At 46.1% G+C, this 57,671-nt stretch carries 44 protein-coding genes, 1 tRNA gene and 4 pseudogenes (1 of these 49 running past the window's edge); 34 read left to right on the top strand and 15 right to left on the bottom strand.

Annotated elements, in window-relative coordinates; translation table 11 throughout:
* The 4 genes from hemH to ACX5J7_RS12455 all read left to right on the top strand — a co-directional run.
* Positions 1 to 189 carry the end of a ferrochelatase gene (gene hemH, locus ACX5J7_RS12470; RefSeq protein WP_498707297.1) on the top strand. The gene continues 891 nt to the left of window position 1, outside the view, so the window shows 189 of its 1,080 coding nt (coding positions 892-1,080); its start codon lies off the left edge, out of view; it ends in the stop codon at positions 187 to 189.
* A gap of 93 nt (positions 190 to 282) precedes the next feature.
* The gene (locus tag ACX5J7_RS12465) at positions 283 to 690 is read left to right on the top strand and encodes a DUF4112 domain-containing protein (protein ID WP_015068345.1); all 408 of its coding nucleotides are present in this window, start codon (positions 283 to 285) and stop codon (positions 688 to 690) included.
* 235 nt (positions 691 to 925) lie between these two features.
* A complete protein-coding gene (locus tag ACX5J7_RS12460) occupies positions 926 to 2,566 on the top strand; it encodes an acetolactate synthase large subunit (protein WP_020744464.1) in 1,641 nt (546 codons plus the stop codon).
* A 32-nt stretch (positions 2,567 to 2,598) separates the two neighbouring features.
* Entirely contained in the window at positions 2,599 to 4,026 is a 1,428-nt protein-coding gene (locus ACX5J7_RS12455; protein ID WP_278383308.1) for an aldehyde dehydrogenase family protein, read from the top strand.
* A gap of 102 nt (positions 4,027 to 4,128) precedes the next feature.
* Here the strand turns inward: ACX5J7_RS12455 and ACX5J7_RS12450 are convergent, their stop codons facing one another.
* A complete protein-coding gene (locus tag ACX5J7_RS12450; protein ID WP_015068342.1) occupies positions 4,129 to 4,488 on the bottom strand; it encodes a DUF2237 family protein in 360 nt (119 codons plus the stop codon).
* A 144-nt stretch (positions 4,489 to 4,632) separates the two neighbouring features.
* On the opposite strand from ACX5J7_RS12450, the gene ubiG reads away from it, so the two are divergent.
* The 5 genes from ubiG (at position 4,633) to ACX5J7_RS12425 (ending at position 8,995) form a co-directional block, all read left to right on the top strand.
* Entirely contained in the window at positions 4,633 to 5,385 is a 753-nt protein-coding gene (gene ubiG / locus ACX5J7_RS12445) for a bifunctional 2-polyprenyl-6-hydroxyphenol methylase/3-demethylubiquinol 3-O-methyltransferase UbiG (RefSeq protein WP_020744463.1), read from the top strand.
* A 248-nt stretch (positions 5,386 to 5,633) separates the two neighbouring features.
* Positions 5,634 to 6,608 (top strand): esterase/lipase family protein, encoded by a 975-nt coding sequence (locus ACX5J7_RS12440; RefSeq protein ID WP_278383306.1) that lies wholly within the window; start codon positions 5,634 to 5,636, stop codon positions 6,606 to 6,608.
* Positions 6,608 to 7,597 (top strand): lipase secretion chaperone, encoded by a 990-nt coding sequence (locus ACX5J7_RS12435; protein ID WP_015068339.1) that lies wholly within the window; start codon positions 6,608 to 6,610, stop codon positions 7,595 to 7,597. Before ACX5J7_RS12440 ends, ACX5J7_RS12435 begins: the two co-directional genes overlap by 1 nt.
* Before the next feature lie 130 nt (positions 7,598 to 7,727).
* Positions 7,728 to 8,336 carry a glutathione S-transferase family protein gene (locus ACX5J7_RS12430; protein ID WP_020744460.1) on the top strand — a complete coding sequence of 203 codons (609 nt, stop codon included), beginning with the start codon at positions 7,728 to 7,730 and terminating at the stop codon, positions 8,334 to 8,336.
* Entirely contained in the window at positions 8,336 to 8,995 is a 660-nt protein-coding gene (locus ACX5J7_RS12425) for a glutathione S-transferase family protein (RefSeq protein WP_278383304.1), read from the top strand. The genes ACX5J7_RS12430 and ACX5J7_RS12425 overlap by 1 nt, the downstream gene beginning before the upstream one ends.
* A 52-nt stretch (positions 8,996 to 9,047) precedes the next feature.
* Here the strand turns inward: ACX5J7_RS12425 and ACX5J7_RS12420 are convergent, their stop codons facing one another.
* Positions 9,048 to 9,965, bottom strand: a complete 918-nt coding sequence (locus ACX5J7_RS12420; protein ID WP_020744458.1) for a homocysteine S-methyltransferase family protein — start codon at positions 9,963 to 9,965, stop codon at positions 9,048 to 9,050.
* Between the two features lie 35 nt (positions 9,966 to 10,000).
* Positions 10,001 to 11,173, bottom strand: coding sequence for an ROK family transcriptional regulator (locus ACX5J7_RS12415; RefSeq protein WP_287149017.1), 1,173 nt, complete (start codon positions 11,171 to 11,173; stop codon positions 10,001 to 10,003).
* A 285-nt stretch (positions 11,174 to 11,458) separates the two neighbouring features.
* Between ACX5J7_RS12415 and ACX5J7_RS12410 the strand changes: the two genes are divergently transcribed.
* Complete coding sequence (locus tag ACX5J7_RS12410) at positions 11,459 to 12,427, top strand: carbohydrate kinase family protein (RefSeq protein WP_015068334.1); 969 nt, start codon at positions 11,459 to 11,461, stop codon at positions 12,425 to 12,427.
* 188 nt (positions 12,428 to 12,615) lie between these two features.
* Here ACX5J7_RS12410 and efpL read toward each other — a convergent pair whose 3' ends face one another.
* The 3 genes from efpL to ACX5J7_RS12395 form a co-directional block, all read right to left on the bottom strand.
* Positions 12,616 to 13,191 carry an elongation factor P-like protein EfpL gene (gene efpL, locus ACX5J7_RS12405; protein ID WP_015068333.1) on the bottom strand — a complete coding sequence of 192 codons (576 nt, stop codon included), beginning with the start codon at positions 13,189 to 13,191 and terminating at the stop codon, positions 12,616 to 12,618.
* Between the two features lie 98 nt (positions 13,192 to 13,289).
* The gene (locus ACX5J7_RS12400) at positions 13,290 to 15,020 is read right to left on the bottom strand and encodes a cisplatin damage response ATP-dependent DNA ligase (RefSeq protein WP_024017125.1); all 1,731 of its coding nucleotides are present in this window, start codon (positions 15,018 to 15,020) and stop codon (positions 13,290 to 13,292) included.
* Entirely contained in the window at positions 15,020 to 16,036 is a 1,017-nt protein-coding gene (locus ACX5J7_RS12395; RefSeq protein ID WP_278385015.1) for a ligase-associated DNA damage response exonuclease, read from the bottom strand. The genes ACX5J7_RS12400 and ACX5J7_RS12395 overlap by 1 nt, the downstream gene beginning before the upstream one ends.
* A 160-nt stretch (positions 16,037 to 16,196) precedes the next feature.
* On the opposite strand from ACX5J7_RS12395, the pseudogene ACX5J7_RS12390 reads away from it, so the two are divergent.
* Positions 16,197 to 18,858 (top strand): annotated as a pseudogene (locus ACX5J7_RS12390) (ligase-associated DNA damage response DEXH box helicase).
* A gap of 184 nt (positions 18,859 to 19,042) precedes the next feature.
* On the top strand, positions 19,043 to 19,747 hold the full coding sequence (pdeM, locus tag ACX5J7_RS12385; RefSeq protein WP_287149013.1) for a ligase-associated DNA damage response endonuclease PdeM: 705 nt from the start codon (positions 19,043 to 19,045) through the stop codon (positions 19,745 to 19,747).
* Between the two features lie 159 nt (positions 19,748 to 19,906).
* On the opposite strand, the gene ACX5J7_RS12380 is transcribed toward pdeM, so the two are convergent.
* The 3 genes from ACX5J7_RS12380 to folM form a co-directional block, all read right to left on the bottom strand.
* Positions 19,907 to 20,800 carry a carbon-nitrogen hydrolase gene (locus ACX5J7_RS12380; RefSeq protein WP_015068327.1) on the bottom strand — a complete coding sequence of 298 codons (894 nt, stop codon included), beginning with the start codon at positions 20,798 to 20,800 and terminating at the stop codon, positions 19,907 to 19,909.
* A complete protein-coding gene (locus ACX5J7_RS12375) occupies positions 20,787 to 21,851 on the bottom strand; it encodes an agmatine deiminase family protein (protein WP_024017121.1) in 1,065 nt (354 codons plus the stop codon). Before ACX5J7_RS12375 ends, ACX5J7_RS12380 begins: the two co-directional genes overlap by 14 nt.
* Positions 21,852 to 21,989: 138 nt before the next feature.
* Complete coding sequence (folM, locus tag ACX5J7_RS12370) at positions 21,990 to 22,697, bottom strand: dihydromonapterin reductase (RefSeq protein ID WP_278385022.1); 708 nt, start codon at positions 22,695 to 22,697, stop codon at positions 21,990 to 21,992.
* Between the two features lie 162 nt (positions 22,698 to 22,859).
* Between folM and folE the strand changes: the two genes are divergently transcribed.
* Complete coding sequence (gene folE / locus ACX5J7_RS12365) at positions 22,860 to 23,543, top strand: GTP cyclohydrolase I FolE (protein WP_015068324.1); 684 nt, start codon at positions 22,860 to 22,862, stop codon at positions 23,541 to 23,543.
* Between the two features lie 78 nt (positions 23,544 to 23,621).
* Here folE and ACX5J7_RS12360 read toward each other — a convergent pair whose 3' ends face one another.
* Both ACX5J7_RS12360 and ACX5J7_RS12355 read right to left on the bottom strand, forming a co-directional pair.
* On the bottom strand, positions 23,622 to 23,951 hold the full coding sequence (locus ACX5J7_RS12360; protein ID WP_498707296.1) for a hypothetical protein: 330 nt from the start codon (positions 23,949 to 23,951) through the stop codon (positions 23,622 to 23,624).
* Between the two features lie 275 nt (positions 23,952 to 24,226).
* Positions 24,227 to 26,176 carry an alpha-amylase family glycosyl hydrolase gene (locus ACX5J7_RS12355; RefSeq protein WP_287149011.1) on the bottom strand — a complete coding sequence of 650 codons (1,950 nt, stop codon included), beginning with the start codon at positions 26,174 to 26,176 and terminating at the stop codon, positions 24,227 to 24,229.
* 299 nt (positions 26,177 to 26,475) lie between these two features.
* On the opposite strand from ACX5J7_RS12355, the gene ACX5J7_RS12350 reads away from it, so the two are divergent.
* Positions 26,476 to 27,693 carry an MFS transporter gene (locus ACX5J7_RS12350; RefSeq protein ID WP_020744448.1) on the top strand — a complete coding sequence of 406 codons (1,218 nt, stop codon included), beginning with the start codon at positions 26,476 to 26,478 and terminating at the stop codon, positions 27,691 to 27,693.
* 141 nt (positions 27,694 to 27,834) lie between these two features.
* The gene (locus tag ACX5J7_RS12345) at positions 27,835 to 28,650 is read left to right on the top strand and encodes a mechanosensitive ion channel family protein (RefSeq protein ID WP_157316860.1); all 816 of its coding nucleotides are present in this window, start codon (positions 27,835 to 27,837) and stop codon (positions 28,648 to 28,650) included.
* Between the two features lie 99 nt (positions 28,651 to 28,749).
* On the opposite strand, the gene gloA2 is transcribed toward ACX5J7_RS12345, so the two are convergent.
* Both gloA2 and ACX5J7_RS12335 read right to left on the bottom strand, forming a co-directional pair.
* On the bottom strand, positions 28,750 to 29,133 hold the full coding sequence (gene gloA2 / locus ACX5J7_RS12340) for an SMU1112c/YaeR family gloxylase I-like metalloprotein (RefSeq protein ID WP_498707295.1): 384 nt from the start codon (positions 29,131 to 29,133) through the stop codon (positions 28,750 to 28,752).
* Positions 29,134 to 29,163: 30 nt separating this feature from the next.
* Positions 29,164 to 30,115, bottom strand: a pseudogene (locus tag ACX5J7_RS12335) (aldo/keto reductase).
* Positions 30,116 to 30,368: 253 nt separating this feature from the next.
* Between ACX5J7_RS12335 and ACX5J7_RS12330 the strand changes: the two are divergent.
* From ACX5J7_RS12330 to ACX5J7_RS12315, 4 genes are all read left to right on the top strand, one after another.
* A complete protein-coding gene (locus tag ACX5J7_RS12330; protein WP_474372513.1) occupies positions 30,369 to 30,911 on the top strand; it encodes a lipocalin family protein in 543 nt (180 codons plus the stop codon).
* Between the two features lie 96 nt (positions 30,912 to 31,007).
* Complete coding sequence (pyrC, locus tag ACX5J7_RS12325; protein ID WP_498707294.1) at positions 31,008 to 32,054, top strand: dihydroorotase; 1,047 nt, start codon at positions 31,008 to 31,010, stop codon at positions 32,052 to 32,054.
* Positions 32,055 to 32,174: 120 nt separating this feature from the next.
* A complete protein-coding gene (dbpA, locus tag ACX5J7_RS12320; RefSeq protein WP_015068315.1) occupies positions 32,175 to 33,554 on the top strand; it encodes an ATP-dependent RNA helicase DbpA in 1,380 nt (459 codons plus the stop codon).
* A 35-nt stretch (positions 33,555 to 33,589) separates the two neighbouring features.
* Complete coding sequence (locus ACX5J7_RS12315) at positions 33,590 to 33,988, top strand: ACT domain-containing protein (RefSeq protein WP_498707293.1); 399 nt, start codon at positions 33,590 to 33,592, stop codon at positions 33,986 to 33,988.
* A 180-nt stretch (positions 33,989 to 34,168) separates the two neighbouring features.
* Here ACX5J7_RS12315 and ACX5J7_RS12310 read toward each other — a convergent pair whose 3' ends face one another.
* On the bottom strand, positions 34,169 to 36,235 hold the full coding sequence (locus tag ACX5J7_RS12310; protein ID WP_498707292.1) for a M13 family metallopeptidase: 2,067 nt from the start codon (positions 36,233 to 36,235) through the stop codon (positions 34,169 to 34,171).
* A gap of 264 nt (positions 36,236 to 36,499) precedes the next feature.
* Here ACX5J7_RS12310 and ACX5J7_RS12305 point away from each other — a divergent pair, with 264 nt between their 5' ends.
* The 5 genes and pseudogenes from ACX5J7_RS12305 to nusG all read left to right on the top strand — a co-directional run bounded on the left by ACX5J7_RS12305 (position 36,500) and on the right by nusG (position 40,482).
* Positions 36,500 to 37,123: an RraA family protein gene (locus ACX5J7_RS12305; protein WP_015068312.1), complete on the top strand. Its 624-nt coding sequence runs from the start codon at positions 36,500 to 36,502 to the stop codon at positions 37,121 to 37,123.
* A gap of 257 nt (positions 37,124 to 37,380) precedes the next feature.
* A pseudogene (locus tag ACX5J7_RS12300) lies at positions 37,381 to 39,224 on the top strand (ABC transporter ATP-binding protein).
* Positions 39,225 to 39,391: 167 nt separating this feature from the next.
* A tRNA-Trp gene (locus ACX5J7_RS12295) sits at positions 39,392 to 39,468 on the top strand.
* 80 nt (positions 39,469 to 39,548) lie between these two features.
* On the top strand, positions 39,549 to 39,926 hold the full coding sequence (secE, locus tag ACX5J7_RS12290; protein WP_020744440.1) for a preprotein translocase subunit SecE: 378 nt from the start codon (positions 39,549 to 39,551) through the stop codon (positions 39,924 to 39,926).
* Positions 39,927 to 39,930: 4 nt separating this feature from the next.
* Positions 39,931 to 40,482 (top strand): transcription termination/antitermination protein NusG, encoded by a 552-nt coding sequence (nusG, locus tag ACX5J7_RS12285; RefSeq protein WP_015068310.1) that lies wholly within the window; start codon positions 39,931 to 39,933, stop codon positions 40,480 to 40,482.
* A 978-nt stretch (positions 40,483 to 41,460) separates the two neighbouring features.
* Here nusG and ACX5J7_RS12280 read toward each other — a convergent pair.
* The gene (locus ACX5J7_RS12280) at positions 41,461 to 41,763 is read right to left on the bottom strand and encodes a hypothetical protein (RefSeq protein WP_020744435.1); all 303 of its coding nucleotides are present in this window, start codon (positions 41,761 to 41,763) and stop codon (positions 41,461 to 41,463) included.
* A 247-nt stretch (positions 41,764 to 42,010) separates the two neighbouring features.
* Here ACX5J7_RS12280 and rplK point away from each other — a divergent pair, with 247 nt between their 5' ends.
* From rplK to tuf, 10 genes and pseudogenes are all read left to right on the top strand, one after another.
* Entirely contained in the window at positions 42,011 to 42,439 is a 429-nt protein-coding gene (gene rplK / locus ACX5J7_RS12275) for a 50S ribosomal protein L11 (RefSeq protein ID WP_015068306.1), read from the top strand.
* Between the two features lie 4 nt (positions 42,440 to 42,443).
* Positions 42,444 to 43,139 (top strand): 50S ribosomal protein L1, encoded by a 696-nt coding sequence (gene rplA / locus ACX5J7_RS12270; RefSeq protein WP_020744434.1) that lies wholly within the window; start codon positions 42,444 to 42,446, stop codon positions 43,137 to 43,139.
* A 319-nt stretch (positions 43,140 to 43,458) separates the two neighbouring features.
* On the top strand, positions 43,459 to 43,977 hold the full coding sequence (rplJ, locus tag ACX5J7_RS12265) for a 50S ribosomal protein L10 (protein WP_015068304.1): 519 nt from the start codon (positions 43,459 to 43,461) through the stop codon (positions 43,975 to 43,977).
* 57 nt (positions 43,978 to 44,034) lie between these two features.
* Positions 44,035 to 44,412: a 50S ribosomal protein L7/L12 gene (rplL, locus tag ACX5J7_RS12260; protein WP_015068303.1), complete on the top strand. Its 378-nt coding sequence runs from the start codon at positions 44,035 to 44,037 to the stop codon at positions 44,410 to 44,412.
* Positions 44,413 to 44,737: 325 nt separating this feature from the next.
* Positions 44,738 to 48,766 carry a DNA-directed RNA polymerase subunit beta gene (rpoB, locus tag ACX5J7_RS12255; protein WP_498707291.1) on the top strand — a complete coding sequence of 1,343 codons (4,029 nt, stop codon included), beginning with the start codon at positions 44,738 to 44,740 and terminating at the stop codon, positions 48,764 to 48,766.
* A gap of 81 nt (positions 48,767 to 48,847) precedes the next feature.
* Positions 48,848 to 53,019: pseudogene (rpoC, locus tag ACX5J7_RS12250) on the top strand (DNA-directed RNA polymerase subunit beta').
* A gap of 309 nt (positions 53,020 to 53,328) precedes the next feature.
* Complete coding sequence (gene rpsL, locus ACX5J7_RS12245) at positions 53,329 to 53,703, top strand: 30S ribosomal protein S12 (protein ID WP_014951037.1); 375 nt, start codon at positions 53,329 to 53,331, stop codon at positions 53,701 to 53,703.
* Between the two features lie 75 nt (positions 53,704 to 53,778).
* Positions 53,779 to 54,249: a 30S ribosomal protein S7 gene (gene rpsG / locus ACX5J7_RS12240; protein WP_014980519.1), complete on the top strand. Its 471-nt coding sequence runs from the start codon at positions 53,779 to 53,781 to the stop codon at positions 54,247 to 54,249.
* Between the two features lie 27 nt (positions 54,250 to 54,276).
* Positions 54,277 to 56,379: an elongation factor G gene (gene fusA, locus ACX5J7_RS12235; protein ID WP_015068300.1), complete on the top strand. Its 2,103-nt coding sequence runs from the start codon at positions 54,277 to 54,279 to the stop codon at positions 56,377 to 56,379.
* 63 nt (positions 56,380 to 56,442) lie between these two features.
* Entirely contained in the window at positions 56,443 to 57,627 is a 1,185-nt protein-coding gene (gene tuf, locus ACX5J7_RS12230; RefSeq protein WP_012519826.1) for an elongation factor Tu, read from the top strand.
* Positions 57,628 to 57,671: the final 44 nt, after the last annotated feature.

Below are 57,671 nucleotides of genomic sequence, written 5' to 3'. Positions count from 1 at the left end.
GAAGAGAATCGCGAGTATTTCATGGAAGCCGGAGGTGAGCGATACGAATACATCGCGGCGCTTAACAGTGATAAAGAACACATCGATGTGCTTTTTGACATTGTGCAAGAGAACTTGCACGGCTGGACAGTCGAATCAGACAATGGTTTACGCGCAGGCTTAGCGAGAGCATTAGGCGCTGAAAAATAGTTCGCTTACCCTGCTTTCTGTTGCTTAAGGCGGACACAAAGCAAGGTAAATTTAGCCCAGGCATGGGCCTGAAAACCGAAGGGAGATTAAGACGTGGACGTAAAAGCACCGAAGGCACTACTTAAAGCGCAAAAGCTTGCTAACTTATTGGATACGGCCGTTAAACTCCCTTTTATTCCCATCAGAATAGGCCTCGATTCCATCGTAGGTCTTATTCCCGGGGCAGGTGATGCCCTTATGTTATTTGTCTCTTTGCGAATTGTTTGGCTTGGTAAATCGTTAGGCATGCCAAAGGCCCTTGTCGCGCAAATGGTAAAAAATTCGGCCCTCGACTTTGGTTTAGGCTTTATCCCTTTCATAGGGGATATCGTTGACGTGTTTTACAAAGCGAATCAGAAAAACGTGCGTATTATGGAACGCTGGTGGATAAGCGAAAATAAAGCCAATGTTGATGCGGCCACGAAAGCCAAACTCGCCCAATGGGAAGAGGAAAACCGTTAACCCGGTTTTCGCTCTACCTTGTGTAGCGAGTATTACCGCCTTTGGCTTACGTTGAACAACTTACTCTATCAAATCGCCGGTCATGAAGCCTCATTACTGCGATACTGGTTGGCATTGTCCTAGACCACCTGTAACTTAGGAATGTCATAAAAAAAATACCAATCGTTTTTTATGCTGAAGTCGTAGCAACCTATCAAATACATAGAAATACCTCTTTACAAGGAGCGTGCAGTACATGAAAGCGTCCGACTTATTTGTCAAAGCATTAGAAGCTGAAGGTGTTGAATACGTCTTTGGTATCCCCGGCGAAGAAAACCTCGACTTACTAGAGTCTTTGCGTGCGTCCTCAATTAAATTGGTACTCACCCGTCATGAGCAGGGGGCCGGGTTTATGGCTGCCACTTACGGCAGGCTAACCGGAAAAGTTGGCGTGTGTTTATCGACCCTAGGTCCCGGCGCAACAAACTTAGTCACGCCCGCGGCTTACGCCCAACTTGGCGCTATGCCAATGCTCATGATCACAGGCCAAAAACCGATCAAAACAAGTAAGCAAGGTCGCTTCCAAGTGATTGACATTGTCGACATGATGCGACCCATAACCAAGTTTACTAATCAAATTGTAAGTGGCGACAGAATTCCTTCCACGGTTCGTGAAGCCTTTAGGTTAGCCCACGAAGAACGCCCCGGCGCCGTTCATATTGAATTACCTGAGGACATTGCTGCCGAGGAAACTAGCGAGCAAATTTTATCGCCCAGCATGACGCGCAGACCAATTGCGGAGTACAAAGCAATTGCTGCAGCTATTTCCATGATTGAAGAAGCACAGTCGCCACTACTGCTAATAGGCGCAGGGGCCAATCGCAAACTCACTGCGAAGATGCTCAGAGAGTTTGTTGATAAAACCTGCATTCCGTTTGTGACTACGCAGATGGGTAAGGGCGTGCTCAATGAAAGCGATCCTCGCTTTGCAGGGAATACGGCCCTTTCTGACGGCGACTTTGTGCATCGCGCCATTGAAAGAGCGGACCTTATTATCAATGTGGGCCATGATGTAGTAGAGAAGCCGCCATTTTTCATGCATCACAACGATAAGAAGGTGATACACGTCAACTTTGATTCGGCCGCTGTCGACCCTGTTTACTTTCCACAGTTAGAGGTCGTTGGCGATATTGCCAATAGCATTTGGCAGATTAAAGAAGGCATTACGCCTCAGGACGATTGGAAATTAGACTTCTACAAAGATGTACACCAAGCCTATGTTGAGCACCGCGCCGAAGCAGAAGACGACAACCGCTTTCCCATTTTACCTGAAAGACTGGTTCGCGATATTCGTAAAGTGATGCCTGATAATGGTATTGTTACCCTTGATAACGGTATCTACAAAATATGGTTTGCTAGGAATTACCCTGCGTACCACCCCAATACGTTGCTTCTAGATAATGCTTTAGCGTCAATGGGGGCGGGCTTACCCTCTGCCATTGCAGCAAAATTAGTCAAACCCGATGCCCCAGTGTTAGCCGTATGCGGTGACGGTGGGTTTATGATGAATAGCCAAGAAATCGAAACCGCTGTGCGACTAAAGCTGGACCTAGTGGTGATCATCTTACGTGACGACGCGTACGGAATGATTAAGTGGAAGCAAGCTAACATGCAGTTTGATGAGTTTGGTTTGGACTACGGCAACCCCAACTTCGTTAAGTATGCGCAAAGTTACGGTGCGCAGGGGTGGCGAGTAGATGACACGGATGTGCTTATTCATCTGGTTGATAAGTGTTTGAACACAAAAGGTGTGCATATTATCGATTGCCCGGTTGATTACAGCATGAATGACAAAACACTCAATCACACAATCAAAGAGCTTAGCGCCAAGCTTTAAGCAACAGTATTGAAACGGTAAGGAGTCAAAAGATGTTGAAGGAAAGCTATCCCTATTATTTAGCCAGTGAGCCTGAGTACGCGAACACCGATTTAGAGGTAACAAACAAATATACCGGCGAGGTAGCCACTAAAGTCGCCATGGCCGATGCTGACACTATTGATAAAGCGATTGCTGCTGCGCAGCAGGCGCAACCTGCCATGGCCGCCCTGGCCCCTTATGAGAGACAAGCGGTGTTAGAGCACTGTGTTAAGCGCTTTACCGAACGCGCTGATGAGCTTGCGAAAGCCCTTTGCATCGAAGCGGGTAAACCCATTAAAGACGCGAAAGGCGAAGTTACCCGTCTTATTGATACTTTCAAAATAGCAGCAGAAGAGTCGGTTCGCATAAATGGTGAAACGGTCAACTTAGAAATATCTGCTCGCGCCAAGGGTTATCAAGGTATGACGAAAAAAGTGCCTATCGGCCCATGTTCGTTTATATCGCCATTTAACTTTCCGCTTAATTTAGCCGCCCACAAGGTTGCACCGGCTATAGCCGCCGGCTGTACCTTTGTACTTAAACCGGCTTCGCGTACACCTATTGGTGCGCTTATCATTGGTGAAGTACTGGCCGAATCCGACCTACCGAAAGGTGCATTTTCCATTTTACCGTGTAGCCGCGACGGAGCAGATTTATTCACTACAGATGAACGCCTGAAGCTGCTCAGCTTTACTGGGTCTCCAGATGTAGGCTGGGCGCTTAAAGCTAAAGCGGGTAAGAAGCCGGTAGTATTAGAGCTGGGCGGAAACGCTGCGTGTGTGGTTGATGAAGACGCCGATATCGAAGACGCTATTGAGCGCGTGATTGTAGGGGCTTATTACCAGTCAGGGCAAAGCTGTATTAGTGTTCAGCGACTGCTCGTTCACCGCAACATTTATGACGAGTTTAAAACGCGCTACGTTGAGAAAGTGAAAGGTTTAGTGTCGGGTGACCCGTCGAATGAAGATACCTTCATTGGCCCTATGATTTCTGAAGGGGAAGCTGAGCGGCTTCACAGCTGGATTGAAGAAGCGAAAGACAAAGGGGCGGCAGTTCTTTGTGGCGGTACGCGAAATGGCGCTATGCTAGACGCTACCGTGATGGAAAATGTCCCGAAAGATTGCGATGCCAGCGCCGAAGAGGCTTTTGGCCCCTTGTCTATTCTAGTACCTTTTGATGACTTCGATGAAGCACTGAAAGAAGTGAATAACAGTCGTTATGGTCTGCAGGCAGGGGTTTTCACCCGCGATATCTACAAAGCACACCAAGCGTGGAATGAGCTTGAAGTAGGCGGCGTTGTTATTGGCGATGTACCAAGCTGGCGCGTAGATAACATGCCTTATGGCGGTGTTAAAGATTCAGGGCTTGGTCGCGAAGGTATTCGCTATGCTATAGAAGATATGTCAGAAACCCGTCTCATGGTGATCCGCACGCCTTAATAATTAAGCGACCATGATAATTAAGTGACCATATTCATTAAACGACCATAATAATTAAATGAAGAGTGGCGCGCTAAATCTGGCGCGCCATAAGCGGCATCCTTATTCGGCGGCAAAGTCTTCTAGCAGGGCCAGAGGAATGATATCGAGCGCTTTCTCGTGGGTGGCTTCTAACCGTACTTTGGGCGCAACGCCGGCCTCGTAAGCTTGCAGCCAGCGCGCCGCACACAAACACCATCTATCGCCGTCTAACAATCCTGGGAACGACATACTAGGCCAAGGCGTGATAAGGTCGTTTCCTTGGCGCAGTGAAAACTGTAGAAACTCATCGGTAACAACAGCGCACACGCTATGATTACCTACATCTGCGTCAGGTACGTAACAAAAGCCCTCTCGGGTATATCCCGTATTGCCACAACACAATTGTAGTGGACGGCCATAAACATTTTTTGCATTCGCCAAAATCAAAACCCTCTTTAACTACGTATAATTATGCATAAAAGCAACGTCATATACGCGCTAATACTCACTGCTTTACCTTATTGCCATGGGTACTTAGGGTCAACAGGTATGTGTATATGTCATTACGGTTAAAGGTAAAAAATCGTGCTCGATAAAAGCAAAAAAACAGGTAATAGTAATTTTTCCGAAGAAGAAATTGCTCGCTTTGATGGCCTTGCAGACTCTTGGTGGGACCCAAACGGAAAATACAAAACCGCGCTAGAATTTAATCGAGCAAGATTGACCATAATTAAAACCCAATTAGAGAACCACTTTGGTAAAGGGAATCTTCCTCCAGACTATTCTGCGTTATCGATCATCGATATCGGCAGTGGCGGTGGTCTCATCAGTGAACCTTTGGCCGCGTTAGGGGCAAAGGTGACGGGTATTGATGCCAGTTCAGTAAGTGTTGAAGTTGCGAAACGTCATGCGCTAAAAAGTGGCGTAGACGTCGAGTATAAACATATGCTGTCAAGTGAAGCGGTAATGACTGGCCAGCAATATGACGTTGTGATCAACGCCGAGGTGGTAGAGCATGTACCTGACCAGCGTCAGTTAATTAATGAGTGTGCAAGCCTAGTTAGACCGGGTGGTTTACTCATCCTAGCAACGCTTAACAGAACAATTAAAAGTTATGTAATTGCCATAGTGGGCGCTGAATATGTGATGCGCTATTTGCCTGTGGGCACTCACGACTGGCGTAAATTTGTAAAACCCCAAGAGTTACAAGCGTGGGTGGGTGACAGGTTTGCGCTAAAACACCAAACGGGTATGCGCCTCAATCCCTTTAAAGGTGAATGGTTAACAACGCCAAGCCTGTCGGTCAATTTTATCCAAGCGTATTCTAAGCATGAATAATAGGTTATTAGTTCTATTTATTCCCTCTATTGCCTTAAAAAATAGTATAGAAAGTCATAATTAGAAGCGAATCTAGCTTTTTGAATTTGCTAAGTATTATTAATCGAAAAAGGACAAGCGACTTACCCAGCTATCCTCACCGAATATTAAAATCGCAATACGATGGTTGATCTTTACACTGTGTTAACATAATTATAACAATGGTCTGACCACAGACCATTCCTAAACATAATTATGGGGCACACACCATGCAACGCAATAACTATAATCACGCAAGACAGACACTTGCTGTTACCTTGTTCAGCGTCATTGCACTGTTTACTCTTGCCACGGGCTACTCGGGGCAAGCACAAGCGGATACATACGCTAAAACAAAACATCCGATTGTCCTTGTTCATGGCCTTTTCGGTTTCGAAGATGTCCTGTTTGTTGACTACTTTTACAAAGTGCCTCACAAACTCAGTCGAAACGGTGCGGTGGTTTACATCGCTGAAGTTTCACCGGCAAATTCTACAGAAGTGCGTGGGGAGCAGCTTCTAGAATATATCGATGAAGTATTAGCGCTCTCCGGTGCCGAAAAAGTCAATTTGATAGGCCATAGTCACGGCGGTCCTACTGCGCGCTATGCAGCGAGTGTTGCGCCGAATAAAGTGGCCTCTGTAAGCTCGGTAGCGGGTGTAAATTGGGGAAGTAAGGTCGCTGACCAGCTTAGAGACGCTTTTGCAGAAGATTCCGTGGGCGAAGGCGCCGTAGGGGTCGTTGTTGACGCGTTTGCCAACATTATAGAAATTGCTTCAGGCTCAGACCCAAGAGAGAAGCCAACCGATTCAATTGCTGCGTTAAACTCTTTGTCTACATCAGGTTCAGTGGCGTTTAACCAAAAGTATCCAGAAGGCATGCCGACAGCGTATTGCCGCAACGACGGTAAGATGTTGGCAGACAATGGTGTGTATTATTTCTCGTGGAGTGGCGGTAGAACTTATACTAATGCTCTTGACGTCGTTGATCCTTTTCTAGCTATTACCGGCACAGCGTTTAAGGAGCCAAACGACGGCTTAGTATCAACCTGTAGTTCGCATTTAGGAAAGGTGCTTAAAGACAATTATAAAATGAATCATCTAGATGAGGTGAATCAGAGCTTTGGCATCACCCATTGGTTTGAAACCAACCCTGTTGATGTGTTTGTTCGTCAGGCAAATAGACTAAAAGCGTTAGGGCTGTAGTGAAGCTTTTACGTAAGCGCTATATAGTGGCTATAGGAGGGCTTAGTGCTCTCCTTGTCACGTTAAGCTATACCTTTTATTTTAACGGTTCGCCAGAAGTTAGGGGCAATCAAATACACCGCGCGGTCAAAGAAAGTTCGCTTGCCAAAAGTACTTTTGACAGTGAGCAACCAGCTATCCAAACTGAAGCAAAGCAGCAAACTAGCACTCGTCGAACCCCCGTTTCGCAAGACGATGTAGGGCTTATTGCTTTTGAACTAAGCTATACAACCAAAGATCTTTTTGACCGCTTCATATTCCAAAGAACCAGTGATGTACCTGACGTTATTAAGCGTGCCTATGTATCGCACGCTAAGGTGTCTTTTACGGTATCGTCGCGGCAGGTGGCCACTGATTTGTTTTCTCGCTATGTCGATTATAAAGTGGCGTTGTCGTCAACAGAATTAGACATTGATCTAGCCACGCACAGCCTGCGAGATATTTCATATAAATTAGATGAGCGGGAAGACCTTCGGCGCGCATATTTTTCAGAAAACGAATATCACTATTTATTTAGCCGAGATGCGAAAGTAGACGAAGCGGCCCTTGCCCGACTTGCTCTAGCGCAGGAAAGTCATTTATCCAAAGAGGTGCGCAAGGGGCTGATTGTCGAGTCGATTAAAGCAGGCAATAGCGAAGAAAGGACAGTGTTTCAGCCTACGCTTAATATGCATCGCATTAACGAGATAAAGCGGGCGCATGGGAGTTTAAATGACCGCTATAATGCAGTAGCAGCGGAATTTGGCCCTGAGGTAGCAGAGCGATTAACGCAGACGTGGAAGCAGCAGGCTGAATGGAAAAGTCGTGTGGCAGAATTTGAGCGCTACCGAGACACGTTAAAGCAGCAGTCGCTGACGGCGCAGGCGTTTGAAGAAGCATTAGCCGACTATCAAAGCCAAAAGTTTAGTGTAAACGAGATAAAACGCTTGAAAGTACTGACGTCGCTTTAGAGGTATAACCATAAAGGTGCTGAATAGTTTTACTGAGATACAGAGTGATTTGAAACCAAGTAGTTCAGTTACTACTCTAAGCTTTGCTGTTACACCCTATAACGCGTGAATAAGCCTCGAGACAAAAACTATGAAAATTTACGAAACGAAAACCGCGCCGAATCCCCGTCGAGTACGCATGTTTTTAGCCGAAAAGGGCATTGATGTTGATTACGTTCAGGTCGATATCCAAAAAGGCGAAAACTTAAGTGCTGAAATGCGAGCTAAAAACCCTTTAGGGAAAATACCTATTTTAGAGCTTGATGACGGTACCTGTATTGCCGAAACGGATGCGATTTGTACCTATTTTGAAGCACTCCAACCAGAACCACCACTAATGGGAACGACGCCAGTAGAAAAGGCAACCATCTCTATGTGGCAGCGACAAGTAGAGTTGGCGTTTATGATGCAAGTTGGCATGTGCTTTCAGCATACAACGGGCTACTTTAAAGATCGCATGACCCCAGTACCAGAGTTTGGTAAAGAGGCGGGTATTAATGCGTCGAAATATCTCAATATTCTCGAGCGCCGACTTGGCGTTAAAGAGTTTATAGCGGGCGATAGGTTCTCTATAGCCGACATTACCGCCTTGTGTGCTATGGATTTTGCGCGAGTGGTTAAAATTCGAATGAAGGACGAGCACGTAAACTTAACGCGCTGGTACGAGGCGGTAAGCAGCAGAGCGAGTGCAAACGCCTAATGATAGATTTATACACAGCAGCGACACCGAATGGGTGGAAAGCCTCGGTGGCTTTAGAAGAAATGGGCCTCAAATACACGGCACATGGCGTCAACTTAATGAAAGGGGAGCAGAAAACCCCTGAGTTTTTAGCCATGAACCCCAACGGTCGCATTCCTGTCATTGTTGATAGAGAAAAGGATGGGCATGTAGTCTTCGAATCGGGCGCTATCATGATATATCTGGCAGAAAAGACGGGCATGTTTTTACCGCGTGACGCCAAGCGCAAGAGCCAAGTTATTCAATGGCTCATGTTTCAAATGGGCGGTATTGGCCCCATGATGGGCCAGGCGAATGTCTTTCATCGCTACTTGGAAGAGAAGATACCCGTTGCTATCGCCCGATATCAAAACGAAGTGCGGCGTTTATTTACGGTGCTCGATGGCCATCTTGAAAACAAAGCATACTTAGTCGATGACTACAGCATTGCTGATATGGCTAACTGGTGCTGGGTGCGCACGTACGAGTGGTCTGGTGTTAGCATCGAAGGGCTAGACAATCTTATTCGCTGGAAGAACAGTATTGAAGCGAGGCCTGCAGCACGCAGAGGTGTGGAAGTGCCGAACAAAATCGATAAAGAAGCGTTGATAAAAGGGGCGAAAAACGTTGTTACGAAATAGCGTTTACATCATGATGTTCCGCCCCTTTAAGCGGTGCTGATGCCGTTAGCAATTAGTTCGTTTGCGTTTCAAGAAACTCGCTAATTACTTTGATATGTTCTGGACCAATACCACAGCAGCCCCCAACGGTGCTCGCGCCTGCCGCTATCCAAGATTTAACGTAATCAAGATAGCGCGCGGGGGTAACGTCATCACGTAGTTCAGATAAAAGTGCGTTAGCTTGGTGGCTACGTTTTCTCTCTGAAAAGCTATTCGCATAGGCGCCAATAGCAATGTTGGGGTTTAATTTGCGTGTAATGGTAATCGCACTTTCCATTTCTTCTGGCTGTGAGCAGTTGAAAAGTACACGTTCAACATCGCGCAGCACGGGCACTATTTTTTCTAAAGGCTCGCCAGAGCGAAGGGTAACAGGCTCATCTGTTGACGCTCTATTGTGCAGAGAAAACGACAGCCAGATGGGGCGGGAAGAAAGCGTTTTAATCAGTGAAACTACGGCTTCGGCCTCTTCAATTGAACTAGCAGTTTCAATTAACCATACGTCGATATAAGGCGCTTGGGCTTCGATAAGAGGCATCAGAATCTCACTTACCCTGCTCGCGTCGAAGAGGTCTGGGCGGTAAGAGCCAAAAGCGGGGGGAATACAGCCCGCCACCGATAATTTACCTTCTTGTTCACCTTGCTGGGCGTTAACGGCATCTCTTGCTAGCTTAGCTGCTGTTTCGGCAAGCTTGAATGCTTGCTCATTAAAGGTTTGCTCACCAATGTGAAACGGCACCAATGCGTAGGCATTGGTCGTAATAACGGTGGCACCTGCATTCAAAAAGTGGGTATGGACATCACTGACTAACTCAGGGCTTTGCATTAACGCTAGTGCAGACCATTCTGGTTGTCTAAAAGGCGCGCCAATTTTTTTAAGTTCCCGGCCCATTCCACCGTCTAAAATTTGAATTGCTTTATCACCTGCCGTCATGAAAACCTTAACTGTATATCTATGTTACTGAATGATTAATAATAGTTAGCTTGAAGTGCTAAATTTGCGCTTCCAATAGATTGCGCCTTGCCGCCCACGTAGCCAGGGCTAATTTGAACCTCTGCTATGCCCCGCATATCCAACTGCTGCATTGTTTCATGTGTTTGCTTAACCAGTAAGCGTTTTACGTCGCTAGGCACTGCGCCGTCAATAATTACGCCGTCTAAATCTAAAAGGCTCATTGCGCACTGTGTTGCAAATGCTAGCCCTTTAGCGGTCTCGCTAATCCAACGGTTTACAATATCTTCGTCGCAAAGCCAATGAGAGGGAGATTCATAGATATGCTTGCCATTTAGGCCCGCATCTATCAGTTTTCGTTCCAATAAATAGAGTGAAGATTGGGTAATTAATTGGCGCTGTTCGCTGCCGTTGAAAAAAGGTAGCGAGCCTATTGCTCCCGCGTTACCCGTTTTCCCATTTACCAATTGACTGTTAAGAACAAGCCCGCCACCTAAAAAGGTGCCAACGAAGATATATAAAAAGCTATTGTAGCTTTCAGGGTTGCCAAAGGACATCTCGGCACTGCACGCGGCCCCAGCATCGTTTTTAATAAATACGGGTAGGGTTAATAAATCTTCAAGTGCGGTTTGCGGGTTGAACTCTTTCCATTCTTCTAGCTCTTTTTGAGGTGCGCCGGCTTCTTCTGCCCAGCTCCAAATTTCAAAAGGCATGGCAACGCCCAAGCCCCTGATCAGCCCTTGTTGCTCATCGCTTAAATTTTTAACCAAAACATTAAAGGCACGCTGAGCAAAAGTGAGTAAATTACCTACCGTTGGATACGCAAACTTTTCGTGAAGCGTTGCCCTTACGCTACCTTTTAAATCGAGCAACGTCATATCGAAGCTACGGCGACCAACCTTAAGCCCAATACCAAACGCCCCATTTTCATTAAGGCCAAATGGCACCTTGGGCTGGCCAACTCCGCCTTTAATCGGCTTTAGTCTCTTAACTAGGCCATCAGCTTCTAACTTTTTGATGATCACGGTAGCAGATTGTGCAGACAGCCCCGTTAATTGCGCAATGTCTGCTTTTGGCAGTGCGGCACGTTGACGAATAAGAGTGAGAATCTCTCGTTCATTTGCAGAGCGATTATCGAGTAGCAATGGCGTTTTTTGGGATGGCAAGTGAAAAGCCGGTTCAATATTCAATGTAATTACAATCTTTCGTTAAGTGAAGCTAGAGTTTAATAACAACCCAGTCGTGTATCAAATATAAGAAGTGGTGTAGGTGGTTGTTCAGAAATAACTTTCTTTATTAAGTAAACACAAACACTATCACATCCTACAATTCTTGCGCAAAATGTTAAATCAATTGAGTTGATTTAATTGTTTCTTTCGACAATACTATGCCCCAATTAATTAACGATTCGTTAACCTTGTGCTTTTCGCGCAACGTTAAATGCCCATTTTTTGAATTTTGTAAGCGAGGCTGGTATGAAAATTTTATGTTTAGGTGAAGTGCTTATTGATATGTTAAGCCAAGGTGCGGCGCCCAAAGATGGCAACATACCAGCCATGAAACCTTTTCAACCCTATGCTGGTGGTGCACCTGCTAATGTAGCGGTAGCGGTAGCGCAGCTGGGCGGTGAAAGTGCAATGGTATCGAAAGTAGGCGACGATACTTTTGGCGCGTTTCTTAAAGAGATGCTTGAGCACTACAAAGTAAACACTGACTTTGTATGGACCACCCAAGAAGGCAATACCGCGCTTGCGTTTGTAAACCTTGATGAAGACGGTGAGCGCTCGTTCGACTTTTACGTTGATAATGCCGCGCATAAGCACATTTCAGAGCAAGACCTGTCGACTATTGATTGCGACAAAAATACCGTGCTTCACTTCTGCTCAGGCTCAATTTCTGGACCAGAACTTATTCCTGGTACCGAGTTTATTCTAAACAAGGCGAAGGATAACGGCATGATGGTGTGCTTGGATATCAACTACCGCCCTGCGTTTTGGGATGATACAGTGAACGCGCCAAGCCGCATTGACGAAGCCGCTAAGAAAGTGTCTATTCTAAAGGCAAGCCGTGAAGAGCTGGCTGAACTTTATGGTGAAGAAAATGCAGATACAAAAGTGCAGCAGTGGCTAGATAGCGGCGTTAAAGTTGTACTGGTTACCGATGGCGGCGAGCCAATTCACTATATCACTAAGTCGTTCAGCGGCACGCTAGCATCGCCAAAAATGGATGTAAAAGACACCACCGCAGCGGGTGACTCGTTCATTGGCGGTTTTCTGTATTTCCTTTCAACGAAAGTGAAAAACGCAGATGAGTTCGACGCTTGGGCAGAAAACTTTGAAAATGTAAGCGAAGCTACCGAATTTGCCATTCGCTGTGGGGCTTACACGGTAACCCAGTACGGTGCCTTCAGTGCATTGCCGACCCAAGCGAATATCGCTAAATAAGTTATTTAATAAACGGTTGCACAATAAAAAGAGGGTTCAAATTTGAACCCTTCAGATTGATGGTAAACCCCTCTTTTTTCGGAGGGGTTTATTTTTTCTAGTAACAGAAGACTGCGTTTTTGCTTCTAACAACACGTGCTGACGGCACGAAGAGCGGTAGGCTAACGCGCTCACCGTTTGAGTCTAGGTTAGTGCTTATCCGCTCTGCTTTGGAATTTACGCTCTTCGGTGTTTACCTTAATCCACTCTCCGGTGCTGATATATTCAGGCACCTGCACAACCAACCCTGTTGAAAGTGTGGCCGGTTTGGTACGTGATGTTGCCGACGCGCCTTTGATGGAAGGGTCGGTTTCAACCACTTCAAGCTCAACGCTCATGGGCAAGTCTAAGGCAACCGGTACTTCGCTAACGATGACAACCTGAATGCCATCGGTATCTTCGTTGATAAACAGCGCCTCGTTTTCAATGCTGTCCTTGTTCAGGTGGTAAGGTGTATAGTCTTCTTTATCCATGAACACATACTCTTCGCCGTCAATATAAGAAAACATTGCAGGGCGACGTATTAAGTCGGCCATATCCAGCGTGTCTGAGTCTTTAAATGTTTCGTCGTATTTTGCACCGGTGACCACGTCGTACATACGCATACGATAAATACTGCCACCCGCGCGGCCTTGAGGAACAGAGCGTTCAATGTCTCTTACAATGCAAGTTTTTCCGTCAAATACCACGGTGTTATTCTTTTTAATTTCACTAGCCTTAGGCATGGCGACTTCCTATTGTTTTGTTTTTTTCAGGTCCAAGCCTGATTCTATTGCTTAAGCCATTCTCTGCGATTTTGCGCTACTTAGAAAGCTTTTTAGTGTCATTGCTCTATCAAGGCTTTCACGTTGGCTAGGGTGTCAGCTTCATCAGCGGGCTTGTCCCAGCGAATACGGTGAATGCGAGGAAAGCGCAGCGCGACGCCCGATTTATGTCTTGATGAAGGGTGAGCAGCGTCGAAGGCCACTTCTAATACGAGTTCTTTTTTAACTTCTCGTACGGGCCCGAAGCGGCCGACGGCATTGCGTCTTACCCAATTATCAAGCTTCTTAAGCTCTTCATCGGTGAAGCCTGAATATGCTTTCCCAATGGGCAGTAGTTGGTTGTCTTCCCACGCACCAAAGGTGTAATCAGAATAGAAGCTTGAACGTTTTCCGTGCCCCCGCTGCGCGTACATCATAACCGCGTCAACAACCAGCGGATCGCGCTTCCACTTAAACCATTTGCCCTTCGGCCGGCCGGGAATGTACTTACTATCAAGGCGCTTTATCATCAGCCCTTCAACTGCACGGTTTTGACAAACTTGAGTGTGAAGCTTGCGAAGGCTTTGAGGGGAGGTAGCGGTAAGGGTTTCTGATAGAAACAAACGGTTGTTACTATTTTCGCTAAACCACTTTTCAAGGGCTTGGCGCCGAGCTTTCAACGTTTTTTCAGTGAGATCCTCACCATTAAGCACTAAGGCGTCGTACACAATGAGCCCTACAGGAGCGGAAGACTGTAGCGCTTTGCTTGGTTTTTTCTTATTAAGGCGCTGCTGAAGCGCGTTGAAGGTGTCCACATCCGGCTGTGTGGCGAGCGAAACCTGTGAGCCGCTTTTATCAATCAGCGTTTTCTCATTATTCGCACTTGTTTTAGCTGAGCCTTCGGTTGAGTCATAGCGATCCTCCACGTTATGGATAACAAGCAATTCACCGTCTAGCACCATGTTACCATTTATGGTTTCAAGTAAGTCTGGGAATGAGTGGCTGATGTCATCGCCAGTCCGAGAGAAGAGCGCCTTTTCGGGCTGATCTTCATCGGGCGCACGGTTGTTATTGTGTCTATCATCAAAGGTTGTATTTGACTTAACAACGAGCTGTACACGAATGCCGTCGTACTTGTTTTCAATTTGCCATGTGTCTTTAGTGAATGCGTCAATGTCGCTATCTTCAATGGGGTGAGAGAGCATGACAGGGTGAAAGGTTACCGCGTTTTCAATATCGGGTTTATCGGCTTTGCCTTCTAGCCATGAAAGCATATCCACGTAGGGCGGGGTTACCGCGTGCCATAAGGTTTCAATGTCCTTGATATCTTTGTTGCCGTAATCTGCGAGTATTTGTTTAATAGAGCGGGCCGACACGCCTATGCGCAGACCGCGCGTCCCTAGTTTCAGTAACGCCCAGCGCTGGGCAGGTGTCATTATGGTTAGATAATGGGCCAAGGTGTCAGACACCTTTTGCTTACTCACCGACGCAAACGTTTCTACCACTTCCGTAAGGCTTGGAAGCGAGTCTGTAGGCTCGCTATGCGGCCATAAATGGGCCACGGTTTCGCTAACTTCACCGACATAATCGTAGCTCATGGCAAAAAGGGCGGGGTCGGTGTGTTCGATAATAAGCTTCTTTACCGTATTGCGCTTGAAAAAATCGAAGCGCAGCGTGCCTGCCATAGCGGCAATGGCCCAGCCGCGGTCAGGGTCTGGCGTATTGGCAATGTAGTCAGCGATAAGCTGCGCTTTTGCCTTGGTTCCAGCGGTGTAATAAAGCTGTTCAAGTAAGTTACTGAATGCCTCCACTAGTCGCCTCCTTGCTCTTCTTCATCATAACCAACTAGCGATAATGCTCTGGCTTTAAACCCCATTTTTTCTGCCTGATATATTAAAGCGTCTTCTCTGCCGTGGGTCACCCACACTTCTTTCGGGTTGACTTCTTCAATGGTTTGCAGCAATTCGGGCCAGTCGCAATGATCAGAGATAATAAGCGGTAGTTCGGCATTTTTTTGCTTCGCGCGAGCGCGAATTTGCATCCAACCAGACGCCACAACCGGGCGCACGTTAGGCAAGCTTCGTGACCACCTGTCGGCGAGTGCCGAAGGGGGCGCAATGACTATCTCACCGGTTAGTGTTTTCTTATCTGCAACTTCAGATACCGGAATTAACTCACCCAAGTCTATTCCTAATTGCTTGTATAAATCGCACAGCTTGAGCTGCGCACCATGTAAGTAGATTGGCTTTGTGTAACCCGCCTCACGTAGCGCTAATATAACCCGTTGGCATTTACCTAGTGCATAAGCGCCTACTAGATGGCATCGATCGGGAAACACGCGTAATGAATGAAGCAGCTTTTCAATTTCATGTCCAATAGGTGGATGTTTAAAGACAGGAAGCCCAAAAGTAGCTTCGGTAATTAATACATCGCAAGGGACAACTTCAAACGGAGGGCATGTGGGGTCGTGACGGCGCTTGTAATCGCCAGAGACCACAACGCGGTAACCGCCGTATTCAATTAAAATTTGTGTTGATCCTAGAATATGTCCAGCGGGATAAAAGGTGGCTTTTACATCATTAAAATTAATGGTTTCACCCATTGCTACAGTGTGCTGCTGAATCGCCATATCTTCACCGTAGCGGGTTTGCATAATGGCCAGTGTTTCTGAACTTGCGTACACACTGTTATGGCCAGCTCTTGCGTGATCAGCGTGGCCGTGTGTAACAAGCGCTGTCGCCACTTCATTCATTGGGTCAATGTAAAACTCACCAGGCTCACAATAAAGGCCGGTATCGTCAGCTTTCAGCCAGGTTGATGGATGCACTATCAAACGTATCCGTTAACAAAAGTTTGTTGTTACTACGTATTTACGGCCCCAAAACGACCACTTAACGCCGCTCAAATGCTAAAAACTAACGAGATCATGAGTAAACCTAACTAAGGGTTGGTCGTATAAACGCTAAAAATGTGAACAAGAACTGTAAATGACATCACTTCCCGCGGCCTTTTCGAAATGGTTTAAGCAAAAGGGCTGGCAATTACGCGACTATCAGCAAACCATGCTGACAGAAAAAGACCAGCACGACTGTACATTATTAATAGCGCCAACAGGGGCGGGCAAAACCCTGTCCGGCTTTTTGCCTAGCCTAATCGAACTTGCTGAGACATATGGTATGAGTGAGCTTGCTGAGACATTTGGTATGAGTGAGCTTGCTGAGACATTTGGTATGAGTGAGCTTGCCGAGGCGGTAGAAGACGGGGCGCCAATTGAGGTCTCTGAAACGAGACAGCTTTCTGGCTCGAGAGAAACTGACGAACACGTCGAAACAAAGGCTACAGATAGACAGGCAAAGAAAGGAAAAGAAAAAGGTGGTTTCAAAGGCCTACATACCCTTTACATCTCGCCACTTAAAGCACTCACGCAAGATATCCATCGTAATTTGTTACAGCCTATTGAAGAAATGGGGCTCCCGATAACGGCTGAAACCCGCACTGGCGATACGCCTTCGCACAAGCGCCAGCGTCAACGTAAAAAGCCGCCAAACATCCTGCTCACTACCCCTGAATCGCTCATGCTCATGTTGAGCTACGCCGATGCTGACAAACTATTTGGTAAACTCAAACGGGTTATTATCGACGAAACCCATAGCTTAATGGAAAACAAGCGCGGTGACTTTTTATCGTTAGCCCTTGCCCGATTAAGCGTATTCTCTCCCCATTGTAAACGCATTGGTCTGTCTGCCACCGTAGCCTTTCCCGAAACGTTGGGAGCGTGGCTGGCTGGTAGTGACAGTGTTGCCAATATCATCAAAGTAAAAGCGGGGGAGAAGCCAAAAGTTGAGATGCTGCATTCCAAATCACGCATGCCCTTTGGCGGATTTATGGCACGCTATGCTATCGACGATATCTACCAAGCTATTGAAAATGCCCAAACCACATTGGTTTTTGTTAATACCCGTGCCCAGTCTGAACTGCTATTTCAAATGCTGTGGGAGGCAAATAAAGCAGCGCTGTCCATTGCGCTGTATCACGGCAGTTTGAGTAAAGAGCAAAGACGCAAAACCGAAGCCATGATGGCCAGCGGCATGCTGCGGGCCATTGTTTGTACGTCAGCGCTAGAGCTTGGTATAGACTGGGGAGACGTCGACAAAGTCATTCAAGTAGGCGCGCCGAAAGGCGTGAGCAGGCTGCTGCAAAGAATAGGGCGGGCTAACCACAGGCTCGACGAACCGAGCGAGGCGCTTCTAGTACCCGCAAATCGCTTCGAAGCGCTGGAATGCCAAGCAGCAATCACCGCTATTGAAAAAGGTGAGCTAGATGGTGAAAGCCCACAGCCGGGCGCCCTAGATATCATTCCACAGTTCATCTTGAACTGTTTGTGTAGCAAAGCTGATAGCCCTGATACCTTGTACCACGAAATACTTACCGCGACGCCTTATCAAGGGCTAGATAGAGATGATTTCGATAAGCTATGGCAGTTTACACAGGACGGCGGTAGTGCCCTTAATGCTTACGAGCGGTACCAGCGTTTAACAAAAAATGACGATGGCACGTTCTCGCCAGCTAATCGCCGCGTTATTCAACGGCACAGGCAGAACATAGGTACTATTGTTGAAGCGGGGCGACTTAAAGTAAAGCGTATTCGTAGGGGAAACCAAGGTAAGATCATTGGTGAAGTAGAAGAGTATTTCGCTCAGCAATTAACGCCGGGAGACACCTTTTATTTTGGCGGAGAAGTGCTGCGCTTTGAAGCTATTCGCGACATGCAGCTTCATGCGAAGCCGGCTAAAGCCAAAGAGCCAAAAATACCCAGCTACGCGGGTGGCCAAATGCCGCTATCTACCTATTTGGCGGAAGGCGTACGGGCAATTCTGGCTACTCAGAAGTCATGGAAAGCACTACCCGCGCAAGTTCAAGAATGGCTTAAACTTCAGCAGGCGTTTTCTCAGTTACCTAGCCCTGAAAAGGTGCTGGTGGAGCAGTTTCCATTTAGGCAGGCGCACTACACCTTGTACTACACCTTCGACGGTCGCAAAGCGAACCAAACATTAGGTATGTTGCTAACGCGGCGAATGGAAAAAATGGGGGTTAAACCTTTAAGCTTCAGCGTGACTGATTATGGCTTGTCGGTGGCATCGGTAAATGCTATTAATCAAGTACAGCTGCAGCAGCTATTTCAGCCGGATATTCTAGGCGACGAGCTAGAAGATTGGATGCTACAAGCACCTATGCTCAAGCGCTCTTTTAGGCAAGTGGCGGTGGTGAGTGGGCTCACAGAGCAGCGTTATCACGCCAGTCAAAAAACCATGAAGCAAGTAACGTTTTCTACCGACCTTATTTACGATACATTGCGTGAGCACGACCGCGACCACATTTTACTTAAAGTGGCCCGGGCCGATGCAGAGCGTGAGCTTCTGGATTTGAGGCGACTTGCCAATCTACTAATCCGCTATGTAGATTCAGCGACGTTAGTGAACCTTGAAAAACCGTCGCCCTATGGCCATACCCATTGTACTAGATGTACGTAGCGAACAAGTGAAAGGCGCAGGGGCGCAGGCTATTATTGAGCAAGCTAATTTATATGCCGAAGCTGAAACTATGTTAGATGAAGTTCGTGCATTGCTATCAGGGGCTAGCGTCGACTAAGGTAGAGATAAACACGACCATTAAGCTTCGCTTTCATATCTTGGCAACGCAGTTAACACCTGTCATCTTGCACAACCAATAAGAGCGGTCAGAATGCGGAAGCTCGAAGCCTCGTCCCGCTAAATGAACGAGCAGCTTCAAACCAGTAATAAAAACTCACAAACAAAGATCAAAAGAGGAAATTTTGGCAATAAGCGATGCATGGCTGACCGAAAAAGTAAGCCAGCGCCATATCACTATTACAAAATATGCAGACTACCTGTGGCTGTTAGACGCGCGCGGTGTGGCATATTTACCCGCATGTGATTGGCTGGTGGTATCCGATCTGCATTTAGAAAAAGGCAGCTTTCTACGTAGCTTTGCGAACCCGCTGCCTAGTCTGGATTCCACCGCCACGTTAACGCGTCTAGAAAGCATCATCGATGATTACAAGCCAGCGCAAGTAATCAGCTTAGGTGACAGTTTTCACGATAAACACAGCCTGTCGCGCATGACCTTTGATGACCGTCAGCACTTATGCAGATTAGTTGATAGTGTGAACGAGTGGATGTGGGTAGAAGGTAATCATGACCCGGATTTGCCAGAGGGCATTCCGGGAACGCCATGTTTTGAAATAGTGCTAGATGGCATAGTGTTTCGACACGAACCGGAAGAGGGTGAACAGCGCGCACAGGTAATCGGCCACTACCACCCCAAAAAACGAACAACCATTGCTCGCCGCCGTTATTCAGGCAAATGCTTTACCAATAGTGAGAGCTTATTTGTGATGCCAGCCTTCGGTCAATTCACTGGGGGCTTAGACATCGACGAAGACGTCATGCTAACGCTATTGCCCAAGCGTTTGCGTCACGTTTTTATGCTTTACGACAACATCATCTTCAAAGTGTAAGCCCACCGCAAATTACGGGGTCAGAGTACATATCAGCCACGACAGCTTGAGTTCAAGAAAGTGAACCGACACCTTCTGCAACAGTTCGGGCGGCGCTTGCGGGGGAGAGCGTGCTGTCTAGATTGAGCCTAAAAAGTACTCTGACCCCCAGAATTTGGGTTAGTCGCGCCAGCGCTTGGTTAGTTCGTCGTAAGCGTCGATGCGACGGTCGCGGAAGTAAGGCCAAATGCGCTTAACTTGCTCGGTACGTTCCATATCAAGCTCTACGGTTAGCGTGGTTTCACCTTCAGCTTCGGCTTTTGCCAAAATCTCGCCTTGTGGACCTGCGACAAAGCTTTGCCCCCAGAATTGAATGCCCGGGTCACCTTCAACAGGCGATGCTTCAAAACCAGTGCGGTTTGCCACGATAACCGGCACTGAGTTTGCCACAGCGTGAGAACGCTGAATGGTTTCCCATGCACCGTGTTGACGGGTACGCTCTTCTTCTGTGTCAGTTAAATCCCAGCCAATAGCGGTAGGGTAGAACAATAAATCTGCGCCTGCCATCGCCATCAGGCGTGCCGCTTCTGGATACCACTGGTCCCAACACACCAATACGCCAAGCTTACCTACGCTGGTCTCAATAGGCGTGAAGCCCATATCGCCCGGTGTGAAGTAAAACTTCTCGTAAAAGCCCGGGTCATCAGGAATATGCATTTTACGGTATTTGCCCGCAATTTCTTTACTGCGGTCGAACACCACAGCGGTATTGTGATACAAACCAGAACCGCGTTTTTCAAAAAGCGACGTCACCAACACAATATTGTGTTTTTCAGCTAGTTCACCGAAAAAATCTGTCGCTGGGCCTGGAATTGGCTCAGCCAAATCAAAGGCGTCGGTATCTTCTTGTTGGCAAAAATACAGGGTGCTGTGCAGCTCTTGAAGAAGAATACACTCGCAGCCTTCAGCCGCTAATTTGGCAATTTGCTCGGCACTTTTATTCCAGTTCGTTGCTTTGTCGTTATCAGCAACAGACTGTTGTACCAGTCCAACTTTTAGCTTAGCTGGGCGCATGTAATGACACTCCTTTCTTTAGGGTAGTGATAATCGAATCTTTTAACGTATTTGTGGGTACCTGCATGGAAATACAATGCAAGCTACCGTATTGTCTTACGAGTACGCTGCAATCAATTGGTTCAACAATATGGTCAGGGTGCGCTTGCTGCACCGTTTCAATCGCTTCGGCGTCTTCTTCTTCACCGTATACCGGTAACAAAATAGATTTATTGCAAATTAAGTAATTAGCATACGATGCCGGCAGGCGATCACCTTCATCATTTACGATATAAGGCAGCGGTAAATGAAACTGCTTATGCTCAGGCAGTTCAAGCGCACACTCATCACATAAAGCCTTTAACCCTTCAAAGTGACTATCGTTAGGGCGATTGTTACACGCCTGAATGACTAAGCCTTTGTTAGGGGTAAAACGCACGATGGTGTCTATATGGCCGTCGGTGTCATCCCCTTCTAAATGTCCATTTTGTAAAACAGTTACTTTGCTGCAGCCTAGCATATCTTTAAACGCATCTTCATAGGCACCTAACGACATATCGCCATTTCGTTCAGGGTTAAGTAAGCACTGTGCGGTACTCAGCAAATGGCCATCTTCGTCAACTTCCAAAGCGCCACCTTCGGCCACGACAGGGCTGCTGCGAAGCACAGATTTACACATGGCGGCCAAATAACGTTGATTGGCTAGGTTATCTTCTGATGCATTGAACTTATTACCCCAGCCATTAAAGCGAAACTCTACTGGCGAGCCATTACCATCACGGTCTTTGCAAGTAATAAAGCCGTAGTCGCGCATCCACGTGTCGTTGTACGACGCAGGAACAATAAGCACTTGTGCATTTTCAGGTAAACGAGATACAAGGCTGTCTACATCATCAGGTGCACACAACAATATCACGCCAGCGCTATTGCGATTTACCGCCGCAATCACGTTAAGGTAGGTAGCCCGTGCTTCTTCTAACCACGGCGCCCAGTCGGTGTGCGCATGTGGCCATGCCAACATAACAGCGTCGATATCATGCCATTCAGGCGCCATAGTGCGGTTACCCTGCATAGTAAAATTCCAATTCACGTCAAAATAAAGTGCGGATTATAGCTATGGGCAAGCACGAGACCAAGGCAAATGGTGATGAAATTAATTGGCGGTGACGATTAGTGATAGCGCTTGTTGCGCATAAGGGCATCGACAATTTTATTTTAAATGCCTGCCACCGTTTAGGTGTAGCGTCTGCCCCGTTATATAGTCACTGTCGAACAAGTAGTTCATGGCTTTCACCGCCTCTTTCGCGCCGGGTACTATTTCAAGCAGTGATTTTTTCAGCGCTTTTTCCTTGTAGGCGTCGTCATCGCCTTCATTGAACATGAGCAGAGCGGGAGCGATACTGTTAACTTTCACCTGCGGTGCTAATTTTTTCGCAAATGAAAGGGTAAGGTTATGCAGTGAGGCTTTGCTAGCGGCATAGGCCATATGCTTTTCGCTGCCGATTTCTTGCACATAGTCGGTCATATGAATAATGTCGGCTTGGCCTTCGCATGAACATAATGCGGCTTCTAAAGCCAGATTTATTCGATAGGGCGCAATAGCATGAACCATCATCATACGCTCTATTAAACTGTGTTTATCGCAACTGTCTTTTTCTTGGGCCCAATCTGACGCGTTGTGTATAACGCCTCGATAGGTTTTACTGATTGCCTTAATCTTATCAATTGCTCGATCAATAGCCGCCTCAGTGCTAAAATCAGCCTGTAAAACTGTAGCGCCTTTATCCTCAAGCATCGTAATACTTGAGCGGGGAGTTCTGTACGTCACCACAACGTGATGGCCTTGTTCAAGTAAACAGTCGGCCATGGCTAGGCCAAGACGTTGACTAGCGCCTGTGATTAAGACAGGTGAGTTCAAGATAATGTCCTTCTTTTTTAAAAGGTATCAGTTTTATTATTCTGTGCTAGAAGCACGTAAGGTAGCAACAACATTAAATAAAAGTCATGTTGTCGTATAACCGAACTTTTACGAATATTAAGGCGTATCAGTTCAAAAAAAGCAGTAACAACGGATAAAGCAATGTTAGCAAAAGAAGCGGTAATTGTGCGCGATGCACTAGACCCCTCTATATCAGAGCCAGCGCAACGTGTACGAGAAGCATTAGAAGCCAAAGGTTTAGAAACCCCAATGGTTGCCAACGGCCTTTCAGACGAGCAAAAACGTAAGCGCATAGAAAGTGCTATGCGTGATGTAATGGACACGCTTGGCCTTGATTTAACGGACGACAGCTTATGTGATACACCAACGCGCATAGCGAAAATGTACGTTAATGAGATCTTTGGCGGGTTGGATTATCGCAGATTTCCTAAGATCACGGCAATTGAAAACAAAATGCAGATCGACCAGCCTGTACAGGTCTCTGACATTAGCCTTACAAGCACGTGCGAGCATCACTTTGTAACTATCGATGGTACGGCCACGGTATCTTATATTCCGAAAAACACGGTTATTGGCCTTTCGAAAATAAATCGGTTAGTGGGTTTCTTTGCTCAGCGTCCTCAGGTGCAAGAACGCTTAACACAGCAAGTGTTAGTAGCATTGCAGACATTGACGAATACCGACGATGTGGCCGTAAGTATTAATGCGACCCACTATTGCGTGAAAGCGAGAGGGATCCGTGATACCAATTCATATACCAAAACGTCTGCATTAGGTGGCCGCTTCTTAACGGAAAGTGAACTTAAACGAGAGTTTTTCCGTTAACAAACATTTGTTGCTAACATTAAAAAAACCGCTGGATTCAGCGGTTTTTTTATTTCTAAGCCCCATAAGAAGAGACGTTCACTTTATTACATTCTCAATACCCGACTCATCGACGATAAGATTAATGCTGCCTCCAATTCCATCGGCTGGGGTGAGACTTAGCATTTTTTTGCAGCAGCTACATGATTCATGCTGCTCGTGATACATATCTCGAACGCAATTTAATTGAAAACTATTAATAGCGCCACAGTAGGGGCACATATATTCCAAAGTGCGATCACTTTCCATTGTTTTATCCGTTACCATGATAAACATATCCATATGACATAATCCGAACGCCGTTGCGTCTTCCACTAGCGGTAGTCTTAGTCTTTCGTTGTCATAAATAGCAAAAACAGAAGACTGCAAGAACCAAACCAGAGCAAACGGTATTACTCCTTTTTTCGCTGCTTTGTTGCTCCTTTTGCTTTAAGCGGGTTTCAATCTAAGCATCACCTATTCAGCGTGCGAAAACTTACTTCTATTATCCAAAAGTATAGTGTGAATTTCTTCTATTGCCTGTGAAAAAAAAGGGGTATTCGTTAAGTTATTGATGGAAGGGGAAATAAAATGTGTCTGCAATGGGATAACTCAGTCAATTACTGGATAATGCCAGCAATCAACTGAGCGTATTATTAAGAATATTAGACAGGCTGCAACCACATTTGTTGATAAGGTGCGAGAACGAGCGGTGAAGACTCCATCTCAACGGTCTCGTCAGTTAGCAAGTCTTTACTTGCTGATTGTTTAAGTGTTGCCAAAAGGCTGCGGTGCAACGATTGTGGATGTTCACTGAAATTACAGACGACAAGTAGCTTTTGTCCTTCTGTATTTTCTCGTAAAAACGCAAAACAATGTTGATTATCCGTATCTAATATGTGCGTTTTTGACTGGCCGAAAATAGCATGTTGCTTGCGTATAGCAATCATTTGCTTCAGCCCTTCAAACACTTGAAGGCTAGCAGTTTGAGCTTCGTTCTCAGGCGTCGTTGTGCCTAAAGCTAAGGCTGTATCTTCGCTATGAACGGCAATGCGATTTACCCATCTGTCATCGTGACTTTTCGTCTCGTCGAGTCGGTAGCTGTAATCGTTAAGCTTTGCAATTTCATCACTTGAGTAAAGCAATGGAATACCACCAATACTGAACGTAATACCGTAAAGTAACAGCATCCGCTTTACTGCCTCGTCAATAGCCTGTGGGTCGTTGGCTTCTATCGCCCCCTCTAAACCACATAGCGATGCTAACGAGCCACAAACCCGGCAGTCGCCGTTTGACGGGTTTTCTGCGAAAGGCACACCGTTAGCAAAGCTGCCTTCAAACCGGCCTGTGTAAAACTGATTGAGGAAGTAGCGGTGGTCAAAGGAGTTTATACCTAATTCGCTAGCCACTGCGTCATCGAATGTCCATCCAATATCGTCATGACAACGCACATAGTTAACCCAGGTGCAGTCATCTGAAATAGCAAAACTCTTCTTCATTGAATTTGTAAGCAAACGCGTTTTACGTGTTGCCAGCGAGTTCCAAAGCAAAGCCATTAATAACGGGTTATAGGACAGCTGACATTCGTCTTTATCAATGTACTTAAGTACCTCGTCGGGATGAACAATGGCTTCCGACTTAAATACCACGGCCGGTGCTACAATTTGCAAACAGCAGTTAAACGCTTGAATAAGCACGTGCGCTTTTTCTTGGTTTTCACAGTTAGTGCCCATCTCTTTCCAAATAAACGCCAAAGCGTCTAAACGTAAGGCGGCACACCCTAAATTCGCAAGAAAAAGCATTTCCGATGTGATGGCATTGAACACTTCAGGATTACTGTAATTTAAGTCCCATTGAAAGCTGTTAAACGTTGTCCACACCCACTTTTCCATTGCCTCATTGTAAGTAAAGCTGCCTCTTCTCACCTGAGGGAAAATTTCTCTTAAGGTGTGTTCGTACTGGTCGGGGATGCTTCTGTCGTCAAACAGGTAGTAGTAGTCTTGATACTGCTTATCGCCAGAAAGTGCTGCTTTCGCCCAGGCGTGTTCGTCTGACGTGTGGTTGAACACAAAATCTAGCACCACGTTAATCCCTTCTTTTTGAAGGGCCGCGGTAAGCTTCTCTAAATCTTTAACCGTGCCGAGACTTGGGTTTACTTTGCGATAGTCCGACACCGCATAGCCGCCATCACTGTCACCTTTAGGCGCATCGTACAAAGGCATTAGATGTACGTAAGTTACACCGAGCGCTTTGAAGTATGGAATTTTCTCATGCAGATCGTTTAGCGTGGGGCCCATTAAGTCGACATAACAGGCCATGCCTACTTGCTCCTCATCGCGATACCACAGGGGCGTTTTTAAACGCTGACTGTCTAGCGCCTTAAGCGCAGGCTTTCGACTTTTTAGCCCGTCTCTTAATAATTCGACAAGCTTTTGTAAATGAAAATAGCAGTCGTACTGATGGCCATAAACAAAAGTATACTTCTCGAAAAGGCGAGGGAAGTGGGCCTTCAAACGTCGCGTAAACGTAGCCGCATCTTTCTTTGTCAGGGCAGATAAATCGGTCGATGCCAAGATGCGGTCTAAACATACACCACTGTCAGCAGCATAGCTCATAGATAACTCCAAAGTGTGACGAAAATGTACGTCAAATCAACCTATCCAAATTAACGGGTTTACAGGGTATTTAAATTCTGTTAACTTTTATCTTAATCGTTTAAGATCGCTTGTCAACATTAACCATGAGATTAATTATCAAGCTGTTTACATCTTAAGCCTAATGAATACTAGCGGTAGCTGATGTATTTTTAAGAAGTTTAGCGAGGTTAAGTAAAACCTCTAACACAGCATTTGTGAGACAGACTATGCCCAATCATGATCCTAGTAGCAGAATTATCAGATGGTTGACCTACCTAATGTTTATGATGTTTGCCATGACGTCAGATTCTGTAGGCGAGATAATTAAAGAAGTGAAAGTGGCTTTTTCTGTCACCAATGCACAGGCCAGCTTAATGCACTCTTTACCAATGCTGGGTATAGCATTATCTGGGCTGTTCCTAGGCTTTCTAGCTGACAAGTTAGGACGTAAACCGACCATTATTATTGGCCTCGCGCTTTTTGGGCTTGCTTGTTATAGCTTCCTAATTGCTAATGACTTCATGCTAATTGTTAGTTTAATGAGCCTTTCTGGCGTTGCCGTTGGCATATTTAAAACCGGCGCCCTTGCATTAATTGGTGATATATCTTCATCCACTAAACAACATACTGCAACAATGAATGGAGCCGAGGCATTTTTTGGTGTAGGTGCGATTATTGGTCCACTTATCGTTGCTTATCTTATCCACCAAGGCGTAGCGTGGCAGTGGCTTTATGTGATTGCAGGTGGCGTTTGTACGGTACTTATTATTGGCGCTTTACTTGTTAAGTACCCCGACTATTCTCGACACACAGAGTCGGGCGAGAAAAAAGTATCGATTGCCCAAAGCCTTAAGTTGGTAAAAAACCCCTATGCATTAGGTTTTTCGATAGGAGCGTTTTTGTATGTTGCGGCGGAAAGTGCAATTTATGTGTGGATGCCAAGCTATCTTGTGTGTGATGCCACCACATTGAAAGCAACTTACGATTGTTACACAGAAGGTTTCTCACAAACCTTGGCAATATATTCAGTCACTGCCTTTTTTATTCTTAGAGCGGCGGGGCGATTTGTGGGTATTTGGATGATGTCTCACTTTAACTGGTCACTGGTTCTTATGTTATTTACTGGGGCGATAGTATTGTGCTTTGGTTTAGGGCTATGGGGCGGCAAACAGCTAGCGTTATTCTTATTCCCACTAACGGGTATCTTTATGTCGGTTATTTACCCCACCTTTAATTCCAAAGGAATAAGCTGTTTCCCTAAGCATCAACACGGTAGTGTCGCGGGCGTGATTTTGTTCTTTACTGCTGCGGGCGCAGCGGCAGGGCCCTTCATCATGGGCTTGGTAAGTGACGCGAATGGCGGAGATGCTAAATACGGGTTCATGGTGGCGACAGGCTTTGCTGCGCTGCTATTTGTTGGGTTGGTATACAACTATGTTAAAAACCCGACGAAAGAGCGTCTGGCTGAGATTGAAGCAAGCGAATACGCTAATTAAATTCACTATTAGCTAACACCTTTCTCAATCGGCTTATCAGCCCTACGTTCATGCGTGCCGGTCTTGCTACCGGCACTGGTTTTTCCCCACGTTGTTGTTTAAGCTTCAAATATTCACATCACACATTCGTAATAACGCTCAATGGATGAATTAAAACAAGCGCAGGCACTCTACGACACCCTGGTAGAATTTGCTGTGACCTACAGTTTTCAAATTGTGGGTGCCATCATCATTTTTCTTATTGGCTGGTGGGTAGCTAATAAAATAGGCCATGTGGTTGAAAACCTGATGGTCAATAGAAATATCGACGTCACGCTAAGCCGTTTTACCGGCGGGGTGTGCAAGTTGGCGGTATTGGGTATCGTTATCATAATTGCACTTGGCAATGTGGGGATCAGCGTAACGCCGCTCATCGCCGCATTGGGTGCTATCGGTTTAGGCGCGGGATTAGCCATTCAAGGCATGCTAGCAAACTACGCTGCGGGCTTTACCATTATTATTACCCGTCCCTTCGTTATTGGAGATACCATTCGGGTTCGCGGTGTTGCAGGCGTGGTCGACCAAGTCATGCTGCCCTATACCATCCTTATCGATGAAGATAACGTGCACATTCAAATTCCCAACAAATTAATTGTGGGAGAGATTCTTCACAACTCGGCAGAAAACATGCTGATAGAGCTTGAGATTGGCGTAGCATATTCAAGCAATGTAGATGATGTCATAAAGGTAATTCGCGCCGCTGTTGAACAAGTAGAAGGCATTAGTGCAGAAAAGTCACCGGCGATAGGCGTAGATAATTTTGGCGATAGCAGTATTAACTTCGGAGTGCGGGTATGGGCGCCCGCGGTGAGACATTTTGAAGTCCGTTATGCGTTAAATCGGGCCGTCTTTAATGCGCTGCAACAGCACGATATAGATATTCCATTCCCGCAGCGAGAAGTGAGAATGCTCGACTAGTTTCGTATTAACCGCGCGTTAAACGCGTTCAATCATTAATAAAGTGCCGAATGAACAGCTGATGTTATTCGGCATTTTATTACCTCTACCTGTAGCCACTTAAAGTTCGTAAAGCTCTAATGGCAGACCGTCCGGGTCCTGGAAAAACGTAAAGCGCTTTTGGGTATATTCGTCCGTGAGTACGGGCTCACATTCCACCCCTTTACTCGTTAGTTGATGAATCACTTCATCAAGCGCATCGACTTTAAACGCGAGGTGTCTTAAGCCCTGAGCCTCAGGGCGAGATGGTCTTTTAGGCGCATCAGGGAACGAAAATAGTTCAATCTGACTACCGTCAGGTAATGCAAGGTCGCACTTATAAGACTGTCTGGCTTCTCGATAATTTTCATCAATTACCGTAAAGCCAAGTACGTCGGTGTAAAACGCTTTCGAGCGGGGATAGTCGCTACATATTACGGCCACATGGTGAAAGCCTTTTAACATATTTTTTATCCTTTATATGCGTATTTAGGTTTACGGCATCTCTTGTCCGCGCGCTACTTCAAATAATTTGTACCAGTGTTCGCGGCTAAGATGAACATCTACGGCTTTTTGACTCGCCTTAATTCTTTCGATATTGGTACTGCCTAAAACCGGCGCAATGTTAGCAGGGTGTCGCATAAGCCACGATAAGACAATCGCTTCGGCCGTCGTTTGGTATTCACTTGCAAGTTGAGCAACAAGGTCAGCGGTTGCACGTTCTTCGCTGTTTTCTGTCTTTGCACCTTGTGTACTTTCCTTGGGCTAAGCTACCCCATGCTTGAAGTTGTACGTTGTTCAGCATGCAGTACTCAAGCGTCCCTGGCGCATAACCCGTGTTACGGTTAGCAGCGCTGTTGGTGGTAATGCCATCCTCAAGCCAATCTCTAAAGCCCAGACCCATCTCTAATTGATTGGCAACAATAGGGGTAGAGAGCGCAGACTGAAGGTAGTTAATCTGGTGTCCGTGCATGTTCGAAACGCCCACGTGCTTAATCTTCCCTTGTTGTTGAAGTAGCTGAAGTGTACCCGCCACCTCTTCTAATTCCATAAGAGGGTCAGGACGGTGAAGTAGCAACGTATCTAATTGCTCAATGCCAAGCCGGGTAAGAATACCCTCTACAGAATTATGGATATGGTTGGCCGAAAAGTCGTAGCGCTTTGGTCCCAAATCATCGTCAAAACGTATTGCACACTTAGATTGGATAATCATGTTATCTCTTAAACTAGGTGCAGCTTTTAACGCTTCGCCAAAAGCGATTTCTGCTTTTCCAAATGTATAAATGTCGGCGTGGTCAAAAACGTTGATGTTGAGGTCTAAAACCGTGTCTATGACCGAGCGTGCTTGTGTAATATCGGCCTCAGTAACTGGCGAATTATTCCAACCGCCCCCTAAGCCCATGCATCCATAAATCAAGCGGCTTGCATGTGGGAAATGTTCATTCATTTGTTCTTCTCCTTGTAAGACGGCAGCAAGTGGATAAGACGTTAAGCTCACTTAGTACCCGCATTCAGTCATTGCCAATATATCAGGTAATGTAATATGGGCTATCCCATAATAGAAGCGAGATTAGATGAGTTTATTTCGTACTTCGACAGCTAACCTAAGTGTTTATGGTGCGGTAAAATTGTTTTAGATCACAACAGGTAATTTAGCGTTATCAGTTTATAACCGTATTATATCGTAGTGGAGAGTGTGTATGTTTAAGAAAATCGGTGTTGGCCTCTTAATGAGCGTTTTGCTTGTCGGCTTATCGGGGTGCACAGGCGTACCTGATAAAGTTAAACCCATTCAAGGCTTCGAACTACCTCGGTATCTGGGGGAATGGTATGAAATAGCCCGGTTTGACCATAGCTTTGAAGAAGGATTAACAGAAGTCACTGCAACCTATAGCATGCGCGACGACGGGGGCGTTAAGGTTATCAATCGAGGGTATTCAAAAGAAGCCGGCACGTGGGATGAAGCCGAGGGCAAAGCATACTTTGTAGAGTCAGCTACAACGGGGCACCTTAAAGTTTCGTTTTTTGGCCCCTTTTACGCCAGTTACGTCATTATGGCGCTAGACAAAGAAGACTATCAGTACGCACTGATAACCGGGCCTGACAAAGATTACTTGTGGATTTTAGCGCGCACGCCTTCAATATCGAAGGACGTTCGCGCTCAGCTACTAGAGAAAGCCACGGCGGCTGGATATGACGTAAGCAAGCTGATATGGGTAGAGCATGGCCAAGTAGACGCATAGCGCTTTTTCAGTCGAGTTGTTCTGCGCGCAATAAGTTAATTGTGTTATTATTGCGCGCATAGACGCTGTTTGATTAGGTACTAAGAGAGACTCGGCATGCAAACCCTCACCATTACTACGCCAGATGACTGGCACCTTCACTTTCGCGATAACGAAATGCTGGCAGAGACGGTCCCTGCGACTGCGCGTTGTTTTCAGCGCGCTATTGTTATGCCAAACCTTGTACCGCCGGTGGTCAATGCCGAAATGGCAATGGCTTATAAGTCGCGTATTGAAGCGGCTCGTCCAAACGGGAGCAGCTTTGAGCCACTTATGACGCTGTTTCTTACGAATCAAACCACGCCGCAGGATATTATTGATGCAAAACAGGCAGGCGTTACCGCGTGTAAGCTTTATCCAGCAGGCGCCACCACAAACTCAGATGCCGCTGTAAAAGGTATTCAGGCTTTATACCCTGTGTTTCAAGCCATGCAAGAACAAGGCTTGTTGTTACTTATTCACGGTGAAGTGACCGAACATCACATTGATATTTTTGACCGTGAGAAAGTGTTTATCGATACGCATTTATCTCCTATTGTTGAGGTATTCCCGAAGCTGAAAGTGGTGTTTGAGCATATTACAACGGCTGATGCAGCAAGCTTTGTGGCGGGTGCGAGCGAATATGTGGGGGCAACCATTACACCGCAGCATTTGCTTTTAAATCGCAACGACTTATTAGTTGGCGGCGTACGCCCGCACAATTACTGCTTACCTGTGCTTAAGCGCAATACCCATCAACAAGCGCTGCGCGACATGGTGGCAAGCGGCAATAAAAAATTCTTTTTAGGTACAGATTCAGCGCCGCACGCGAAGCACAAAAAAGAGAATGCTTGCGGGTGTGCAGGCTGTTACAGCGCATGGTCGGCCATTGAGCTTTATGCCGAAGTGTTTGAGCAACTAGGCGCAATAGATAAGCTAGAAGGTTTTGCGAGCCATTATGGCGCAGATTTTTATGGTTTAGCGCGAAATACGACTACAATGACGTTAGTTAAAGAATCGTGGACAGTGCCTGAACAAGTAACCTTAGCTGATGGCACCGAAATGGTTCCATTTTTTGCGGGGCAAACCCTACAATGGAAATTAGAAAAGGCATTTCAAGCATAGTTCTGGTCTTTTCACGTGCCCTAGGGAACCTCTCCACTAGGGCATAAACCCTCTTTTATACCCACACCGCTAGGTTCATCATACCGAACAGGATGAAGTGCACCTTTGGAACCCAAATTAATGACAGTTGAAACACTAAAGCAATTAGATATAAATCCCGCCATCACAAAGGCATTGGACTCACAAGGCATTCACCAGCTTTCTCCTATTCAAGCCCAATCGCTTCCTGAAGCTTTACAGGGCAAAGATGTGATTGGTCAAGCGCAAACCGGGAGTGGTAAAACGCTTTGTTTCGTGATCCCCGCGCTTGAAAAAATTGAAGTTAATGACTTCTCAACTCAGGCGATAATGTTGTGCCCAACTCGTGAGCTTGCAGAACAAGTCGCGCAGCAGTGTCGCTCTGCGGCGAAAGATATAGGTAACATCAAGGTGACAACCTTGTGTGGTGGTCAGCCGATGGGGCCGCAGATTCAGTCTCTCAAACATAGTCCTCATATTATTGTAGGTACGCCGGGTCGCGTAATGGATCACGTTGAAAAACGCCGTATAGATTTGCGTAATGTAAAACTGCGTGTGTTAGATGAAGCCGATCGCATGTTAGATATGGGCTTTGAGGATGACCTACGCATTATCTTTGGTCAAACGCCAAAGCAGGTGCAAACCCTGCTGTTTTCTGCCACCTTCACTGAACAAATAGAGCGTGTGGCTAAACAATATCTGCACAATCCGGTAACCTGCAAAGTTGAGTCTCAAGAGAATAAGCCTGCCATCACTCAGCTGGGATACAACGTACTGCCTCATACCCGCACGCAGGCACTAAAAGCGGTGTTAACGGAATATCAGCCTAAAAATGCCATTGTTTTCTGTAATCGTAAAACGCAGGTAAATGACGTAGTTGATGAACTGATAGAAGACGGTTTTAGCGCTAAAGGGCTTCAGGGAGATATGGAGCAGCACCAAAGAACCTCAGTGTTAATGCAGTTTGCCAGCGACTCACTGCAAGTGCTAGTTGCCACCGATGTAGCCGCTCGCGGACTAGATATCGACGATGTTGCCTGTGTTATCAATTACACTGTAAGCGAAGAGCCCGAAACCCATATTCACCGTATAGGACGTACAGCGCGAGCTGGGGCGAAAGGCATGGCCATAACGCTGGTAAGTGAGGAAGAGGAGCATTTCCTAAGAAAAATAGAAGTGCTACAGGAAAGTGATATTCCGCTAAAAGGGGCGCAAAGCCTACGCTTTCACAAAAACAAAATTACCCAGCCCGAGTTTACTTGTATTTCATTGAGTGCCGGTAAAAAAGAAAAGCTTCGTCCTGGTGACTTAGTCGGAGCGTTGACCAAAGATGCGGGTATTCCCGGCGATGACCTAGGTAAAATTAAAGTTCAGAACAGCATGAGTTTTGTAGCGGTGAAAACGCGAAGCGTGAAAAAAGCCATGACGCAGTTCAGAGAGGGCAAAATTAAAGGAAAGCGTATTAGAGCAAGAAAGCTTTAAAGACTGCAGGACAACTTTAAAAAGGCAAGGTGCTTATGGTCGCTGAAACAGACTTGACTGTGTTATTGAAAAACTTAAACCCTGTAGCGAGTAGTGAAAATTATGTTTTCACGACCTTACCAGCTAACAAGTTGACCAATACGCTTGTTTCAGCGGCGAAGGGCATGTTTCAAGAACGAGAGGGCACTACGCTTATCTTGCCGTTAGCTGCAGCTAAGCAAGCGGAACTGCAATTTGAAGGGTGTTATCGGTGTATAACCTGTGAAGTGCACTCAAGTTTAGAAGCCGTAGGGATGACAGCAGCGATGTCTTCGGCGTTGGGAAAAGCGGGGATTAGTGCCAATGTGGTAGCCGCTTATTACCACGACCACATTTTTGTGCCTGTCGAAAACCTTGATTTAGCGCTTGAGGTCTTAGCCTCATTGTCTCATTAATGCCGCAGGCTCTTGGCCAGTGAAAATGCATGAATAAGCGTTGGCATTGAGCAGTATCGTGCGCCGCAGTAAATTATTACTACTTGATTATCGTTACCCAACAAAAAAAGCCCCAGTTTGGTGAACCAAACGTGGGGCTTTAGCTATTGTGTTTTATGTGCGCTACTCAATCAGCTCGACTTACCAAATTTTCACGCGTTCTTCCGGTGGTAAATACAACGCATCGTCTTCGGTCACGTTAAACGCTTCGTAGAATTCAGGTACGTTGCGAACAGCACCGTTAGTGCGGAACTTCGTAGGTGAATGGGTATCGGTTTGTACTTGGCTGCGCAAGGCTTCCTCACGGTATTTGCTGGCCCACACTTGTCCATAACCAATGAAAACACGCTGGTCGCCAGTGAAGCCGTCTAGTTCAGGGGCTTCTTCACCATCAAGCGACAAATGATAAGCTTTTAAAGCGATACTGATACCGCCAAGGTCGCCAATGTTTTCACCGAGCGTATATTCACCGTTTACGTGTAAATCAGGCAAAACTTCAAATTGGTTGTACTGTTCAACCAAGTTTGCTGTGCGTGCTTCAAACTCGCCGCGATCTTCATCAGTCCACCAGTTTCTAAGTACGCCATCACCGTCGAACGTTGAGCCTGAATCGTCGAAGCCGTGACCAATTTCGTGACCAATAACCGCGCCAATACCGCCGTAGTTAACGGCATCTTCGGCGTTCATATCGAAAAACGGAGGTTGAAGGATAGCGGCTGGAAATACAATCTCGTTTAGCGGCGGGTTGTAGTAAGCATTAACCGTTTGCGGTGTCATTCCCCATTCATGGGTCCACACTGGGCCGCCTTGTTTCTTAAGCATTTCTTCGTAGAGTACGTCTGAAGAACGCTTAAGGTTTCCGAACAAGTCGCCGGCTTTAACCGTAAGGGCAGAATAATCTCTCCACTGGTCTGGGTAACCAATTTTTACGGTAAACTTAGATAGCTTATCTAAGGCTTGGGCACGGGTTTCATCCGTCATCCAGTCAAGGTTTTCAATACTTTCTTTGTACGCCAAGATCAGGTTATTTACCATTTCCATCATGCGTTCTTTCGCGGCTGGTGGAAAATGCTGCTTCACATAAACCTTACCAATAAGCTCGCCCACGTGGGCATTTGATAGACTCACCGCACGGCGCCACTGTGGCTGCTGTTCTTCTACGCCGCGAAGTACTTTGCTGTAAAAGTTGAAGTTTGCTTCATCTAATTCAGCGCTTAGGCGACTGGCCGAAGCATTCAATAGGCCCCATTTAAGGAAGGTTTTCCAATCTTCTAGCGACGTTTCTGCAATAACACCATCAATGTTTTGCATATAATCTTTTTGCAAGATACCTAATGAAGGAATGTCGCTAACGTCAGCTTCGGCAAGATAAGCGTCCCAGTCGAACTTAGGCATTAATGCTTTTAGCTCTTCAATGGTTAGCTTATTGTAGTTGGCGGCAAAGTTACGGGCTTGCTCTTTTTTCATGTGCAGTTGAGCTATTTTAGTCTCAAGTGCGAAAAGCATATCAGCGCTTTCTTTAGGCGCTTCGAAACCGGCTAATTCAAACATGGTTTGGATATGTTTAACGTAGGCATCACGGATAGTTTGTGATGATTCATCATCGCTAAAATAGTACTCACGTTCGGGCAGCCCTAAGCCCGATTGCCATGTATACATCAGATATTCTTTTGGCGATTTAAGGTCTGGGTACTGGGTAAGGCTAAAAGGTGTACCATATCCATAGCGTGCCGCATAGGCAAAATATTCAGCCAAATCTGTGTAGTCTTCAATGGTGTCTATTTTTGCAAGCTCTGGCTTAAGGGGCGTGGTACCCAGCTCATTACGCGTTTCCATGTCCATATAAGCACGGTAAAAGTCACCCACTTTTTGCTCATCGCTTCCGGCTTTAAAGTCGCCTTCGGCTGAGGACTTAATGATATCCATAACGTGATCTTGCGCTTCGTCGCGAAGAATAACGAACGCGCCATAGCTAGATTTATCTGCTGGTATTTCAAAATTATCAAACCACTTGCCGTTTACATAGCGGAAAAAGTCATCACCTGGGTCAACAGACAGGTCCATATTCTCTTTTATGACACCTGATGAAAGCTGTTGTTGGGCTTCTTCAGTGGCCGCGCTTTGTGACTGTTGTTCTGTTGATGAATTTTGTGGGCTACAAGCTGTTAAGGCCAGTGCCACGCTTAAGCTTAAAACGCTACGTAACATATGGGGCTTCCTTTTTTTAATTCTATTGAGCAGTTATTAACGCTGCTTATTGTTCTTAGCGTGTGATGAAACCCGTTTTATTTCTTCTGCTGAAAAGCAAAAGTGATACGGACACGCTTTTTGTTTTTTCTCGCTAACTTTTAGCATGGCGGTGGTAATAGAAAAAGTGTTTATAGTGAAAATACACAGCTTGTAACAACTTGTAAGGCTAAATTCGCTATAGTGCTTTTGTTCTGACCTCATCACAACATTCAAGGATCGGCTATGGAGTTACACAATACCCCTTTTGATAGCGTATCACCTTGCGAGTACGCCGACGCGCTGCCAAGGAATCAGTTCATGCATTACGCGATAAAACCTTTGTGGGAAGATATGCCTCGCATTGCAGGGCCGGCATTCACCGTAAAGTGTGAGCCCGGTGATCACCTTATGCTTCATGCGGCCATCTATCGCGCAAGTCCTGGTGATATTATTGTGGTGGAAGCCGACGATGAGTTTGCTGTGGCCGGTGGTAATGTATGTGCTATTGCGCAATCTCGCGGAATAAAAGGTTTTGTTATTGATGGCGTCATTCGCGATATTGCTGAAACACGGGACAATGCGTTTCCAGTTTTTGCGCGTGGTGTTGTGCCTAAGCCGGGAGCGAAAAAATGTATCTCGCCACTGAATCAGCCAATATCTTGCGGTGGCGTAACCGTGGAAGGGGGAGATATTATTGTTGCAGATGAAGAGGGGATTGCGGTTATACCGCAGGCAGAAGCACTTGGCGCGTTTGAAATAGCAAAACAACGCGCAGACAAAGATAGCGCAATGTCTCTTGAACAATGGCAAGCCGAACATTCTGAAAAAGTAGAAAGTATTCTTGCTAAGCTGGGTTACGAAGACTGAATTAAACCCCAGTTAGCCTTTTGCCACGTTGTCCGCCTTTATCCGGATTGGGCGTGCAGCGTAAAATGGGCCAATGCAAAACTTTTTTATCGCGGAGTTCTTGCAATATCGATAAATATTAAGCAATTTTAAACCGGCTTTGCGGTGAAAATACGCCGCAAAGTTCAACACCTTCTCTTATATCGTGTAGAATTGTGACCCAGCATTTTTGGGCATACGTAAACGTGCCCTGTCATTGAATTAAAATCGAGTTCTACATGTTTTCATTTTTCGAAAAGCTTACCCAGCCTTTTCCTGATACGTCTCCTAGTCAACCGCCGAAGGGCTTAGTGGCTTTTTGTAAGTATTATACTCAAGGCATGTGGGGCGTGATCCTTACTGTTTCCGTGCTCAGTGCAATCGTTGCCATGCTAGAAGTGGCACTGTTTGGCTTTCTAGGGCAGCTTGTAGACTGGTTTTCCGAGCAAAATCGCGAGACATTTTTGGCTGACCAAAAGTTTACGCTTATTGGGATGGGGGTTACGGTACTTGTTCTTATTCCCCTGTTTATATTGCTTCGCTCCCTATTTTCCCGTCAGTCTTTAATGGGTAACTACCCCATGCGAATTAGATGGCAAGCCCATCGGTATTTACTGGGGCAAAGCTTAACCTTCTTTCACGATGAATTTGCAGGGCGTGTGGCCACCAAAGTCATGCAAACCGCGCTATCGGTGCGAGAAACCGTGACCAAGGTACTCGACCTGTTGGTGTATATCAGCGTGTACTTTATCTCGATGGTGGTACTCATTTTTAGTACAGACTGGCGTTTAGCCATGCCGCTTATTGTATGGTTTTTTGTCTATATTGGTATTTTGAAGGTATTGGTACCCAAACTAAAAGAAGTGTCTCAAAAGCAGGCCGATGCACGCTCGCTAATGACAGGGCGTATTGTGGATAGCTACACCAATATCACTACCGTCAAACTGTTTTCTCATAGCCGCCGAGAGGCCGACTATGCCAAAGAAAGCATGGATGGTTTTCTGCAAACCGTTTACCCGCAAATGCGTTTAGTGACGGTATTAGAATTCTGTGTGGAAATGGCTAACGCTATTCTCATTTTTACCATAGGTGCATTATCTGTGTATCTATGGATGGAAAATATCGCAAGCCCTGGTGACATTGCTATTGCTATTAGCCTTTGTTTACGACTGAACGGTATGTCGCATTGGGTGATGTGGGAAGTCTCTGGGCTATTTGAAAACTTAGGCACAGTGCAGGACGGCATGAATACCTTAGCACAACCTATCGCCGTAAAAGACAAGCCTAAGGCCGACGCGTTACAAGTCAACGGTGGTGGTATCAAGTTTGATGATGTGGACTTCTCATACTCGGGCGCAGACGATAAGCCAATTGATGTTTTTACCAATTTAGACTTGACCATTAAGCCAGGCGAAAAAGTGGGCTTAGTAGGGCGCTCTGGGGCGGGTAAATCGACCTTGGTTAATTTGCTTATGCGTTTTTACGACACCCAAAGCGGCCGTATTATTATTGATGGGCAAGACATTACCGACGTCGGGCAAGAAACCCTACGCGCCAAAATTAGCATGGTGACCCAAGACACCTCCCTAATGCACCGTTCGGTAAGAGATAATATTTTATATGGCCGTACTGATGCGACGGAAGAGGATATGATTCGCGCAGCCAAACAGGCTGAAGCACACGACTTTATTCTTACCCTTACCGATAGCTACGGAAGAACAGGGTACGACGCCCATGTGGGGGGGAACGCGGCGTGAAGCTTTCAGGGGGTCAACGTCAGCGTATTGCTATCGCCCGCGTGTTGTTAAAAGATGCGCCAGTGTTGGTACTTGACGAGGCGACCTCGGCGCTCGATTCAGAGGTAGAGGCAGCCATTCAAGCGTGCTTAGATAAAGTAATGGAAGGCAAAACGGTTCTCGCCATTGCCCACCGTTTATCGACCATAGCCCAAATGGACAGGCTTCTGGTGCTAGATAAAGGCAGTATTGTAGAGCAGGGGACGCACGCGGAGCTTATCGCACACAACGGTATTTATGCCAAGCTATGGGCACATCAAACGGGCGGTTTTATTGGCGTTGAATAGGTGGCATTCTAAATGGAAAGCAATCGCAGATGGGAGAGATAAACCGCTTGTATCTTGAAAGTGGTTAAGTATAATACGCGTCCCTCCCTTGCGATACCGCACTTTCCTTAGAAAAGACGCACAACTCCCAAGGGCAGTGTAAGTAAATTTTGTCTTTTAGACACCACAGGGGTGTAGTTCGAATTGGTAGAACAGCGGTCTCCAAAACCGATGGTTGGGGGTTCGAGTCCCTCCACCCCTGCCAAATTTACTTAATCTACGAATTTTAAATTGCGCCTTCAAAAAGCGCGTAAAACAACGACGCTGTAGTGCTAGGATCGTAACATGAGCGAAAAGACGGAAAATCAGTCCAATGCGTTGGACATGTTTAAATGGGTAGTGGTTTTTGCACTACTTGCCGGTTTAGTAACCGCTAATACAATGTACGGTGAGATTTCGGTACTATACCGTGCCATCGCGATTGTTGTAGTTGTTGGTATAGCTGGTTTCATCGCGGCAACGACTGAAAAAGGTAGTACCTTCTTGAGCTTTGCTAAAGAGTCTCGCACAGAAGTTCGCAAAGTAGTATGGCCAACCCGTCAAGAGGCGAACCAAACTACCCTTATCGTACTTGCAGCGACGTTAGTTATGGCACTAATTTTATGGGGACTAGACGGCATCATCGTTCGTGTAGTTGGCTTTATTACTGGAATAGGAGCATAAACGTATGTCTGAAGAAGAAGCAGTAAAGAAAAGATGGTACGTAGTTCAAGCCTATTCGCAATACGAAGCTCGCGTTAAAAAGACGTTGCTTGAATACATTAAAATGCACAACATGGAAGACTACTTCGGTCAGGTACTAGTACCAACAGAGGAAGTTGTTGAAATGCGTGCAGGTCAAAAGCGTAAATCTGAGCGTAAGTTCTACCCGGGTTATGTATTGGTAGAAATGGCGATGACTGAAGAGTCATGGCACTTAGTGAAAAGCGTACCTCGCGTACTAGGTTTCATCGGCGGCACCTCTGACCGTCCTATGCCAATTACGCAGAAAGAAGCAGACGCTATCCTAAATCGTCTTGAAGAAAACGTTGATAAGCCACGACCAAAAACATTGTTCGAGCCAGGCGAAGTGGTTCGCGTTACCGACGGTCCATTTGCCGACTTCAATGGTGTGGTAGAAGAAGTAGACTACGAAAAGAGCCGCGTAAAAGTATCGGTACTTATCTTCGGTCGTTCTACACCAGTAGACCTAGAATTTGGTCAGGTAGAAAAAGGCTAAGCCTTTTCTGCCTAAGAGTTTCGAAAGAGCCCCTACTACATAGGGGCTCTTTTATTTGCAGAACACCCAATTAGAGTTTCTTCTTTAAAAGATTACTAGCAAAGCAATAGAAATAGTCAGGCCGTGTAAGATATGGCAAATCCATTTAAGAAATACCGTGCTATCGTGATAAGAGTCCCAAAAACCAACATTGGCCCAGCGTTTCAAAACAAAGTTTAAAGTGACCAATGCTATTGCACAAATCAAGGGACAAATTTATTTCTGTGCCGCAATAATCAATGCTAACTCTTTTCCTCTAAGAACGACATTTCGCTAATAACTGTTAATGTTTTAATTAGGCCTTTTCAGGTAGATAGGAAAGCTATAACTTAGGGAAGATATGATGAAAGCGGTCAGTACTACCCACCATTTATAATCTTCACTAACTAATAAACCAATAGTTAAAGCGGTTACGAATAGGAAAGTTGTAACAATTATACGCGCAATTTTAAAGCGCTCGAACTGGTCTATATGAGCTCTTGAACTAAATAGACGCATCCAAAGTATCGCTGCAATCCCTGAGTAATTGATTAAAAGTAAAAGGCTATTACTTGCAATAAACGCACTAAAGGAAAACAGGCTTAGCATAGCACAAACCATGTTAAGCCTTGATAACGGTGATAAACCCATTTATTCCCCAATTTTGTTTTACCTATTATTTAATAATAAGTGTTAGAGCACTTTGACCGGAACAATAATTTTGAAAAAGCCCCAAAGGGGCTCTTTCGAATTAAATAAGCCAGAAGTAACAACTGATGAGCGAAAGAAATATGAACAGAAAATGTAGCACTGTAGCAGTCTTCTCTGAAATCTTATCGCTCTCATTAAAAGAGTCCCAAAACCCTACACCTAGCGCACGTTTTAATATTAGGTTCGTCCCACAAACTAATAGGGTCCAAATTAAAACAGCTTGGATATCTACCATTATAAACTCGACCTTCATTCATCTGTTGTCATTAAATCCTCAACTTCCGATGCCATACTTGTTATCGCCCCCGAAATCAAACCTCCGCCTACAGATGTTGCGAGAGAGCTAAAACCTTTAACAGGACTCAAAGCGCCAGCACCCATTCCGGCAAGTGTTCCTGTAGCGATACTACTAAACGTCGCGCTCCGTCCACCACCTATAATTGCACCGTAGAATCCACCTATTCCACCGGCAAGTGCGCCTAGAGCATTGGCCCAAAGAGCACCAGAAACTTGCGAGATCTCATCTTTGTTTAACTCAGTTAGTTTTTCCATTGTTAATTAATCCTTATTTAGATAAATATAGATGACTCCGCACGGCCTGTGTGAAGCTATCCAAACTTTGAATCACTTTCATGATGAAAAATACTGACCTTTCGATGGTTTTTTATTCTAAATAGCCCTTGCATAGTAATTAATCACCTTATATAATGCGCGCCCTTTTAAACGGAAACGGGAAGCCGATTGAGCAAATAATCTCTGTATTTGCGAGGCGTTAGACCCAAACAAGAGAGCATGTAAAATGGCTAAAAAAGTAAGCGGTATTATTAAGCTTCAGGTTGCAGCTGGCGCTGCTAACCCAAGTCCACCGGTTGGTCCTGCACTAGGTCAGCACGGTGTGAACATCATGGAATTCTGTAAGGCTTTCAACGCGAAAACAGAAAGTCTTGAGAAAGGCGCTCCGGTACCAGTAGAAATTACGGTATACGAAGATCGCTCTTTCACATTCGAAACTAAGACTCCTCCTGCGTCTTACCTGCTTAAGAAAGCAGCGGGCATCAAGAGTGGTTCTGGCCGTCCTAACACTGAAAAAGTGGGTACTGTTACTCGCGCTCAGTTGGAAGAGATCGCTAAAACTAAAGAGCCAGACCTTACTGCAGCTGATCTAGATGCAGCGGTACGCACTATCGCGGGTTCTGCTCGCTCAATGGGCTTGAACGTAGAGGACTAATCGAATGGCTAAATTAACTAAACGTGCTCGCCTAGTACGCGACAAAGTTGACTCTACTAAAGAGTACGAAATCAACGAAGCAGTAGCGCTTCTTAAAGAACTAGCAACAGCTAAGTTCGCAGAAAGCGTTGACGTATCTGTTAACCTTGGTATCGATGCGAAGAAATCTGACCAAAACGTTCGTGGTGCAACTGTACTACCAAACGGTACTGGTAAAGACGTTCGCGTTGCAGTATTCACTCAAGGTGCAAATGCTGAAGCAGCGAAAGAAGCGGGTGCGGACATCGTTGGTATGGACGACTTAGCTGAGCAAGTTAAGAAAGGCGAAATGAACTTTGACGTAGTAGTTGCTAGCCCAGACGCGATGCGTGTTGTTGGTCAACTAGGTCAAATCTTAGGTCCACGTGGCCTTATGCCTAACCCTAAAACTGGCACTGTAACGCCTGACGTTGCAACGGCAGTTAAGAACGCTAAAGCTGGTCAGGTACGCTACCGTAACGATAAGAACGGTATCATCCACGCTAGCATCGGTAAGATTGCGTTCGAAGCGAACCAAATTCAAGAAAACCTTGAAGCGCTACTTGAAGCATTGAAGAAAGCTAAGCCTTCTTCTGCTAAAGGTACATACATCAAGAAGATCAGCCTAAGCACGACAATGGGTGCTGGTGTTGCTCTTGATAAGGCTTCTGTAGGTCTTTAATTTCGCTGAGCTTAGGCTCATCGAAATCTCTTAAAGGTTATGGGTTGGAGCTGTGACAATTAGCAGTGCTAATAAGCAGTGCTAATAAGCAGCTCCCGTCCTAGACCGCAGGTGCGGTGTGGTGAAAGAGGTAAGAGAACTTTCACAGTCAACACACTGCTTAATAGAACAACCTGCGCAGACGGTGGTTTGACTCAGACTCTCTGGGGTAACAAACACCGTAGAGCGGTATCGACCATGAGGGTTGGTATCAATCTGTGAACCCTGACCGCGCAAGTAGGTAACTACGAACAAGGTCAGATACAAAGAGGTGAACTCAGTGGCACTAGGTTTAGCAGCAAAAAAAGAGATCGTAGCAGAAGTTTCTGAAGTTGCGTCTCGCGCTCTATCCGTAGCCGTTGCTGAATACCGTGGGATGGAAGTTAGCGATCTGACTGAACTACGTGTTAAAGCTCGTGAGCAAGGCGTATACCTAAAGGTTGTACGTAATACTCTTGCGAAGCGTGCTCTAGCAGACAGTCAATTTGCAGACTTAGACAGCGCCTTAACTGGTCCGCTTATCTATGGTTTCTCTATCGACGCACCAGGCGGTGCGGCACGTCTTTTCAAAGACTTCGGTAAGACTAACGATAAGCTTAAAGTTACTGCACTTTCAATTGGTAGTGGTCTTCTTGGTCCAGAGAAATTGGATGCAGTTGCAGCTCTACCTACCCGCGACGAAGCGCTTGCGAAACTACTTGCAACCTTCAAAGCACCAGTTGGGAAATTCGTTCAAACAATCAACGAAGTTCCTGGCAAGTTTGTGCGCGTATTGGCGGCGGTCAAAGACACCAAGTAATTGGCGTTTTTGGCATATTGATTTTTTTAACATTTTATACCCAGGAGTTTAGAGAACATGGCTCTAACTAAAGAAGATATCTTAAACGCAATCGCTGAAATGCCGGTAATGGAACTGGTAGAACTAATTGAAGCGGCTGAAGAGAAATTCAACGTATCTGCTGCAGCTGCTGTTGCTGTTGCTGGTCCAGCTGCTGGCGGCGACGCTGCTGCTGCAGAAGAAAAGACTGAATTCGACGTTGTAATGACTTCATTCGGTGGCAACAAAGTTGCAGTTATCAAAGCAGTTCGCGGCGCGACTGGCCTAGGTCTTAAAGAAGCTAAAGAAGTAGTTGAGTCTGCTCCTAAAGCTATCAAAGAAGGCGTAAGCAAAGATGAAGCTGAAGCACTTAAGAAAGAGCTTGAAGAAGCTGGTGCAGAAGTAGAAATCAAGTAATCTGACATAGTCAGATTATTGCCTGAGACGGCAAGGCTGGTGGTTTTTTGAACCACCAGCCTTTTTGCGCTGTATAGTGTGTAGAAACTAACCCTTGGTTACACTACTTAAAGCGCCATTCGGAAATACCCATAAAAAGCATAAAAATCCAACAAGTTAACTAATAATTGGTTAAATTTTGTTGTATGCTGGTGTATCTGCCCGAAAAAGGGTTGTGGAAGTTTGTTGCTTAGTGCGCCATTTGAAACGCAGCTTTTAGCCCATAGCACGCGTTTTAAAGCATTTTGCAGCAGGTTGGGTCATAAATCAGCAGGCTGAGGAACCCATGGTTTACTCTTATAGCGAAAAGAAACGTATCCGTAAGGATTTTGGCAAACGCCCACAGGTATTGGAAATTCCATACCTTCTTTCAATTCAGCTTGATTCTTTCAAAAAGTTTATTGAGACCGATCCGGAAGCTCAATACGGTTTGGAAGCAGCATTTCGTTCCGTTTTTCCAATTAAAAGCTACTCAGGTAGTTCAGAGCTTCAGTATGTAAGCTACCGCCTGGGAGAGCCAGTTTTCGACGTTAAAGAATGTCAAATTCGTGGCGTAACTTTCTCTGCTCCATTAAGAGTAAAACTACGGTTAGTGTTGTTCGATAAAGACGCTGCCCCAGGTACCGTAAAAGATATTAAAGAACAAGAAGTGTACATGGGCGAGATCCCATTGATGACAGAGAACGGTACGTTCGTTATCAATGGTACTGAGCGTGTTATCGTGTCACAGCTACACCGTTCACCTGGTGTATTCTTTGATCACGACAAAGGTAAAACCCACTCGTCAGGTAAAGTGCTATATAACGCACGTGTAATTCCTTACCGTGGTTCGTGGTTAGACTTCGAGTTTGACCCGAAAGATAACCTATTTGTACGTATCGACCGTCGTCGTAAGTTGCCTGCAACGATTATTTTACGCGCATTGGAAATGACGTCTGAAGAAATTCTAGATACTTTCTTCGACAAAGTTAATGTACGTATTGATAAAGACAAGTTGATGATGGAAGTGGTGCCAGATCGCCTACGTGGGGAAACGGCTGCATTTGACATTATCGATGGCGAAGGCAACGTGGTTGTTGAAACCGGTCGTCGTATCTCAGCGCGTCACACACGTGCGCTTGAGAAAGCGGGTCTTAATGAGCTTGAAGTTCCAGCTGATTACCTAATTGGCCGCGTATACGCTGCTACTTACGTAAACGAAGACACTGGCGAAGTTATTGTAAGCGCGAACGAAGAACTTACCCTTGAGAACCTAGCGGCGCTAAGTCAAGCGGGTATCAAAGAGTTCGAAACGCTTTACATTAACGAGCTTGACCACGGTTCATATATTTCAGATACACTTCGTATCGACTCTTCAACTAACCGCCTAGAAGCACTAGTTGAAATTTACCGTATGATGCGTCCTGGTGAGCCACCAACAAAAGACGCAGCAGAAACCTTGTTCGATAACTTGTTCTTCTCTGACGAACGTTACGACCTATCTTCTGTTGGCCGCATGAAGTTCAACCGCCGTCTAGGTCGTGAAGAACTTATTGGTTCAGGCACGCTAGATAAAGAAGACATTATTTCTGTAATGAAGCAGCTAATAATGATTCGTGACGGTAAAGACGAAGTCGATGATATCGATCACCTAGGTAACCGTCGTATCCGTTCTGTTGGTGAAATGGCAGAGAACCAATTCCGCGTTGGTCTTGTACGTGTTGAGCGTGCAGTTAAAGAGCGTCTAAGCTTAGGCGACCTAGACAACGTGATGCCACAAGATCTTATTAACGCTAAGCCTATCTCGGCTGCGGTTAAAGAGTTCTTCGGTTCATCTCAGCTATCTCAGTTCATGGACCAAAACAACCCGCTTTCAGAAGTAACGCATAAGCGTCGTATTTCTGCATTAGGCCCGGGTGGTCTTACACGTGAACGTGCAGGCTTCGAAGTTCGAGACGTACACCCGACTCACTACGGTCGTCTATGTCCAATCGAAACGCCGGAAGGCCCGAACATCGGTCTAATTAACTCATTGGCGAGCTTCGCGCGTACCAATGACTTCGGTTTCCTAGAAACGCCGTTCCGTCGCATTGTTGACGGTGTGGTGACAGACGAAATCGATTACTTATCTGCAATTGAAGAAGGTCAATTCGCAATCGCTCAGGCAAACATCGCGTTGACTGAAGCAGGCGAGTTGGTTGACGACCTAATTCCATGTCGTCACCGCGGTGAAACTACTTTGATGCCGAAAGAAGACATCAAATACATGGACGTTTCACCTCAGCAAATCGTTTCAATTGCTGCAAGCATTATCCCATTCCTAGAGCACGATGATGCGAACCGTGCACTAATGGGTGCTAACATGCAACGTCAGGCAGTACCAACACTACGCGCTGATAAGCCGCTAGTTGGTACCGGTATGGAAAGAACTATCGCGGTTGACTCAGGTGTTACTGTAGTTGCTAAGCGCGGTGGTGTGGTTGATTACGTAGATGCCAGCCGTATCGTTATTAAAGTAGACGAAGATGAAATGCTTCCAGGTGAAGCGGGTATCGATATCTACAACCTGACTAAGTACACACGTTCTAACCAAAACACGTGTATCAATCAGAAGCCTACTTGTAGTGTTGGCGACCCGATTGTTGCAGGTGATGTGCTAGCTGATGGTCCTTCAACAGACCTAGGTGACCTTGCACTTGGTCAGAACATGCGTATCGCGTTCATGCCGTGGAATGGTTACAACTTTGAGGATTCAATCCTTATTTCTGAGCGTGTAGCGCAGGAAGACCGTTTTACTACTATCCACATTCAAGAGCTTAGCTGTATCGCTCGTGATACTAAGCTTGGGCCAGAAGAAATTTCTTCTGATATCCCGAACGTGGGTGAATCTGCACTAAGCAAGCTTGATGAGTCAGGTGTTGTTTACATTGGTGCGGAAGTGAAAGGCGGTGACATCCTTGTAGGTAAAGTAACGCCTAAAGGTGAAACGCAGCTTACGCCAGAAGAGAAACTACTACGTGCAATCTTCGGTGAGAAAGCGTCTGACGTTAAAGATACGTCTCTACGTGTACCTAACTCTGTTCACGGTACGGTAATCGACGTTCAAGTATTTACCCGTGACGGTGTAGAGAAAGACAAGCGTGCGCTAGAAATTGAAGATATGCAGCTACGTCAGGTTAAGAAAGACCTTACTGACGAGTTTGAAATTCTTGCAGACGGTATCTTTGCCCGTGCGCAAACTGCACTTCTACGTGCTGGTGTTGACCAAGCTAAGCTTGACAGCCTGCCGCGTGAAAAGTGGTTTGAAATCGCACTTAACAGCGAAGATGCACAGCTAGAGCTAGACCAAATTGCTGATCAACACGCTGAAATCAAACTTGATTTCGATAAGAAGTTTGAAACTAAGCGTCGTAAGATCACTCAAGGCGATGACCTAGCTCCTGGCGTACTTAAGATCGTTAAGGTTTACCTTGCGGTTAAACGTCACATCCAACCTGGTGACAAGATGGCCGGTCGTCACGGTAACAAAGGTGTTATCTCGACTATCCAGCCTGTAGAAGATATGCCATACGATGCTAACGGTACGCCGGTAGATATCGTTCTTAACCCACTAGGTGTACCGTCTCGTATGAACATCGGTCAGATCCTAGAAACGCACTTGGGTATGGCTGCACGCGGTCTTGGTGTGAAGATTGATCGCATGATTAAAGAGCAGCGTGAGCTGGCTGAACTACGTGAGTTCTTGAAGAAGGTGTACGAGCTTGGTGAAAATCACCAAGAAGTTGACATCGATAACTTCACAGACCACGAAGTACGTCGCTTAGCAGAAAACCTTCGTAAGGGTGTTCCGATTGCAACACCAGTATTTGACGGTGCTCGTGAATCAGAAATCAAAGAAATGCTGAAGCTTGCTGATATTCCAGAAAGCGGTCAGATTTCATTGTTCGACGGTCGTACCGGTCGCGAGTTTGAGCGTCCAGTTACGGTTGGTTACATGTACATGCTGAAACTGAACCACTTAGTAGACGACAAGATGCACGCGCGTTCTACGGGTTCTTACAGCCTTGTTACACAGCAGCCTCTTGGTGGTAAAGCACAGTTTGGTGGTCAGCGCTTCGGTGAGATGGAAGTGTGGGCACTTGAAGCATACGGTGCAGCATATACCCTTCAGGAAATGCTTACTGTTAAGTCAGATGACGTTAACGGCCGTACCAAGATGTACAAGAACATCGTCGATGGCGATCACAGAATGGAACCTGGCATGCCAGAATCATTCAACGTACTACTTAAAGAAATTCGCTCGTTGGGTATCAACATCGAGCTTGAAGAAAAGTAATACGGCAATCGCCGCGTAATGTTATGAGATGGCCCGGCGCTTGCGCCGGGTTCTAGAGACTGACTCCGCTGGGAGAGTAATGTGAAAGACTTATTAAAGTTTCTAAAGCAACAAAACAAGACCGAAGAATTCGATAATATTCGAATCGGTCTGTCTTCACCTGACATGATTCGTTCATGGTCATTCGGTGAAGTTAAAAAGCCTGAAACAATTAACTACCGTACGTTCAAGCCTGAGCGTGACGGTCTGTTCTGTGCGCGTATCTTCGGTCCGGTAAAAGACTATGAATGTCTTTGCGGCAAGTACAAGCGCCTTAAGCACCGTGGTGTTATCTGTGAGAAGTGTGGCGTTGAAGTTACACTGACTAAAGTACGTCGTGAGCGTATGGGTCACATCGAGCTAGCTAGCCCGGTTGCACACATCTGGTTCCTTAAATCACTTCCGTCTCGTATCGGCTTAATGCTTGATATGACACTTCGTGATATCGAACGCGTACTTTACTTTGAATCATACGTGGTAACAGAGCCAGGTATGACGACCCTTGAGCGCAGCCAACTTCTTAACGAAGAAGAGTACTTGGATGCACTTGAAGAGCACGGTGATGAGTTTGATGCGAAGATGGGTGCTGAAGCAGTATTCGATCTTCTAACAGTACTTGACGTAGACGCAGACGTTGCGGCTATGCGTGAAGAGCTGCCTTCAATCAACTCTGAAACGAAGCGTAAGAAAATTACTAAGCGTCTTAAGTTGCTTGAGTCATTCCAGCAGTCTGGCAACAAGCCAGAGTGGATGATTATGACGGTACTTCCGGTACTTCCACCGGACCTTCGTCCTCTAGTTCCACTAGATGGCGGCCGTTTTGCAACGTCTGACCTTAACGACCTATACCGTCGTGTAATTAACCGTAACAACCGTCTTAAGCGTCTTCTAGACCTAGCTGCTCCAGACATTATCGTACGCAACGAAAAGCGTATGCTTCAAGAGTCTGTTGATGCGCTTCTAGATAACGGACGTCGTGGCCGTGCGATCACTGGTTCTAACAAGCGTCCACTTAAGTCGCTTGCAGACATGATCAAGGGTAAGCAAGGTCGTTTCCGTCAAAACCTTCTTGGTAAGCGTGTTGACTATTCTGGCCGTTCTGTAATTACCGTTGGTCCAACGCTACGTCTTCACCAGTGTGGTCTTCCTAAGAAGATGGCACTTGAGCTATTTAAGCCGTTTATCTACGGTAAGCTAGAAGGTCGTGGTCTTGCGACAACAATTAAAGCAGCTAAGAAGCTTGTAGAGCGCGAAGCACCAGAGGTTTGGGACGTACTAGATGACGTTATCCGCGAACACCCGGTACTACTTAACCGTGCACCTACACTTCACCGTTTGGGTATCCAAGCATTCGAACCTACACTAATCGAAGGTAAAGCGATTCAGCTTCACCCGCTAGTGTGTGCGGCGTATAACGCCGACTTCGATGGTGACCAAATGGCGGTACACGTACCGTTGACGATCGAAGCACAGCTAGAAGCACGTGCACTTATGATGTCAACGAACAACATCCTGTCGCCAGCGAACGGTGAGCCAATCATCGTACCTTCACAGGACGTTGTATTAGGTCTTTATTACCTGACGCGTGACAAAGTAAACGGCTTAGGCGAAGGCATGGTATTTACCAGCCCGAATGAAGCAGAAAAAGCATACCGTACAGGTAATGCGGAGCTTCACTCACGCGTTAAAGTACGTATTACTGAGTACGACATCGATGAAGATGGCAACAAAACTGAGAAAGTAACGCTTACTGACACTACTGTTGGTCGTGCAATTTTCTCATTGATCCTTCCAAAGGGTCTACCGTTTGAAATCATCAACCAAGCCATGGGTAAAAAGCAGATTTCAAGACTATTGAATGCTTGCTACCGTACGCTAGGCTTGAAAGATACAGTAATTGCTGCTGACCAAATCATGTATACCGGTTTCCACTACGCGATGATCGCGGGTGCGTCAGTTGGTATCGACGATATGGTAATCCCTGCTGCTAAGAAAGAAATCATCGACGCGGCAGAAGCAGAAGTTATCGAAATTCAGGAACAGTTCCAAAACGGTCTTGTTACCGCGGGTGAGCGTTACAACAAAGTTATCGATATCTGGTCAAATGCCAACGAAAAAGTTGCTAAGGCCATGATGGATAACCTTAAGACTGACATCGTAATTAACCGCGATGGCGAAGAAGAAGAGCAGCAATCATTTAACTCTGTTTACATGATGGCCGACTCGGGTGCTCGTGGTAGTGCCGCTCAGATTCGTCAGCTAGCAGGTATGCGTGGTCTGATGGCTAAGCCAGATGGCTCAATCATCGAAACCCCAATTACGGCGAACTTCCGTGAAGGTCTGAACGTACTACAGTACTTCATCTCAACTCACGGTGCGCGTAAAGGTCTAGCGGATACCGCACTTAAGACAGCTAACTCGGGTTACCTAACACGTCGTCTAGTAGACGTTGCACAGGACTTGGTAATCACTAACGACGACTGTGGCACATTCGAAGGTGTTCAAATGACACCACTAATCGAAGGTGGTGACGTTGTTGAACCACTTCGCGAGCGTGTACTAGGTCGTGTAGTTGCTGAAGATGTTATTAAGCCTGGTACTGATGAAGTATTGGTAGAGCGTAATGTACTACTAGACGAAGCGCTAGTAGACATGCTTGAAGCCAACTCTGTTGACCAAATCCAAGTACGCTCTGTTATCACGTGTGACAACGACTTCGGTGTTTGTGCTAAGTGTTACGGTCGTGACCTTGCACGCGGTCACATGGTCGGTAGCGGTGAATCGGTTGGTGTTATTGCAGCACAATCAATCGGTGAGCCAGGTACACAGCTTACCATGCGTACGTTCCACATTGGTGGTGCGGCATCAAGAGCATCAGCAGAAAACAGCGTACAAGTTAAAACTGCGGGTAGCCTTAAGCTACACAACGCGAAATTCGTACGTAATTCTGACGGCAAAGTGGTTATCGTTTCTCGCTCAACAGAACTTACTGTTATCGATGAGCAAGGCCGCGAGAAAGAGCGCTATAAAGTACCATACGGTGCTGTACTTAGCGTGGATGACGTGCAACTATTGCAGCTGGCGACGTTGTTGCTAACTGGGATCCGCATAGTCACCCAATCATCACTGAACGTGCAGCTAAGATTAGCTTCGCAGACATTGATGACTCTAACACAGAGATGCAGCAAGACGAGCTTACTGGTCTAACCCGTATCGTTGTTAAAGACCTTGCTAAAGTTAACTCTAAAGAGCCTAAGCTAATTCTTGAAAGCGACGAGTTCGGTCTTCAAGAAATTCGTCTTCCAAGCTTCACAACGATTGAAGCGAAAGAAGGCAAAGTAGCTAACGAAGGTGACGTGCTTGCACGTATTCCTCAGGAAAGCTCGAAGACTCGTGATATCACCGGTGGTCTACCGCGCGTTGCGGACTTATTTGAAGCACGTAAGCCTAAAGAGCCTGCAATTCTTGCAGAAATCTCAGGTACTATCGGCTTCGGTAAAGAGACCAAAGGTAAGAAGCGTCTTGTAATTACACCAGCTGAAGGTGATGCATACGAAGAGATGATTCCTAAGTGGCGTCAGCTTAACGTGTTCGAAGGTGAGAAAGTGGAAAAAGGCGAAGTTATCGCCGACGGTCCAGAGTCTCCACACGATATCCTGCGTCTACGTGGTATCTCAGCAGTAGCAAACTACATCGTGAACGAAGTTCAGGAAGTATACCGTCTACAGGGTGTTAAGATTAACGATAAACACATCGAAGTAGTTATCCGTCAGATGCTACGTAAGTGTGTTATCACTAGTCCTGGCGATACGCAGTTCCTTGAAGGCGAACAGGTTGAAGTATCGAACGTTAAAGTGGCGAACCGTGAAATTGAAAAACTCGGTAAGATTCCAGCGCAGTACGAAACACAGCTGCTTGGTATCACTAAAGCGTCACTGTCTACTGAGTCATTTATCTCAGCAGCATCGTTCCAAGAAACAACCCGTGTGCTAACTGAAGCTGCGGTTCAAGGTAAAGAAGATGACCTACGCGGTCTGAAAGAAAACGTAATCGTTGGTCGACTCATTCCAGCGGGTACCGGTTTCGCTTACCACGAACGCCGCGCACAACGTCGCAAAGAGCAAATCGAAGAAATGTCGGTATCTGCCGCTGATGCAGAACAGGCATTAACCGAAGCGCTTAATGCCGGTGCAGACGAAGATACTGCCGAATAAGGCAAGATCATAGGAGTACGTTAACGTACTCCTAACAAATTGGCATGTCAGGCTGACAGATTGCAGATAAATTAACTGCTTAAGCTTTGTACACCTTGACAGTCAGAGCGATGATCTTTAATATTCCGCGACCCGATTTTGGATAGCCATCAAATGGCTCGATAAACGGTCGCGGTTTTTCGTATCAGCGCTCAGTGAATATTGACGAGCACAATGTTCACAAAGAAGAGCGATTAATAGATTAATCGCATTAATATGGACCCAGTCGCAGTGATTGGGTTTTCGTAGTTTTTAATCAGGAGCTAGTTAATGGCAACAGTTAACCAGTTAGTGCGCAAGCCGCGTAGAAAGCCCGTTGAAAAAAGCAACGTAGCTGCTCTACAAGCTTGTCCACAAAGACGTGGTGTATGTACTCGTGTATATACTACTACGCCTAAGAAACCAAACTCTGCACTACGTAAAGTATGTCGTGTACGTCTAACTAACGGTTTTGAAGTTTCTTCATACATCGGTGGTGAAGGTCACAACCTACAAGAGCACAGTGTAGTACTTATCCGTGGTGGTCGTGTTAAAGATCTACCAGGTGTTCGTTATCACACAGTTCGCGGTACTCTTGACTGCGCAGGTGTAAACGATCGTAAACAAGCCCGTTCTAAGTACGGCGCGAAGAAGCCTAAGTCATAACGGTTCTCCGTTAGTAAGGCCAAACTGAAGTTTAAGAGTTTTGGGTTTTCCCTGAATTCATACGGAGAATAGAAAATGCCAAGAAGAAGAGTCGTAGGTCAACGTAAAATCCTACCAGAGCCAAAATTTGGTTCACAACTGCTTGCGAAATTCATGAATGTCGTAATGCTCGACGGCAAAAAGTCAGTCGCTGAAAGAATCGTTTACGGTGCGCTTGATATTGTTGCTGAAAAAACCGGCAAAGCACACCTAGATATCTTCGAGGAAGCGCTTGATAACATCCGCCCAACAGTAGAGGTTAAGTCTCGTCGTGTTGGTGGTTCAACTTATCAGGTTCCAGTTGAAGTACGTCCAGTTCGTCGTAACGCGCTAGGTATGCGTTGGATGGTAGAAGCTGCACGTAAACGTGGCGAAAAGTCTATGGCACAACGCCTAGCGGCTGAGATGTTAGACGCAGCAGACAACAAAGGTTCAGCGGTTAAGAAACGTGAAGACGTTCACCGCATGGCCGAAGCAAACAAAGCGTTTGCTCACTACCGTTGGTAATCAACGTTATTTAACTGAGAGAGATTTATGCCTCGTAAGACCTCGATTGAGCGTTATCGCAATATTGGTATTGTGGCTCACGTGGACGCGGGTAAAACCACGACCACAGAGCGTGTTCTGTTTTATACAGGACTGTCTCACAAAATCGGTGAAGTGCACGATGGTGCTGCTACCATGGACTGGATGGAGCAAGAGCAGGAGCGTGGTATTACTATCACGTCTGCTGCGACAACTTGTTTCTGGTCTGGTATGGAGCAACAGTTCGATCAGCACAGAATTAACATCATCGACACCCCTGGGCACGTTGACTTTACTATCGAAGTAGAGCGTTCATTGCGTGTGCTAGATGGTGCAGTTGTAGTTTTCTGTGGGTCTTCTGGGGTAGAACCTCAATCAGAGACAGTCTGGCGACAGGCTGACAAATATGAAGTGCCACGCCTTGTGTTCGTTAATAAAATGGACCGGGCTGGCGCTGATTTTGAGCGTGTTGTGGGTCAAATCCGCAAGCGTTTAGGCGCAAACTGTGTTCCGATTCAAATCAACATGGGCGCTGAAGAGAATTTCCATGGCGTCATCGACCTTGTGAAGATGAAAGCCATAAACTGGAATGAAGAAGACATGGGTATGACATTTACCTATGAAGACATTCCGGCTGAATATTTAGATACGGCTGAGCAGTACCGCACCGAGATGATCGAAGCGGCAGCAGAAGCATCTGATGAGCTGATGGATAAGTATTTGGAAGGTGAAGAACTGACCGAAGAAGAAATCCGTTTAGGCCTTCGTACGCGTACACTGAACAACGAAATTGTTCTTGCCACTTGTGGCAGCGCCTTCAAAAACAAAGGTGTTCAGGCAGTACTCGACTCTGTTATTCAATATCTTCCGTCTCCTACTGAAGTTAAGGCCATTACCGGTGTACTTGACGATAAAGACGAGACAGAAGCAGAGCGTCATTCAAGCGACGACGAGCCATTCTCAGCACTAGCATTTAAAATAGCGACTGACCCATTTGTAGGTACGTTAACCTTCTTCCGTTGCTATTCAGGTGTCGTAAATACGGGTGATACTGTATACAACCCGGTGAAAGGTAAACGCGAGCGCTTCGGTCGTATCGTGCAGATGCACGCAAAAGACCGTGAAGAGCTTAAAGAAGTACGCGCAGGTGACATTGCAGCGGCCATCGGCCTTAAAGATGTAACCACGGGTGATACCCTTTGCGACCCTAATAACGTTATTACGTTGGAGCGCATGGAGTTTCCTGACCCAGTTATTTCAATTGCGGTAGAGCCAAAGTCTCAGGCTGACCAAGAAAAAATGGGCATTGCCCTAGGTAAACTTGCAGCGGAAGACCCGTCGTTCAAAGTGAAAACTGACGATGAGACAGGGCAGACGATAATCTCAGGTATGGGTGAACTTCACCTAGATATCATTGTCGACCGCATGAAGCGTGAATTCAAAGTTGAATGTAACGTAGGTAACCCACAGGTTGCTTATCGCGAAACCCTTCGTAAATCTGTTGAAGTTGAAGGGAAGTTCGTTCGTCAGTCAGGCGGCCGTGGCCAATTTGGTCATGTATGGTTGCGCATTGAGCCTCAGGAAGAAGGTTCAGGCTACGAATTTGTGAACGAAATCGTCGGTGGAGTTGTACCAAAAGAGTTCATCCCAGCGGTCGATAAAGGAATTCAGGAGCAGATGCGAAGTGGTGTTCTTGCAGGGTATCCGGTACTAGATGTAAAGGTAACTTTGTTTGATGGTTCATACCACGATGTTGACTCTTCTGAAATGGCGTTTAAGATCGCCGGCTCTATGGGTTTCAAAAAAGGCGCCGCAGAAGCAAATCCGGTGTTACTTGAACCCACAATGAAAGTTGAAGTGACTACTCCAGAAGACTGGATGGGTGATGTAGTCGGTGACTTAAATCGTCGTCGCGGCATGATCGAAGGTATGGAAGATGGCGTAGCAGGTGTTAAAATAATACGTGCAAAAGTGCCGCTTTCAGAAATGTTTGGCTACGCAACTGATTTGCGTTCACAAACACAAGGTCGTGCTTCATACTCAATGGAGTTCTTCAATTATTCTGAGGCGCCTAACAATGTGGCGCAGGCTATTATTGAATCTAGAATTTAATCTAAATGAAGGTTCGGTCCGGTCTATTGGTGGGTCGGACTTTTAACTTAGGAAACGAGAAAAATGGCAAAAGAAAAGTTTGAACGTACGAAACCCCACGTAAACGTGGGTACAATCGGCCACGTTGACCATGGTAAAACTACTCTAACTGCAGCTATCACTACAGTTCTATCTAAAACTTACGGCGGTTCTGCTCAGGCGTTCGATCAAATCGATAACGCACCTGAAGAGAAAGCGCGTGGTATCACCATCTCTACTTCACACGTAGAGTACGATACTCCTACTCGTCACTACGCACACGTAGACTGCCCAGGACACGCTGATTACGTTAAAAACATGATCACTGGTGCTGCTCAGATGGACGGTGGTATCCTAGTAGTAGCTGCGACTGATGGCCCTATGCCACAGACTCGTGAGCACATCCTACTTGGTCGTCAGGTTGGTATCCCTTACATCATTGTATTCATGAACAAATGTGACATGGTTGATGATGAAGAGCTTCTAGAGCTAGTAGAAATGGAAGTTCGTGAACTTCTTAACGAATACGAATTCCCAGGTGATGACCTACCAGTTATCCAAGGTTCAGCTCTTAAAGCGCTTGAAGGCGACGCAGAGTGGGAAAAGAAAATCATCGAGCTTGGTGAAGCGCTTGATTCATACATCCCAGAGCCAGAGCGTGCAATCGACAAGCCGTTCATCCTTCCAATTGAAGATGTATTCTCAATCTCAGGCCGTGGTACTGTTGTAACGGGTCGTGTTGAGCAAGGTATCATCAAGGTTGGTGAAGAAGTAGAAATCGTAGGTATCAAAGATACGACTAAGACTACTTGTACTGGTGTTGAGATGTTCCGTAAGCTTCTTGACGAAGGCCGTGCAGGTGAGAACGTTGGTGTTCTTCTACGTGGTACTAAGCGTGATGAAGTTGAACGTGGCCAAGTACTAGCTAAGCCTGGTTCAATCACTCCACACGTTAACTTCGAAGCAGAAGTATACGTACTGTCTAAAGATGAAGGTGGTCGTCATACTCCATTCTTCAAAGGCTACCGTCCACAGTTCTACTTCCGTACAACTGACGTAACTGGTGCTGTAGAGCTTCCAGAAGGCGTGGAAATGGTAATGCCTGGTGACAACCTTAAATTCAAAGTTGAGCTAATTGCTCCGATCGCGATGGAAGAAGGTCTTCGTTTCGCAATCCGTGAAGGTGGTCGTACAGTAGGTGCTGGTGTTGTATCTAAGATCCTAGACTAATCTAGACTTAGCAACACAAGCCAAAAAAGCGCACTCAGGTGCGC

The organism is Alteromonas infernus (genome assembly GCF_902705815.1).
The sequence above is the reverse complement of the archived record's forward strand: the minus strand, read 5'-3'. Positions and strand labels throughout refer to the sequence as shown.

Excerpts from the sequence above, each read along its gene's own strand:
- ACX5J7_RS12315 (WP_498707293.1), top strand. The coding sequence starts at position 33,590 with ATGGTCGCTGAAACAGACTTGACTGTGTTATTGAAAAACTTAAACCCT.
- rpoB (WP_498707291.1), top strand. The coding sequence starts at position 44,738 with ATGGTTTACTCTTATAGCGAAAAGAAACGTATCCGTAAGGATTTTGGC.
- dbpA (WP_015068315.1), top strand. The coding sequence starts at position 32,175 with ATGACAGTTGAAACACTAAAGCAATTAGATATAAATCCCGCCATCACA.
- ACX5J7_RS12410 (WP_015068334.1), top strand. The coding sequence starts at position 11,459 with ATGAAAATTTTATGTTTAGGTGAAGTGCTTATTGATATGTTAAGCCAA.
- fusA (WP_015068300.1), top strand. The coding sequence starts at position 54,277 with ATGCCTCGTAAGACCTCGATTGAGCGTTATCGCAATATTGGTATTGTG.
- ACX5J7_RS12310 (WP_498707292.1), bottom strand. The coding sequence starts at position 36,235 with ATGTTACGTAGCGTTTTAAGCTTAAGCGTGGCACTGGCCTTAACAGCT.
- rplL (WP_015068303.1), top strand. The coding sequence starts at position 44,035 with ATGGCTCTAACTAAAGAAGATATCTTAAACGCAATCGCTGAAATGCCG.
- ACX5J7_RS12330 (WP_474372513.1), top strand. The coding sequence starts at position 30,369 with ATGTTTAAGAAAATCGGTGTTGGCCTCTTAATGAGCGTTTTGCTTGTC.
- ACX5J7_RS12355 (WP_287149011.1), bottom strand. The coding sequence starts at position 26,176 with ATGAGCTATGCTGCTGACAGTGGTGTATGTTTAGACCGCATCTTGGCA.
- ACX5J7_RS12430 (WP_020744460.1), top strand. The coding sequence starts at position 7,728 with ATGAAAATTTACGAAACGAAAACCGCGCCGAATCCCCGTCGAGTACGC.
- ACX5J7_RS12350 (WP_020744448.1), top strand. The coding sequence starts at position 26,476 with ATGTTTATGATGTTTGCCATGACGTCAGATTCTGTAGGCGAGATAATT.
- tuf (WP_012519826.1), top strand. The coding sequence starts at position 56,443 with ATGGCAAAAGAAAAGTTTGAACGTACGAAACCCCACGTAAACGTGGGT.
- gloA2 (WP_498707295.1), bottom strand. The coding sequence starts at position 29,133 with ATGTTAAAAGGCTTTCACCATGTGGCCGTAATATGTAGCGACTATCCC.
- ACX5J7_RS12345 (WP_157316860.1), top strand. The coding sequence starts at position 27,835 with ATGGATGAATTAAAACAAGCGCAGGCACTCTACGACACCCTGGTAGAA.
- ACX5J7_RS12305 (WP_015068312.1), top strand. The coding sequence starts at position 36,500 with ATGGAGTTACACAATACCCCTTTTGATAGCGTATCACCTTGCGAGTAC.
- ACX5J7_RS12455 (WP_278383308.1), top strand. The coding sequence starts at position 2,599 with ATGTTGAAGGAAAGCTATCCCTATTATTTAGCCAGTGAGCCTGAGTAC.
- ACX5J7_RS12460 (WP_020744464.1), top strand. The coding sequence starts at position 926 with ATGAAAGCGTCCGACTTATTTGTCAAAGCATTAGAAGCTGAAGGTGTT.
- rplK (WP_015068306.1), top strand. The coding sequence starts at position 42,011 with ATGGCTAAAAAAGTAAGCGGTATTATTAAGCTTCAGGTTGCAGCTGGC.
- nusG (WP_015068310.1), top strand. The coding sequence starts at position 39,931 with ATGTCTGAAGAAGAAGCAGTAAAGAAAAGATGGTACGTAGTTCAAGCC.
- rplA (WP_020744434.1), top strand. The coding sequence starts at position 42,444 with ATGGCTAAATTAACTAAACGTGCTCGCCTAGTACGCGACAAAGTTGAC.
- efpL (WP_015068333.1), bottom strand. The coding sequence starts at position 13,191 with ATGCCTAAGGCTAGTGAAATTAAAAAGAATAACACCGTGGTATTTGAC.
- secE (WP_020744440.1), top strand. The coding sequence starts at position 39,549 with ATGAGCGAAAAGACGGAAAATCAGTCCAATGCGTTGGACATGTTTAAA.
- ACX5J7_RS12425 (WP_278383304.1), top strand. The coding sequence starts at position 8,336 with ATGATAGATTTATACACAGCAGCGACACCGAATGGGTGGAAAGCCTCG.
- rpsG (WP_014980519.1), top strand. The coding sequence starts at position 53,779 with ATGCCAAGAAGAAGAGTCGTAGGTCAACGTAAAATCCTACCAGAGCCA.
- rpsL (WP_014951037.1), top strand. The coding sequence starts at position 53,329 with ATGGCAACAGTTAACCAGTTAGTGCGCAAGCCGCGTAGAAAGCCCGTT.
- ACX5J7_RS12280 (WP_020744435.1), bottom strand. The coding sequence starts at position 41,763 with ATGGAAAAACTAACTGAGTTAAACAAAGATGAGATCTCGCAAGTTTCT.
- ACX5J7_RS12380 (WP_015068327.1), bottom strand. The coding sequence starts at position 20,800 with ATGCGCCCAGCTAAGCTAAAAGTTGGACTGGTACAACAGTCTGTTGCT.
- folE (WP_015068324.1), top strand. The coding sequence starts at position 22,860 with ATGTTAGCAAAAGAAGCGGTAATTGTGCGCGATGCACTAGACCCCTCT.
- ACX5J7_RS12440 (WP_278383306.1), top strand. The coding sequence starts at position 5,634 with ATGCAACGCAATAACTATAATCACGCAAGACAGACACTTGCTGTTACC.
- ACX5J7_RS12420 (WP_020744458.1), bottom strand. The coding sequence starts at position 9,965 with ATGACGGCAGGTGATAAAGCAATTCAAATTTTAGACGGTGGAATGGGC.
- pyrC (WP_498707294.1), top strand. The coding sequence starts at position 31,008 with ATGCAAACCCTCACCATTACTACGCCAGATGACTGGCACCTTCACTTT.
- ACX5J7_RS12375 (WP_024017121.1), bottom strand. The coding sequence starts at position 21,851 with ATGCAGGGTAACCGCACTATGGCGCCTGAATGGCATGATATCGACGCT.